The organism is Aeromonas sp. 604282 (genome assembly GCF_049170575.1).
Lineage (GTDB): Bacteria > Pseudomonadota > Gammaproteobacteria > Enterobacterales > Aeromonadaceae > Aeromonas > Aeromonas veronii_A.
Map to the genome: position 1 here is coordinate 113,248 of NZ_JAAKMV010000006.1, position 57,671 is coordinate 170,918.

General features: G+C 59.8%; 52 protein-coding genes (2 of these 52 only partly in view). 40 read left to right on the forward strand and 12 right to left on the reverse strand.

The features are described from left to right. The 5 genes from hutC to hutH all read left to right on the forward strand — a co-directional run. Positions 1-652 carry the 3' portion of a histidine utilization repressor gene (gene hutC / locus G5367_RS09475; RefSeq protein WP_421244861.1) on the forward strand. The gene continues 53 nt to the left of window position 1, outside the view, so only the last 652 of its 705 coding nucleotides appear in the window; the start codon falls outside the window, past its left edge; the stop codon is at positions 650-652. A 155-nt stretch (positions 653-807) separates the two neighbouring features. Then, the gene (gene hutI, locus G5367_RS09480; protein ID WP_421244860.1) at positions 808-2,043 is read left to right on the forward strand and encodes an imidazolonepropionase; all 1,236 of its coding nucleotides are present in this window, start codon (positions 808-810) and stop codon (positions 2,041-2,043) included. After that, positions 2,036-2,980 (forward strand): formimidoylglutamase, encoded by a 945-nt coding sequence (hutG, locus tag G5367_RS09485; protein ID WP_421244859.1) that lies wholly within the window; start codon positions 2,036-2,038, stop codon positions 2,978-2,980. Before hutI ends, hutG begins: the two co-directional genes overlap by 8 nt. 53 nt (positions 2,981-3,033) lie before the next feature. Further along, complete coding sequence (gene hutU / locus G5367_RS09490) at positions 3,034-4,743, forward strand: urocanate hydratase (protein WP_421244858.1); 1,710 nt, start codon at positions 3,034-3,036, stop codon at positions 4,741-4,743. A 4-nt stretch (positions 4,744-4,747) separates the two neighbouring features. Then, positions 4,748-6,280 carry a histidine ammonia-lyase gene (gene hutH, locus G5367_RS09495; RefSeq protein WP_421244857.1) on the forward strand — a complete coding sequence of 511 codons (1,533 nt, stop codon included), beginning with the start codon at positions 4,748-4,750 and terminating at the stop codon, positions 6,278-6,280. Between the two features lie 73 nt (positions 6,281-6,353). Here hutH and G5367_RS09500 read toward each other — a convergent pair whose 3' ends face one another. Together G5367_RS09500 and G5367_RS09505 are read right to left on the reverse strand one after the other, a co-directional pair. Further along, complete coding sequence (locus G5367_RS09500; protein WP_421244856.1) at positions 6,354-7,451, reverse strand: calcium:proton antiporter; 1,098 nt, start codon at positions 7,449-7,451, stop codon at positions 6,354-6,356. A 269-nt stretch (positions 7,452-7,720) separates the two neighbouring features. Continuing rightward, the gene (locus tag G5367_RS09505; protein WP_421244855.1) at positions 7,721-9,250 is read right to left on the reverse strand and encodes an EAL domain-containing protein; all 1,530 of its coding nucleotides are present in this window, start codon (positions 9,248-9,250) and stop codon (positions 7,721-7,723) included. A 496-nt stretch (positions 9,251-9,746) separates the two neighbouring features. Here G5367_RS09505 and G5367_RS09510 point away from each other — a divergent pair, with 496 nt between their 5' ends. Next, complete coding sequence (locus G5367_RS09510; protein WP_005342880.1) at positions 9,747-11,675, forward strand: EAL domain-containing protein; 1,929 nt, start codon at positions 9,747-9,749, stop codon at positions 11,673-11,675. Between the two features lie 64 nt (positions 11,676-11,739). On the opposite strand, the gene G5367_RS09515 is transcribed toward G5367_RS09510, so the two are convergent. After that, positions 11,740-12,663 (reverse strand): 1-aminocyclopropane-1-carboxylate deaminase/D-cysteine desulfhydrase, encoded by a 924-nt coding sequence (locus G5367_RS09515; protein WP_201947771.1) that lies wholly within the window; start codon positions 12,661-12,663, stop codon positions 11,740-11,742. An 87-nt stretch (positions 12,664-12,750) separates the two neighbouring features. On the opposite strand from G5367_RS09515, the gene G5367_RS09520 reads away from it, so the two are divergent. The 27 genes from G5367_RS09520 to G5367_RS09650 all read left to right on the forward strand — a co-directional run bounded on the left by G5367_RS09520 (position 12,751) and on the right by G5367_RS09650 (position 42,356). Beyond that, positions 12,751-13,614: an MSHA biogenesis protein MshI gene (locus G5367_RS09520; protein WP_139740303.1), complete on the forward strand. Its 864-nt coding sequence runs from the start codon at positions 12,751-12,753 to the stop codon at positions 13,612-13,614. Then, the gene (locus tag G5367_RS09525) at positions 13,614-14,207 is read left to right on the forward strand and encodes a PilN domain-containing protein (RefSeq protein WP_201947769.1); all 594 of its coding nucleotides are present in this window, start codon (positions 13,614-13,616) and stop codon (positions 14,205-14,207) included. The genes G5367_RS09520 and G5367_RS09525 overlap by 1 nt, the downstream gene beginning before the upstream one ends. Beyond that, entirely contained in the window at positions 14,207-14,854 is a 648-nt protein-coding gene (locus G5367_RS09530) for an MSHA biogenesis protein MshJ (RefSeq protein WP_421244854.1), read from the forward strand. Before G5367_RS09525 ends, G5367_RS09530 begins: the two co-directional genes overlap by 1 nt. Further along, positions 14,847-15,176 (forward strand): SctD/MshK family protein, encoded by a 330-nt coding sequence (locus G5367_RS09535; protein ID WP_265061714.1) that lies wholly within the window; start codon positions 14,847-14,849, stop codon positions 15,174-15,176. The genes G5367_RS09530 and G5367_RS09535 overlap by 8 nt, the downstream gene beginning before the upstream one ends. 70 nt (positions 15,177-15,246) lie before the next feature. After that, a complete protein-coding gene (gene mshL, locus G5367_RS09540) occupies positions 15,247-16,920 on the forward strand; it encodes a pilus (MSHA type) biogenesis protein MshL (protein ID WP_337073115.1) in 1,674 nt (557 codons plus the stop codon). A 92-nt stretch (positions 16,921-17,012) separates the two neighbouring features. Next, positions 17,013-17,903 carry an ExeA family protein gene (locus G5367_RS09545; protein WP_421244853.1) on the forward strand — a complete coding sequence of 297 codons (891 nt, stop codon included), beginning with the start codon at positions 17,013-17,015 and terminating at the stop codon, positions 17,901-17,903. Then, positions 17,900-18,994 (forward strand): tetratricopeptide repeat protein, encoded by a 1,095-nt coding sequence (locus G5367_RS09550; RefSeq protein ID WP_421244852.1) that lies wholly within the window; start codon positions 17,900-17,902, stop codon positions 18,992-18,994. The genes G5367_RS09545 and G5367_RS09550 overlap by 4 nt, the downstream gene beginning before the upstream one ends. Positions 18,995-19,068: 74 nt before the next feature. Beyond that, a complete protein-coding gene (mshE, locus tag G5367_RS09555; RefSeq protein WP_421244851.1) occupies positions 19,069-20,778 on the forward strand; it encodes an MSHA fimbrial ATPase MshE in 1,710 nt (569 codons plus the stop codon). A 3-nt stretch (positions 20,779-20,781) separates the two neighbouring features. After that, positions 20,782-22,002, forward strand: a complete 1,221-nt coding sequence (mshG, locus tag G5367_RS09560; protein ID WP_278169751.1) for an MSHA fimbrial biogenesis protein MshG — start codon at positions 20,782-20,784, stop codon at positions 22,000-22,002. Between the two features lie 77 nt (positions 22,003-22,079). Continuing rightward, a complete protein-coding gene (locus tag G5367_RS09565; protein ID WP_005342899.1) occupies positions 22,080-22,541 on the forward strand; it encodes a hypothetical protein in 462 nt (153 codons plus the stop codon). 77 nt (positions 22,542-22,618) lie between these two features. Continuing rightward, a complete protein-coding gene (locus tag G5367_RS09570) occupies positions 22,619-23,290 on the forward strand; it encodes a type II secretion system protein (protein WP_421244849.1) in 672 nt (223 codons plus the stop codon). Between the two features lie 14 nt (positions 23,291-23,304). After that, positions 23,305-23,736 (forward strand): prepilin-type N-terminal cleavage/methylation domain-containing protein, encoded by a 432-nt coding sequence (locus tag G5367_RS09575; RefSeq protein WP_005342901.1) that lies wholly within the window; start codon positions 23,305-23,307, stop codon positions 23,734-23,736. Positions 23,737-23,793: 57 nt separating this feature from the next. After that, positions 23,794-24,282: a prepilin-type N-terminal cleavage/methylation domain-containing protein gene (locus G5367_RS09580; protein ID WP_005342902.1), complete on the forward strand. Its 489-nt coding sequence runs from the start codon at positions 23,794-23,796 to the stop codon at positions 24,280-24,282. After that, positions 24,269-24,892 carry a type IV pilus modification PilV family protein gene (locus G5367_RS09585; protein ID WP_421244848.1) on the forward strand — a complete coding sequence of 208 codons (624 nt, stop codon included), beginning with the start codon at positions 24,269-24,271 and terminating at the stop codon, positions 24,890-24,892. Before G5367_RS09580 ends, G5367_RS09585 begins: the two co-directional genes overlap by 14 nt. Beyond that, the gene (locus tag G5367_RS09590; protein ID WP_421244847.1) at positions 24,892-25,821 is read left to right on the forward strand and encodes a PilW family protein; all 930 of its coding nucleotides are present in this window, start codon (positions 24,892-24,894) and stop codon (positions 25,819-25,821) included. The genes G5367_RS09585 and G5367_RS09590 overlap by 1 nt, the downstream gene beginning before the upstream one ends. 37 nt (positions 25,822-25,858) lie before the next feature. Next, positions 25,859-26,284: an MSHA biogenesis protein MshP gene (locus G5367_RS09595; protein WP_421244846.1), complete on the forward strand. Its 426-nt coding sequence runs from the start codon at positions 25,859-25,861 to the stop codon at positions 26,282-26,284. Further along, positions 26,284-29,976 (forward strand): DUF6701 domain-containing protein, encoded by a 3,693-nt coding sequence (locus G5367_RS09600; protein WP_421244845.1) that lies wholly within the window; start codon positions 26,284-26,286, stop codon positions 29,974-29,976. The genes G5367_RS09595 and G5367_RS09600 overlap by 1 nt, the downstream gene beginning before the upstream one ends. A 204-nt stretch (positions 29,977-30,180) precedes the next feature. Next, positions 30,181-31,221: a rod shape-determining protein gene (locus tag G5367_RS09605; RefSeq protein ID WP_005340051.1), complete on the forward strand. Its 1,041-nt coding sequence runs from the start codon at positions 30,181-30,183 to the stop codon at positions 31,219-31,221. A gap of 42 nt (positions 31,222-31,263) precedes the next feature. Further along, a complete protein-coding gene (mreC, locus tag G5367_RS09610) occupies positions 31,264-32,157 on the forward strand; it encodes a rod shape-determining protein MreC (RefSeq protein WP_005342907.1) in 894 nt (297 codons plus the stop codon). Next, positions 32,157-32,642, forward strand: coding sequence for a rod shape-determining protein MreD (mreD, locus tag G5367_RS09615; RefSeq protein WP_005342908.1), 486 nt, complete (start codon positions 32,157-32,159; stop codon positions 32,640-32,642). Before mreC ends, mreD begins: the two co-directional genes overlap by 1 nt. Before the next feature lie 2 nt (positions 32,643-32,644). After that, on the forward strand, positions 32,645-33,232 hold the full coding sequence (locus G5367_RS09620; RefSeq protein WP_005342909.1) for a Maf family protein: 588 nt from the start codon (positions 32,645-32,647) through the stop codon (positions 33,230-33,232). A 95-nt stretch (positions 33,233-33,327) separates the two neighbouring features. Beyond that, on the forward strand, positions 33,328-34,797 hold the full coding sequence (rng, locus tag G5367_RS09625; RefSeq protein ID WP_005340056.1) for a ribonuclease G: 1,470 nt from the start codon (positions 33,328-33,330) through the stop codon (positions 34,795-34,797). Next, complete coding sequence (locus G5367_RS09630) at positions 34,798-38,691, forward strand: YhdP family protein (protein WP_421294221.1); 3,894 nt, start codon at positions 34,798-34,800, stop codon at positions 38,689-38,691. A gap of 34 nt (positions 38,692-38,725) precedes the next feature. Then, the gene (locus tag G5367_RS09635; RefSeq protein WP_337073122.1) at positions 38,726-39,046 is read left to right on the forward strand and encodes a Dabb family protein; all 321 of its coding nucleotides are present in this window, start codon (positions 38,726-38,728) and stop codon (positions 39,044-39,046) included. Between the two features lie 25 nt (positions 39,047-39,071). Beyond that, a complete protein-coding gene (locus G5367_RS09640; RefSeq protein WP_421244843.1) occupies positions 39,072-39,878 on the forward strand; it encodes a carbon-nitrogen hydrolase family protein in 807 nt (268 codons plus the stop codon). 133 nt (positions 39,879-40,011) lie between these two features. Continuing rightward, positions 40,012-41,460, forward strand: coding sequence for a metalloprotease TldD (gene tldD / locus G5367_RS09645; protein ID WP_421294224.1), 1,449 nt, complete (start codon positions 40,012-40,014; stop codon positions 41,458-41,460). Between the two features lie 32 nt (positions 41,461-41,492). Further along, the gene (locus G5367_RS09650) at positions 41,493-42,356 is read left to right on the forward strand and encodes an SIS domain-containing protein (RefSeq protein ID WP_005342915.1); all 864 of its coding nucleotides are present in this window, start codon (positions 41,493-41,495) and stop codon (positions 42,354-42,356) included. 68 nt (positions 42,357-42,424) lie between these two features. Here G5367_RS09650 and G5367_RS09655 read toward each other — a convergent pair whose 3' ends face one another. The 8 genes from G5367_RS09655 to G5367_RS09690 all read right to left on the reverse strand — a co-directional run bounded on the left by G5367_RS09655 (position 42,425) and on the right by G5367_RS09690 (position 49,924). After that, positions 42,425-43,060: a DUF2057 domain-containing protein gene (locus G5367_RS09655; protein WP_421244941.1), complete on the reverse strand. Its 636-nt coding sequence runs from the start codon at positions 43,058-43,060 to the stop codon at positions 42,425-42,427. A 41-nt stretch (positions 43,061-43,101) separates the two neighbouring features. Beyond that, positions 43,102-44,175, reverse strand: coding sequence for a porin (locus tag G5367_RS09660; protein WP_421244940.1), 1,074 nt, complete (start codon positions 44,173-44,175; stop codon positions 43,102-43,104). 102 nt (positions 44,176-44,277) lie between these two features. Further along, positions 44,278-45,732 carry a PTS N-acetylmuramic acid transporter subunit IIBC gene (gene murP / locus G5367_RS09665; protein WP_421212233.1) on the reverse strand — a complete coding sequence of 485 codons (1,455 nt, stop codon included), beginning with the start codon at positions 45,730-45,732 and terminating at the stop codon, positions 44,278-44,280. Between the two features lie 96 nt (positions 45,733-45,828). Next, positions 45,829-46,725, reverse strand: a complete 897-nt coding sequence (gene murQ / locus G5367_RS09670) for an N-acetylmuramic acid 6-phosphate etherase (protein ID WP_216979610.1) — start codon at positions 46,723-46,725, stop codon at positions 45,829-45,831. A 263-nt stretch (positions 46,726-46,988) separates the two neighbouring features. After that, positions 46,989-47,192, reverse strand: coding sequence for a hypothetical protein (locus tag G5367_RS09675; protein WP_041209699.1), 204 nt, complete (start codon positions 47,190-47,192; stop codon positions 46,989-46,991). A gap of 182 nt (positions 47,193-47,374) precedes the next feature. Beyond that, complete coding sequence (locus G5367_RS09680) at positions 47,375-47,578, reverse strand: hypothetical protein (protein WP_005342922.1); 204 nt, start codon at positions 47,576-47,578, stop codon at positions 47,375-47,377. Positions 47,579-47,737: 159 nt separating this feature from the next. Beyond that, positions 47,738-48,460, reverse strand: a complete 723-nt coding sequence (locus G5367_RS09685; protein ID WP_288728861.1) for a MarC family NAAT transporter — start codon at positions 48,458-48,460, stop codon at positions 47,738-47,740. 144 nt (positions 48,461-48,604) lie between these two features. Next, positions 48,605-49,924 (reverse strand): MFS transporter, encoded by a 1,320-nt coding sequence (locus G5367_RS09690; protein ID WP_421244939.1) that lies wholly within the window; start codon positions 49,922-49,924, stop codon positions 48,605-48,607. A 166-nt stretch (positions 49,925-50,090) separates the two neighbouring features. Between G5367_RS09690 and G5367_RS09695 the strand changes: the two genes are divergently transcribed. Continuing rightward, positions 50,091-50,759, forward strand: a complete 669-nt coding sequence (locus tag G5367_RS09695) for an ATP-binding protein (RefSeq protein WP_421244944.1) — start codon at positions 50,091-50,093, stop codon at positions 50,757-50,759. A gap of 112 nt (positions 50,760-50,871) precedes the next feature. Next, positions 50,872-51,591 (forward strand): acid phosphatase AphA, encoded by a 720-nt coding sequence (aphA, locus tag G5367_RS09700; protein WP_005342927.1) that lies wholly within the window; start codon positions 50,872-50,874, stop codon positions 51,589-51,591. A gap of 73 nt (positions 51,592-51,664) precedes the next feature. Here aphA and G5367_RS09705 read toward each other — a convergent pair whose 3' ends face one another. After that, the gene (locus G5367_RS09705; protein ID WP_421244938.1) at positions 51,665-51,931 is read right to left on the reverse strand and encodes a hypothetical protein; all 267 of its coding nucleotides are present in this window, start codon (positions 51,929-51,931) and stop codon (positions 51,665-51,667) included. Between the two features lie 169 nt (positions 51,932-52,100). Between G5367_RS09705 and G5367_RS09710 the strand changes: the two genes are divergently transcribed. The 5 genes from G5367_RS09710 to G5367_RS09730 form a co-directional block, all read left to right on the forward strand. Next, positions 52,101-52,922 (forward strand): HDOD domain-containing protein, encoded by an 822-nt coding sequence (locus G5367_RS09710; RefSeq protein WP_216979606.1) that lies wholly within the window; start codon positions 52,101-52,103, stop codon positions 52,920-52,922. A 141-nt stretch (positions 52,923-53,063) separates the two neighbouring features. Further along, positions 53,064-53,573: a GNAT family N-acetyltransferase gene (locus G5367_RS09715; RefSeq protein WP_421244937.1), complete on the forward strand. Its 510-nt coding sequence runs from the start codon at positions 53,064-53,066 to the stop codon at positions 53,571-53,573. Positions 53,574-53,775: 202 nt separating this feature from the next. Continuing rightward, entirely contained in the window at positions 53,776-55,128 is a 1,353-nt protein-coding gene (locus tag G5367_RS09720) for an alpha-glucosidase/alpha-galactosidase (protein ID WP_421244936.1), read from the forward strand. 44 nt (positions 55,129-55,172) lie between these two features. Continuing rightward, entirely contained in the window at positions 55,173-56,573 is a 1,401-nt protein-coding gene (gene melB / locus G5367_RS09725) for a melibiose:sodium transporter MelB (protein ID WP_421244935.1), read from the forward strand. Positions 56,574-56,631: 58 nt separating this feature from the next. Further along, positions 56,632-57,671, forward strand: the 5' portion of a protein-coding gene (locus tag G5367_RS09730) for a hypothetical protein (protein ID WP_421244934.1). 547 nt of this gene lie beyond the right edge of the window; 1,040 of the gene's 1,587 nt are visible here — the first part of the coding sequence; it begins with the start codon at positions 56,632-56,634; the stop codon falls past the right edge of the window.

Genomic DNA, 57,671 nt, shown 5'->3' on the forward strand with positions numbered 1-57,671 from the left:
CGAACGCCACTATCAGGCGGGCGACCGGATCCCGACCGAGGCCGCCCTGTGCGAGCAGTTCGCCGTGAGCCGGATGACGGTCAACAAGGCGCTGCGCGAACTGGTGGCCGAGGGGTGGCTGGTGCGCACCGCCGGTTCCGGCAGCTTCGTGGCGGACAGGCGCACCGAGTCGTCGCTGCTGGCCATTCGCAACATCGCCGACGAGATCGCCGAACGGGGCAGCGAGTACAGCGGCCGGGTGATCCGGCTGCAACGCCAGGCTGCCGACGAGAAGGTGGCGGTGCAGCTGGGCTTGCGGGTCGGCGCTCCCATCTTCCACAGTCTCATCGTCCATCAGGCCGATGGCGAGCCGCTGCAGCTGGAAGAGCGCTTCGTCGATGCCGAGCGGTTGCCACAGTACGGTGAGCAGGACTTTGCCAGCCAGACCCCCAACCGCTATCTGATGGAGGTCTGCCCCCTCTCCGAGATGGAGCACGTGGTAGAGGCGGTGCTGCCGAGCGCCGGCGAGGCCGGCTTGTTGCAGGTGCGGGTCGACACCCCCTGCCTGCTGTTGCATCGGCGTACCTGGTCCGACGGTTATCTGGTCTCCTATGCCCGTTTGCTGTCGCCTGGCTCCCGTTACAAGTTGAGCTCCAAGACCAGCCTTAGTTAATTGTATATACATATCATTTTTGAAAAAGCCCGCCTCTGGCGGGCTTTTTTGTGTTTAAGCTCTAATGAACACGATGTTATCAAGATGTGAACTTGATCCTTTCTTTCCCGTCAGAGATCGGATATAAGTTAATGTATATACATTTAGAGGTCGGTATGAACAAGGAACTGTTGAACTACGAGAGGGTCTGGCTCAACGTGACACCCGCCACCCTGCGCTCCGATCTGGTCGACTACGGTCTGCTGGAGCCCCATGCCCTCGGCGTTCACGAGGGGCGGATCCACGCCCTGGTGCCGATGCAGGATCTCAAGGGCCCCTATCCCGCCCATTGGCAGGATATGAAGGGCAAGCTGGTCACTCCCGGCCTCATCGATTGCCACACTCACCTCATCTTCGCCGGCAGCCGCGCCGAAGAGTTCGAACTGCGCCAGAAGGGGGTGCCCTATGCGGAGATCGCCCGCAAGGGCGGCGGCATCATCAGCACGGTACGCGCCACCCGTGCCGCCAGCGAGGATCAGCTGTTCGAGCTGGCGCTGCCGAGGGTGAAATCCCTGATCCGGGAAGGGGTCACCACGGTGGAGATCAAGTCCGGTTACGGCCTCACCCTGGAAGACGAGCTCAAGATGCTGCGGGTCGCCCGCCGACTGGGGGAGGTGCTGCCGATCCGGGTCAAGACCACCCTGCTGGCAGCTCATGCGGTGCCGCCGGAGTATCGCGACGATCCCGACTCCTGGGTCGAGACCATCTGTCAGGAGATCATCCCGGCCGCCGCCGATGCGGGCCTGGCCGATGCGGTGGACGTTTTCTGTGAACACATCGGTTTTTCGTTGGCCCAGACCGAGCAGGTCTATCTGGCGGCGGATCAATACGGTCTGGCGGTGAAAGGGCACATGGATCAGCTCTCCAACCTGGGCGGCAGCACGCTGGCCGCCAACTTCGGCGCCCTCTCGGTAGATCACCTGGAGTACCTGGATCCGGAAGGGATCCAGGCGCTGGCCCATCGCGGCGTGGTCGCTACCCTGCTGCCCACCGCCTTCTACTTCCTCAAGGAGACCAAGCTGCCGCCGGTCGCCGCGCTGCGCAAGGCGGGGGTGCCGATGGCGGTCTCCTCCGACATCAACCCCGGCACGGCCCCCATCGTCTCGCTGCGGATGGCCATGAACATGGCTTGCACCCTGTTCGGCCTCACCCCGGTGGAGGCCATGGCCGGGGTGACCCGCCACGCCGCCCGGGCACTTGGCGAGCAGGAGCTGCTGGGACAGCTCAGGGTCGGCATGCTGGCGGACTTTCTGGTCTGGAACTGCGGCCATCCGGCCGAGCTCAGCTACCTCATCGGCGTCGATCAGCTGGTGAGCCGGGTGGTCAACGGCGAGGAGACGCTCCATGGATAAGTTCAACCCGGTCGACATGTCGGTCTGGCAGGGGCGCCAGGATCCGGAAGATGGCGAGCTGGCCCTGCGCTGGCACGACAAGGTACAACCCTGGCCACAAGCCGGCAGCGCCGCCCCGGGCGTAGCCTTGGTGGGCTTTGCCTGTGACGAGGGGGTGCGCCGCAACAAGGGGCGGGTAGGGGCCGCCGGTGCGCCGCTGGCGGTGCGCAAGCTGCTGGCCAACAGCGCCTGGCATCTGAGCCGACCCGTCTATGACAGCGGTGACGTGAACTGCGAGGATGGGGATCTCGATGCCGCCCACGGCCGTCTGGCCGAACGGGTGGCCCGCTTGCTGGACGAGGGGCACTTCCCGCTGGTATTGGGCGGTGGCCACGAGGTGGCCTTTGGCAGCTGGAGCGGCCTCAATCGTCATCTGGCTGGCCGTGGCCGGGTCGGCATTATCAACTTCGATGCCCACTTCGACCTGCGCATGAAGCTGGAGCAGGCGAGCTCCGGCACTCCCTTCTTCCAGATTGCCGAGCAGTGCGCCGCCCAGGGCACGCCCTTTACCTACGCCTGCCTCGGGGTGGCCGAGACCGCCAATACCCGGGCGCTGTTCGCGCGCGCCGAGGCGCTGGGAGTTTGGCACGTGCTGGACGAGGCGATGACGCCGGCCGAGCTACCGGTCTTGCTCAGCGGGCTGGATGCCTTCATCGCCCGCTGCGATCACCTCTATCTGACCATCGATCTCGACGTGCTGCCGGCAGTCGTGATGCCGGGAGTGAGCGCCCCCGCCGCCCGCGGCGTGGAGCTGGCGGTCATCGAACCCCTGATTGCCCATATCCGGGCCAGCGGCAAGCTGCTGCTCGCCGATCTGGCCGAATACAACCCGAGTCTGGATCAGGACAACCGCAGTGCCCGTGTGGCCGCGCGGCTGGTTCATCTGTTGACCCGTTAACCCTTTGGCCGCAGGTCGCCAAAGGCACCCTATTGATACAACAAGGAGTGTGTATGTCTGTGCAACAGCAGGATCCCCGTCATGATCCGAACCGCGTGATCCGTGCCCCGCGCGGCACCACGCTGACCGCCAAGAGCTGGCTCACCGAAGCGCCGCTGCGGATGCTGATGAACAACCTGGATCCCGAGGTGGCCGAGCATCCCCAGTCGCTGGTGGTGTATGGCGGCATCGGCCGCGCCGCCCGCAACTGGGCCTGCTTCGACAAGATCGTCGAGGTGTTGACCCGGCTGGAGGAGGATCAGACTCTGCTGGTGCAGTCCGGCAAGCCGGTCGGGGTGTTCCAGACCCACAAGGACGCACCGCGGGTGCTGATCGCCAACTCCAACCTGGTGCCGCACTGGGCCAACTGGGAGCACTTCAACGAGCTCGATAAAAAGGGCCTGATGATGTACGGCCAGATGACCGCCGGCTCCTGGATCTACATAGGTACTCAGGGGATCGTGCAGGGCACCTACGAAACCTTCTTCGCGGTGGCCAACCAGCACTTCAACGGCGAGCCCAAGGGGCGCTGGATCCTGACCGGCGGTCTGGGTGGCATGGGTGGCGCCCAGCCGCTGGCCGCTACCATGGCCGGCTTCTCGATGATCGCGGTGGAGTGCGACGAGACCCGCATCGATTTTCGTCTGCGTACCCGCTACGTGGACAAGAAGGCCCACAGCCTGGATGAGGCGCTGGCCATGATCGAAGAGGCCAAGCAGAGCGGCAGCGCCGTCTCCGTCGGCCTGCTCGGCAACGCCGCCGATGTGTTCGCCGAGCTGGTGGCCCGTGGCATCACCCCGGACGTGGTGACCGACCAGACCTCGGCTCATGACCCGGTGCACGGCTACCTGCCGCAGGGCTGGAGCGTGGCCCAGTGGCGCGCGCTGCAAAAATCCGCGCCCCAGGAAGTGAACCAGGCCGCTCGCCACTCCATGGCCCGTCAGGTCGAAGCCATGCTGACCCTGCAAGCCCGCGGTGCGGCCACGCTGGATTATGGCAACAACATTCGCCAGATGGCGCTGGAGGAGGGGGTGAAAAACGCCTTCGACTTCCCCGGCTTCGTCCCGGCCTACATTCGCCCGCTGTTCTGCGAGGGCATTGGCCCGTTCCGCTGGGTGGCGCTCTCCGGCGATCCGGAAGACATCTACAAGACCGACCAGAAGGTGAAGGAGTTGATCCCCGATGATCCTCACCTGCACAACTGGCTCGACATGGCTCGCGAGCGCATCGCCTTCCAGGGCCTGCCGGCGCGGATCTGCTGGGTCGGGGTCAAGGATCGGGTACGCCTCGGCCTGGCCTTCAACGAGATGGTCAAGAATGGCGAGCTGAAAGCCCCCATCGTCATCGGCCGCGATCACCTGGATTCCGGCTCGGTGGCGAGCCCGAACCGCGAGACCGAGTCGATGATGGATGGCTCCGATGCCGTCTCCGACTGGCCGCTGCTCAACGCCCTGCTCAACACTGCCAGCGGCGCGACCTGGGTCTCCCTGCACCACGGCGGCGGGGTCGGCATGGGCTTCTCCCAGCACTCCGGCGTGGTGATCGTCTGTGATGGCTCCAATGATGCCGCCAAGCGGGTCGGTCGGGTGCTGCGCAACGACCCGGCCACCGGGGTGATGCGTCACGCCGATGCCGGCTACGAGATTGCCATCAACTGCGCCCACGAGGCGAAACTGGATCTGCCGATGATTGACGGCGCCAACGGTGTCAAAGGAAAGGTGTAACACCATGTTTGAATTGACTATTACCCCGGGCGAGCTGGATCTTGCCACCCTGCGTCGCGTCAGCCGCGAGCCGGTACACATTTCACTGGATCCCGTCGCTCTGGCGGGGATCCACGCCTCCGCCGCCGTAGTCACCAAGGTGATCGAGCAAAACCGGGTGGTGTACGGCATCAACACCGGCTTTGGCTTGCTGGCCAACACCCGCATTCCGGTGGAGCAGCTGGACGAGTTGCAGCGCTCCATCGTGCTCTCTCATGCGGCAGGGATTGGCGAGTACATGAATGACGCCACCGTGCGGCTGATGATGGTGCTCAAGCTCAACTCGCTGGCGCGCGGCTTCTCCGGCATCCGGCTGGCGGTGCTTGAGGCCCTGATGACCCTCATCAACGCCGAAGTCTATCCGGTGGTACCGAAGAAGGGCTCCGTCGGTGCCTCCGGCGATCTGGCGCCGCTGGCTCATATGAGCTGTCTGCTGATCGGTGAAGGCAAGGCTCGCCACAAGGGCGAGCTGATCGACGCCGCCACTGCCCTGAAGATTGCCGGGCTGGAGCCCATCGCGCTAGCACCGAAAGAGGGGCTGGCGCTGCTCAACGGCACTCAGGCGAGCACCGCCTTCGCGCTGGAAGGGCTGTTCCACGCCGAGGATCTGTTTGCTGGTGCCATCACCATCGGCGCCATGAGCGTGGAGGCCGCCCTTGGCAGCCGCCGGCCGTTCGATGCCCGCATCCACGCGGTGCGCGGTCAGCGCGGCCAGATCGACACGGCCGCCTGCTACCGTCACCTGCTGGTGGATGGCAGCGAGATCGGCATGTCTCATCACAACTGCGAGAAAGTGCAGGATCCCTACTCCCTGCGCTGCCAGCCACAGGTGATGGGCGCCTGTCTGACCCAGATCCGCCAGGCAGCCGAGGTGCTGGTGTGCGAGGCCAACGCGGTCTCCGACAACCCGCTGGTGTTTGCCGAGGATGAAGACATCCTCTCCGGCGGCAACTTCCACGCAGAACCCGTGGCCTTCGCCGCCGACAACCTGGCGCTGGCCATCGCCGAGATCGGGTCACTGTCCGAGCGGCGCATGGCGCTGCTGATCGACTCGCGGATGTCCGGTCTGCCGGCGTTTCTGGTCAACAACGGCGGCGTCAACTCCGGCTTTATGATCGCTCAGGTCACCTCGGCGGCGCTCGCCTCCGAGAACAAGACGCTGGCCCATCCGGCCTCGGTGGACAGCCTGCCCACCTCCGCCAATCAGGAGGATCACGTCTCCATGGCCACCTTCGCCGGCCGTCGACTGGCGGACATGGCCGAGAACACCCGTGGCATTCTGGCGGTGGAACTGCTGGCGGCAGCGCAAGGGCTGGATTTTCGTGCTCCCCTGCGCAGCACCGAGCTCATCGAGCTGGCCAAGGGCCGGCTGCGGGAAGAGGTCAGCTTCTACGACAAGGACAGGTACTTCGCGCCGGACATCGAGGCGGCCGCCGCGCTGCTGGGCCGTGCCAGCTACAACGACCTGCTCCCGACCGGGGTGCTGCCGAGCCTCTAGGTGGCCATCCAGCCCATAACAAAAGACCGCCCAATCGGGCGGTCTTTGCGTTTCTGGTGTTGGTTGAACGCGGTTATTCGTGTTCGAACATCAGGAACAGATAGACCACGAACAGCACCAGGTGAGTGGCTCCGTGGAGCACATTGGTGCGGCCGCTGCTGAAGGTCACCTTGCACACCATCAAGGTCGTGACCAGCAGTACCATATCGGCGGGGGAGAGACCGAGGCGCACCTCCTGACCGAGCATGGAGCCGATAAAGAGCACGGCAGGCACGGTGAGGGCGATGGTGGCCAGCACAGAGCCGAAGTAAAGGTTCATGGCCCGCTGCAGCTGATTATTGAAGGCCGCCTTGATGGCGCCGACTGCTTCGGGTGCCAGCACGATACAGGCGACGATAAAGCCGCCCAGTGCTGGCGGAGCTGCCAGCACCTTGACCCCGTGGTTGATGGGGATGGCCAGGGTCTTGGCCAGCAGGATCACCACCAGCAGATAGGCGAGCAGCAACAGGGTGTGATAGAGGTTGCTCTGTAGCGGGCCGTGGTGCTCTTCGTAATCCTCATGATCGCTGTCGATGAAGAAGTGGCTGTGGCTGCGGGTCTGGATCAGCAGAAAGACCCCGTAGAGCAAGATCGAGATGATGATCAGCATCCATGACATCGGGTTAGACATGCTGCCGACCGTGCCGCCCCGGGTGAAGTTCGGCAGCACCAGACAGAGCAGGGCCAGCGGAATGATGGCCACCAGATAGGATTTGACCCCGTCCAGATTGAAGCTCTGGGTGTGGTAGCGCCAGCCGCCGAACAGCAGGGTGAAGCCCACCAGGCCGGTACTTACCAGCATCACCACCGCAAACATGGTGTCACGGGCCATGGTGGGGTTGGGCTCGCCGGTCAGCATCACCGAGGAGATCATCACCACTTCCAGCGAGATGACCGACAGGGTCAGGATCAGGGTGCCGAAGGGCTCGCCAAGCTTGATGGCGAGGGCATCCGAGTGGCGCACCACCGAAAAGATGGCCCAGGTGACGATAGCAAGCAGCATCGCCGAGACAGGAAGATAAATCCCGAGCGGAGTGGTCTCTGTCAGCAGGTCGCTGCCGAGCGTCTTGAAAAAGAGCAGGGTGAGCAGGCCAACGGGCAGGGCAATCTCTTGCCGGATAAATGTCGTCATAGGCAATGGTTCTCATCTCGGGGCGGCACTGGCCGACGGGGATTGATGGGAGGCACGCGTAAAGGTGCTCACGGTAGCCGAATGCTTATGATAAGCGCTCCATCCGGCCAGGGGCAGATCATTTTGTTTCTGAATGTAAACAGGTGGTTGAAGGCGATCAGCCTAGTGGCTCCAGAGGCTGCGTCAGTGCCAGCCAGCCTCTGTGGAAAAGGGAGCAAGCGGGTCAGTTGGGACGAGCTCTGCCGGACCTGTCTTGTGTAATATCAGTGTCAGCTCTCCTGCGAATATTGTGGGGGCCACGTTTGTTGCCAGATGGCAAGATCTGCCAGCGCCATTGGTCTGCCAAAGACGTAACCCTGGATCAGACAGACGCCGCGTTGTCGTAAATACTCAACCTGTTCCCGCGTATCAACCCCTTCTGCAATCATCTCCATGCCTGATTCCAGACCAAATGTGATGATGGCATCCAGCACACTGCGTTTGAGGTCGTTGGTGCCTATGGTGTCGACAAACATCTTGTCAATCTTGATTTGGCGAATGCCCAGCCGTTGCAAATAGGCAAACCCCCCGTAACCGGTGCCAAAGTCGTCCAGTTTGAAGTGATATCCCATTTGTTGCAGCAGGGTGATCTCGTCGGTGGCACTCTGAATATCGATGATCGGCTTGCGTTCAGTCAGCTCGAAGGTAAGGCGCTCGGGCGACGGATTGTGGTGTTCGCTCAACATGTTGCGCAGCAAGGGTTGTTCGATATGTGCGGCGACCAGGTTGACGCTGATCCACTGCTCTGGCGCCAACTGCGGCAGATCCGTGATCACTTGTTCCAACAACTGTCTGGTAATCGGCAGGATCAGTCCCTGATCTTCCGCATATTCGATAAAGGCGCTCGGGGGGATCAGCTCGTGTCCCCGTTGCCAGCGCAACAGAGCCTCAAAACCGGCCACCTGCCAGGTACGAATATCTACGATGGGTTGATAGAAGGGAATGAACTCCTGGCGCACCACTCCGGCCTGCAATAGCCCCTTGAGCGAGCGGCGATAGTTTCGCAGCGACCAATAGGCGGTCACCAGCAGTCCGCTCAGGATAGCACCGCACCAGAGTGCGATGCGTCTGACTTGCTCGCGAGCAAATTGATCGAGTGCGGAACCTGCCCAGATGGTTTGTCGGGTGAGTTTGTCCTGATCGAAGAAGCTCAGACTGCGGCTGCCTTCTTCGAGCTTGATTGCCTGGTTACCGCGCGGGAAGCGGGGGGTCATTGCCACGGGATCCCGCTGACTGAACTCCAGATAGAAACAGCCACTGCAGGGGAGTTGCAGCAGATCGTGGCTCCAGCTGTTATCGAGCACCCAGTAGGCAATGTTGCCGCCGCTTTGGTAGTAGGCAACCATCTCCTGCTCAGTATTGAAGCTGGCTGTTGTGGCGGTCAGTCCCAGTTTATCGGGAAGCTTTCCCTCCTGGTTGACATTTTTGATGAGCGAAATGCCTATACCCAGGCTTGAGCAGCTTTTCCCTGATGCCAGTTCCAACCCCTGCAGACGAATATGGGTGCTGTAAAAACGGGGATCCCGCAGCAACGCCATGTCGTTGGCACCACAATCGAAATCAAACTGTGCCAATTGCTCGTTCATGGCCTTGTCCAGGGTGTGATGGCGTATCGCCATGGCACGCTTTATCTCGGCCACCTTCTGCTCCATCAGGTGGTTGGCCATTGGTCTGGTAAGCCAGATGCCGACGGACTGGCTTGCCAGAATGGGCAAGACACATAGAAGAACAGTGATCCAGAGGGGGGAGATGCGTAACAAGGTAGTCCTGCCTGTTTCACGAGACACAGATGGGTCACGCCATCATAGTGCATTAGCACAATCAATTTGAGTCCGATATGTCACACTTATTGATTGATTTTTTAACTAATTGGTTTTAATCGATTTTTTAATTTCTTTTTAAAAGAGGCAATCGTTGACCTGTCATAAATGACAATTGCCCAACTTATCCGAACTGCTTTAGAGTACCCCTGCGGTTTGACTCACCGTGTGTTCAATACTCCTGTATCTGTTTTTTGTCAGTAGCACAGAGTGTTAGTTTTGATATGAGTGTTCCTTTTGGTCCCTTTTGAGGGACCATTTTTCTGTCTGCTATCTTCCCCTGCTCCACCTGTGTACCTTCCTTGGTATTCCCTCTCTGCTTTGGGTATGCTGCCTCGCTTAAATTACAGAAGCGGGATCCCCGTCCATAGTGATGGCTACAGTGCCACTGCTACCATGAACTCCAATGGATGATGCCGGGCATACGGAAAGGCACATGAAACTTACAACACATCTTGTCTCGTTTATTACCTTGTGCGTGATCGCTGCCATGGCGACCGTGCTGATTGGCGGGGTGTTCAGCTTTCGTGAGCTGGGCATGGAGTTGCAGCAAAAGAAGGTTGATGCGCTGGTCGAAGTGATCGACAAGCAGCTCGATGTTGCTCACGGCATGGAGGATATGAGCCGCTGGCTGCCCACCTTGCTGCGGGCGGCTCATGTGGTGGAGCTGGAGGTGCGCCAGAACGACCAGCGGGTCTACTGGTTCCGTGATGTACAACGTCCGGTTAATGAACCGCTGCTGGTGCCATACAGCCATCTACTGCCCCATCAGGCGGGCATGCAGGCCAACTTCAAGCTGGAGCGTCCTTTCAAGGAGGCAGAGTACTCCATCAAGGCGATGTCGGGCATCTCGTTCGGTATCTTTATCGTGGTGTTCGGTCTCTGGTACTCCATCCGCTGGTTGCGCCAGCAGTTGCGCGGGGCCGAGCTGCTGGGCATACGCGCCCAGCTGATCCTCGATGACAAACTGGTCAAACTGAGCCATGACCCCGCCGAAGAGTGGCCGGTTGCCGCCAGCCAGGCACTTGACCATCTGCTGGCTGAGCTGGCGGATGCTCGCAAGGAGCGCAGCCGCTTCGATAACTTCATTCGCAGCAACGCCTTCGTCGACAAGATGACTGGTATTGGCAATCGCCTCTTCTTCGATAACCGGCTCGAGAGCGCCATCATGGAGGCGAGCGTCATGAGTGGCGGTGTCTTGCTGATTGAACTCGCCTGCCTGGAAGAGCTGGAAGCTGACCAGTTCGAGCTGCAGGGACACGATCTGCTGCTGGAGGCGAGTGCCGTGATCAGTGCTTTTGTGCGCAAGCATAATGGCGCCTTGCAGGCTCGTTATGCTGGGCATGTCTTTGCGGTGTTGTTGCCCAATATGTCGGAGAGCGAGATGGTGGACAGTGCCAGCCAGTTGCTCAAGAGCCTGCAACGGCTGCACTGGCCGCAGCAGGTCAATCCGGAGACGGCCATCTACATCGGTGCTGTTTGCTACCAGGCGCAAGACACCCTGCTCAAGGTGCAGGAGGAGGCAGAGCTGGCCCTCAAGAGTGCCCGTCTACAGGGGCACAATGGCTGGTTTCTCTATGAGAAGCAGCTGGACGAGGAGCAGAGCAGCAAGGGGACGGTGCGCTGGCGTACCCTCATCAGTCGCCGTCTTGAAGAACAGGGCATCGATTTTTATACCCAACCGGTCCAGCAGGATCGGGATCAGGTGGTGCTGCAACAGGATCTGCTTACCTATATCCACGATGAGCAGGGGCGGGAACTGCAAGCTGGGATCTTCATGCCAATGGCGGAGAAGGTGGGGCTATTGCTGCAACTGGATCGGCTGGTGGCGGAGCAAACGTTGGTGTTGCTGCGCCAGCGTTCCGAGCAGAGCTGTCCCATCAGTCTGACCCTGAGCGCCCAGAGCCTGCTCAACCGCGAGTTCCAGCGCTGGCTCTTCTTCGCCTTGTTCCAGTTGCCGCGCAGCACCAACGAGCGGTTGATCCTGCAACTCTCCGAATCCCAGGTGACCCGCCACTTCGAAGCACTCAAGCGGCCGCTGCGCTCCCTGCGCATGCTGGGCTGCCAGCTGGCCATCGATCATGCTGGCCAGGATGTGGTGAGCACCCAGTACATCAAGGAGTTCGAGATCAACTTCCTCAAGTTGCACCCCAGCCTGGTGCGGGAGATACACGCCCGACAGGTCAACCAGATGGCGGTCCGCAGTCTGGTAGGAGGCTGCGCCAATACCCGTACCCGGGTGCTGGCGGTGGGGGTAGAGAGTGGCGATGAGTGGAAGATGCTGCGCCACCTCGGGGTGCATGCCGGGCAGGGGCCCTGGTTTGCCGAGCCACGCCGGTTGGTGCTGGAGCCGGCTGGTGATTGAGATAAATGAGAGAGGGTCGTCGTGGGGCGACCCTCTCTCGTTTGCGGTTGCCGTCAGGCGGGGCTCACAGTCGCCCTTGTTCCCGCAGTCCGGCCAATCCCTGCATGCCGCCGGTATGGATAAAGACGATTTTGCTGCCAGGAGCGATGCGGCCCGCAGCAAGCTCGCGAAACAGTCCCCACATCGCCTTGCCGCTGTATATCGGCTCCAGAGGCAGACCTGTTTCGGCGCTGAAATCTTGAACCCACTGCCAGAGGGCCGGGCTGAATTTGGCGTAGCCACCATCGTGGTGATCGAGCGCGATCCGCCAACCGGGAATGCTGGCTGCCGCAGGATGGAGGCGACACACCTCGTCAGCGATAAAGCCGCCCCCCTTCAGTACCGCAATGGCGAGGATCTGCTCCCGATCCCGTTTGCCGGCGATCAGGCCCGCCAGAGTGCCGCCGCTGGCGCAGGGCAGTACCCAGAGATCCGGCGAGAAGGGCACTTCGCCGACCAGTTCCGCCACCCCGGGGATGGCCAGCGGGCTGCTACCCCCTTCCGGCACGATCAGGGTATCGGGTGCATCGAATTGGGCCAGCCAGTCGGGATCCTGCCGTCGCCGGTAACTCTGGCGGTCGACAAAAACGAGATCCATGCCCCAGCGCCGGGCATCCCTCAGGGTAGAGTTACTGACGGCGTCATATTCGCCCCGTATGATACCGGTAGTACGAAGACCAGATTGGCACCCCGCTGCCGCCAGCGCGTGGATATGGTTGGAGTAGGCGCCGCCAAACGAGAGCAGATGCTGTTTGCCGTGCTCTTTGGCATGCAGCAGGTGGTACTTGAGCTTGCGCCACTTGTTGCCGGAGATGGCCGGATGGATCAGATCATCCCGCTTGCACCACAGCTCCACACCATAGCGGGTCAGCAACGGATGGTGGAGGCGTTGCAGGGGGGAAGGGAGGATGGCTTGACCCTCTGACTCGGCGGAAAGGCTGGCTTGCAATGGTGAGTCCGTCTTTTAATATGGAGGCTAATCTGCTGTTTATGTTAATATTTCATACATTTAATCACTATTGATGGGCGGGCTTACATGAAACAACTGTTCAGACGGTCGACGCCAAGCCGCCAGGTCGGGCTCTTGCTGGCCAATGACAGGATCATGCTGGCTGCGGTGGGCAATCCCCCCATCTTCGCGACGCGCACCATCAACGGCCCACAGGAGTGGGCAGTGGCCATGAACGAGCTGTTCAGCCGTCATGGACTGGCCAAGTCTAAAGTGCGGGTGGCCCTCGCCGCCAGCCTTTATCAACAGATCCAGATCGACAAGCCTGCCGTGCCTGACGCCGAGATGGCGGGGGCGCTCCCTTGGGCCATCAAGGATTATGTCAGCGAACCCGTGCTGCAACTGGCGATGGATTATGTGGACTTGCCCACCCCGCCGGCCGGTCGTCCTCGCATCAATGTGATTTGCCTGCCCAAGAGCCGGGTGCAACAGCTGGCCGATGCCATCAACGGCATCGCCACCCTGCAATCCATCATCAGCGACGAATTGGCGCTCACCTCTCTCTATGACGCTGACGAGACGGTGCGCATGCTGCTGTGGCAGCCCAAGGGGCAGGATCTGCAACTGCTGGTCTTCCATCAGGGCGGGCTCTGCTTCTCCCGCCAGCTGCGCGGTTTCATCAGCCTGACTGGCGAACATGAGCCGGACAGCATGCTGCTCGATTCACTGGCGCTGGAGATCCAGCGCTCCCTCGACTATCTGGCGGGCCAGCTGAAATTGCCCGAGCTGGGGCAGATGCAGTTTGCCGTCGCCTCGCCCTTTATCGGTACCCTGGTGCGTCACATGGAGCAGACCTTCGGCTTTGCCGTCTCCGCCATGGCCAACAAGGCGGTGCTGGCTGGCGTCGAATACCTTTCTGCCTATGCCGCCGCCATCGGGGAGGATGCGTGATGAAACGTCAGATAAACCTCTATGGCGCCGAGTTTCGCCCCAAGCGGCAGTGGGCCAGCCTCAATCAGATGGCGCTGGTATGGGGCTTTGCACTGCTGCTGATCCTGTTGACGGGGGGGGGTTACAGCTGGCAGCAGCAGCAGGTCAGCCGGGCGCTGGCGCAGCGCTCTGCCGAGCTGGAACTCAAGCGCAGCGAGGCGCAGCGGCTCGATGCCGAGCTGGCGCGCCATCAGGCAGATCCCCGGCTGCAACAGCAACTGGTCAACAAGCAGGATGAGCTGACGGCCAAGCAGGGGCTGATGCGCCAGCTGGGCAGCCTGACCCTGCAAAAATCCCAGGGCTATGCCAGCGTGATGGCGGATCTCTCCCGCATTCGCAACAGCAACCTCTCGTTGCAGCGCATCGAGATCAACGAAGGGCGGATCAACCTCTCCGGCTTTGCCGGACGCAGTCAGGATGTACCGGCCTGGGTCAACCGCTTCAAGCAGACCCCGAGTCTGGTGGGCAAGGAGTTTGGTGAACTGACCCTCAGCCGTGACAAGGAAGGTCGTTTGACCTTCCAGTTGAGCGGCATCGCGCGGGAGAAACCCTGATGAACCTGAAAGCACAATGGCAGGCATGGGGCCAGCGTATCGCCGTGTTGAGCCAGCGGGAGCGGGTGTTGATCCTGCTGACTGGTCTGGTGCTGCTGGGCGCGGCCGGACTCTACGGCTGGCTCGATGGCGCCGATACCCGCCTGCAGCAGGATCGCATGGCCCTGAGCGCCGCCGAGGGCGACCTCGAGATCATGGAGCTGGAAAACCTCGGCAAACAGGCCCGGCTCAAGCGGGATCCCAATCAGGGCGTTCGCGACCAGCTGGCGCAGGTCGAAACGGATCTGGCCCGTATCGACGATGAGCTGAAGGCACAGACCGTCGATCTGATCCCGGCGCACGAGATGCCGCTGGTGCTGGAGGCGCTGCTCTCCCGCTCCGCCAACCTTCACATGCTGGCGCTCAGTTCGCTGGAGCCGACCCCGCTGATGGCGGGAGAGCAGAAGGTCAATCTCTACAAGCATGGTATCCGGCTTCAGCTTGAAGGCGGCTATTTCGATGTGTATCAATATCTTAAAGCGCTGGAAGCCTTGCCGCGCCACTTCTACTGGAAGCAGTTCGACTATCAGGTCAAAGCCTATCCCGGCGCGGTGGTGGAGATGGAGATCTACACCCTGAGTACCAGCAAGGAGTTTATCCGTGGCTAGAGTGTTTGCGTTGTGCTGTTGCCTGTTCAGCTTGCTGGTTCAGGCGGGGCAGGTCGAGGTATTGCAGGATCCCACTGCGCCGCTGGCGGATGTGGCGGTTGGCGCCCGTGCGACCGGCGAGAGCAGCGCCGGTTTGCCGAAGCTGCAGAGTGTGGTGCTGGGCAATGGCCCTGCACTGGCGGTACTCAATGGCAAGAGTTATCGGGTCGGACAACAGGTGGACGGCTATACGCTGGTGGCCATCAATGCCGATGCCGTGGTGCTGGAAAAGGCGGGAAAACGCCATGCGGTAACACTGTTCGCCAGCAAGATCCGGGTTTGAGTCGTGCTTGCCTCTCGAGAGGTTAATCGGCTTTATCGAGTTTAATTGCAAGTCAGGGTGCCCTAATTACATGAAAAAACACCGTCTCTGTCTGATCACCGTGGCCATGATGGCTGCAGGCTGTACCACGTATCAGCACCCCGAGCCGACCCAGGCGAAGGATGCCCTCAAGCAGGCCATGAACGAACAGCAGAAGCAGGCTGCCCCGCTGACCACCTTGCCCAAGTCGGTGCAGAGTGAATTGCTGCAGCTGAACCGGCCGCAGATGCCGGTCGGCATGCCGGAGAAACGGCTGCGTATCGCGGCTCACGACGTGGAGGCGGTGGAGTTTTTCGGTTCCCTGTTCAAGGGCTCCCGTTACAGCGTGGCGGTGCACCCCGGGGTGGCTGGCCAGATCTCGGTCGAGCTCAAGGATGTGACCCTGCCGGAAGTGCTGGCGGTGGTGGGCGACATGTACGGTTTTGACGTACAGCGCAAGGGCAACGTCTTCCATATCTATCCGGCGGGTTTGCGCACCGAAACCATCCCGGTCAACTATCTGATGATGTCCCGTCGTGGCCTCTCCCGCACCTCGGTCAGCACCGGCGGGGTGACAGCCAATGACAGCAATAACGGCAACAGCGACAGTAGTTTTGACAGTGCGTCGAACAACAACAGCAGCACCAACAACTCCTCCGGCAACAACTCGAGCGGCGACAGCAGCAATGGCACCCGTATCGAGACTGACACCAACAGCGACTACTGGACCGATCTGCGTGACTCCCTGCAGACCCTGATTGGCACGGGTGACGGTCGCGCAGTGATCACCAGCCCGCAGGCGGGTCTGGTCACCATCCGCGCCTATCCGAAAGAGCTCAAGGCGGTGCGTGAATTCCTCAATCAGTCCGAGAGTCACCTCAAGCGTCAGGTGGTGCTGGAGGCGCGGATTATCGAAGTCGCCCTCAACGAAGGGTACGAGCAGGGGGTGGACTGGAGCGGTCTCTCCGCCAGTTGGGATGGCGGCAAGGGGATCACAGGCGGTGGTTCGGCGGCTAATTCCCAGTTGCCCACCACCCCTAACCAGATATTTACGGCGCTGGGAGGTGGGGCTGGCTTTACCATTTCCGACGGTAACTTCAACGTGGCGGTCAACTTGCTCAAGACCCAGGGCGATGTGAATACCCTCTCCAGCCCCCGCGTCACCGCGACCAACAACCAGAAGGCGGTGATCAAGGTGGGGACGGACGAATATTTTGTCACCAATGCATCGACGACAACCGTGAGCACGACGAGTGGTGACCGAACCACTCCCAATGTAGAGCTGACCCCTTTCTTCTCGGGTATCTCTCTGGATGTGACACCACAGATAGATGAAGAGGGTAAGGTGTTGCTGCATATCCACCCCTCCGTTATCGATACTGAAGAGCAAACCAAGACCATCAAGGTTACAAACAGCGATACGCTGGTGCTGCCGTTGGCGAAAAGCTCCATTCGAGAGTCAGATACCGTGGTGCAGGCCAATAACGGCGACATCATCGTTATCGGGGGTCTGATGAAGACCGATAAACAGGAGATCGTCAGCAAGGTACCATTGCTGGGCGATATTCCCTGGGTGGGTGAAGCCTTTACCAACCGCCGCGAGAGCACCAAGAAGGTGGAGCTGGTGATCATGCTCAAACCGACCGTGGTAGAGAAAGACACCTGGCAAAACGAGCTGCAACGCTCCTCCGAGCTGCTCGACAAGTGGTATCCGGCCAAGGGCTGAACCATGACACCAGAGACGGTCACTCTTATCCCAAACGGCCTGTGCTGCTTTGCCAGCACAGGCTGCTTGTTGGCCTTGGCAGGTGATGTCACATGTACCTGAGCCACTTCGGTCTGCAGGAGGCGCCGTTCGGCCTTACCCCCAATACCGGCTTCTACTACGGCCTTCCCCCTCACGAGGAGGCGCTACAGGTGCTCAATTGGGCGCTGGCGCAAGGGGAGGGATTTATCAAGGTGACCGGCGAGGTAGGTACCGGCAAGACCCTGCTCTGCCGCAAACTGCTGAGCGCGCTGGGCTCGGAAGAGTGCCCGGTGCGGCTCGCCTGGTTGCCCAATCCCCACCTCAGCCCGGCCGAGCTGCGCACAGCGCTGGCGCTGGAGCTGGGGCTGTCGGTGCGGGAGCAGAGTGAGCTGGATCTCACCGATCGCATCCATCGTCACCTGATCAGCCTGCACCAGCAGGGCAGTCGGGTGGTGGTGCTGATCGACGAGGCGCAAGCGCTGCCGGACGAGACCCTGGAGGCGATCCGCCTGTTCGGCAATCTCGAGACCGAATCGAGCAAGCTGCTGCAGATCGTGCTGTTCGGCCAGCCGGAGCTGGATACCAGACTGGGCAAGCCGCATCTGCGCCAACTGCGCCAGCGGATTGGCTTCTCCTACTGCCTGCGGCCGCTGCGTTTTGACGAGACCCGTGCCTATCTGGAGCACAGATTGCAGGTCTCCGGTTACCGCGGGGCACCGTTGTTTGCAGGTCGAGCCATGCGCCTGTTGTGGCGCGCATCACGAGGGATCCCGAGACTTATCAATATCCTGGCGCAGAAGTGCCTTATGCTGGCCTATGGTCAGGGTGTGCGTCAGATCGACAGTCGTCTGGTCCGGCTTGCCATTCGCGATACCGACGATGCGAGCCGCTTTGCGCTACGGCGCTGGTGGCCCCTGTTACTGTTGCTGGGGTGCGCCCTGGCTTATGGAGTCTGGCCATGAGCGTTATCAACCAGATGCTGAAAGATCTGGACCGGCGCCAGCAAGGATCCGAAGGCGCTGCCGTCTATATTGCCCCTGCGCGCCAGCAGGGATGGTGGATGTTGCTGCTGACCCTGATCTGTGGTCTGGCACTGGGGATCCTTGGTTGGCGAACCTGGATCTACTGGCAGCAGACCCATATCGTCTCGGCGGCCAGCGAAGTGCTAGCTCCCGATGCGGTGACTCCCGATGTGGTGGCAAGGGCCGCCTCGCCAGTCAGCCAGCCCGAGCCGGTCGAGGTGGCGGCCGCGCTGCCGCTGCCAAGTCAGGACGAGGTGAATGATGAGGTTGGGGAATATGACTCTGGCGACACGACCGACGGTGCGCCCTTTGATGCCTCCAGCGATGTTGACGAGACGGAGCCGACCGATGAAGAGCTGCAGCCCGAGCTTTACGCCGAACTGGCGGCAGAGCAACAGGCCGTCGCCAGCGCACCGCGCAAACCGAGTGTATTAAAGATCGAGACGGTCGAGCTGTCGGCCAAGGAGCTGGCGGCGCTGGCGGAGCGCAAGGCGACCACCGCCATGGCCAAGGGAAGCCTGCGGGATGCGCAGGACAACTACTATCAGGTGCTGGCCCACGATCCCTACAATCAGGGGGCGCGCGAGCAGCTGGCGGGGCTGCTCTACGGCGAGGGCCGCCTGACCGAGGCGCGTCAGCTGCTGGAGGAGGGGATCCGGCTCGATCCCCAACAGGCCGATTTTCGTCTGCTGCTGGCCCGCCTTGCCATCAGCGAGGGGCAACAGCAGCAGGCGCTTGGCTGGTTGTCCGGTTATCAGCCGGATCTCGCCAGCAACATGGACTATTACGCGACCTGGGCCGGGTTGACTCAGGAGCTGGGCCAGAATGCCGATGCGGCGGCGCTCTATGTGAAGCTGCTGCGTCAGCAGCCGGATCAGGGCCGCTGGTGGCTTGGCCTCGGCGTGGCCGAGGATGGTCAGGGTCACAGCCAGCGGGCGCTCGATGCCTATCGCAACGCCCTGTTGCACGGCAACCTCGGCGAGGCATCGACCAACTGGCTGGAACAACGAATTGGCCAACTAACCCCTTGATAAACAGCAGGTTCGATTAGCTAAGCCTAATCGGATGCGGCAACGGGTGTGAAGTAACAGAGATCGGAGCAAACATGGCACAACCCAGACTGAAAATGCGCCTCGGCGACCTGCTGGTACAAGAGCAGATCATCTCTGATGATCAGCTGCAGCTTGCCCTGCAGCAGCAGCGTCAGACCGGCCGCAAGCTGGGCACCACCCTCATCGACCTCGGCTTTATCAGCGAGGTGCAGCTGTTGCAGTTTCTCGCCCGCCAGCTGGATGTGCCCTTCTTCGATCTCAACAACCTGACCATCGACGCCGCTGCGGTGCCACTGCTGCCCGAAGTGCAGGCGCGCCGTTATCGGGCACTGGCGGTCAACCTTACCGACGACAAGGTGACGGTGGCCATGTCGGATCCGGCGGATCTGAGCGCACTGGATGCCGTCGCCGCCCTGCTCAGCCCGCGCATCATGGTGCTGGCGGTGGCGCGGGAAGGGCAGCTGCTGGAGTATTTCGACCGCCTCTATCGCCGGACCCGCGAGATCGAGAGTTTCGCCGAACAGTTGCAGGAGGAGTATCAGGACTCCGGCTTTGAGCTGGGCTCCAGTAACCTAGGGGCCAACGACGAGGGGGAGGCGACGGTGGCCAAGCTGCTGCGCTCCCTGTTCGAGGATGCGGTTCAGGTGGGGGCGTCGGATATCCACATCGAGCCGGACGAGAAGGTGCTGCGCATTCGCCAGCGGATCGACGGTATCCTCCACGAGAACATCCTCAACGAGGTGCGCATCGCCCAGGCGCTGGTGCTGCGCCTCAAGCTGGTGGCCGGGCTCGATATCTCCGAGAAGCGGCTGCCGCAGGATGGCCGTTTCAACATGAAGGTGCGCGGCCGCGATGTCGATGTGCGGATGTCCACCATGCCGGTGCAGTATGGCGAGTCGGTGGTGATGCGTCTGCTGGATCAATCCTCCGGCATTCTGTCACTGACCGAGACCGGCATGCCGCCGGAGATCCTGACCCGTTTCCGCCGTCAGCTCAAACGCCCGCACGGCATGATCCTGGTGACCGGCCCGACCGGGAGCGGCAAGACTACCACCCTCTATGGCGCCCTCTCCGAGCTCAATCAGTCCAGCAACAAGATCATCACGGTCGAAGATCCGGTGGAGTATCGTCTGCCCCGTATCAGCCAGGTGCAGGTCAATCCCAAGATCGGTCTCACCTTTTCCCATGTGCTGCGTTCCACCCTGCGTCAGGATCCGGACATCCTGCTGGTGGGTGAGATGCGGGACGACGAGACGGTGGAGATCGGCTTGCGTGGCGCCATCACCGGTCACCTGGTGCTGACCACCTTGCACACCAACGATGCGGTGACCAGTGCCTTGCGCCTCATCGACATGGGGGCGCCCGGCTATCTGGTGGCGAGCGCCCTGCGGGCAGTGGTCGCCCAGCGGCTGGTGCGGCGGGTATGTGAGCACTGCGTTGAGGAGAAGGCGCCCGACGAAGGGCAGGCCACCTGGCTCACCGTACTCTCCGGCGAGGCGCCCGGCCAACACACCTATCACAAGGGCCGGGGTTGCCAGAGCTGCAACTTTACCGGTTATTCTGGCCGGATCGGGGTCTACGAGCTGCTGGAGCTGGATCAGCCGATGATGGATGCCCTGCGCCGCAACGATGCGGAAGGGTTCGCCAAGGCGGCCCGTCAACATGAACACTATCGGCCGCTGGCCCTCACCGCCCTCGATTATGCCCGTCAGGGGATCACCTCGGTGGACGAGGTGCTGCGACTGGCCGAGGATTTGGGGTAAGCGATGGCTAACTTTGCTTACAAGGGGCGTGACAGCCAGGGCAACGCCACCAGTGGCGTGGTCGAAGCGGCCAACGAGATGGCGGCCGCCGAGCAGCTGATGCGCCGCGGGGTGATGCCCACCGAACTGAAACCGGGCAAGGCCAAATCCGCTGCCATCGACTGGTCACTGTTGCTGGAAGGGGGCGTCAAGCTGGATGAGCTGGTGATCTTCAGCCGCCAGATGTATGCCCTGACCCGGGCCGGGATCCCGATCCTGCGCGCCATCGCCGGGCTGGAGGAGAGCACTCACAGCAAGCCGCTCAAGCGGGCGCTTCATTCGCTGGGGGAAGATCTCGGCAATGGTCGGCCGCTGTCGAGCTCGATGCAGGCGCACCCCAAGGTATTCAGCAGCCTGTTTGTCGCCATTATCCACGTGGGTGAGAACACCGGTCAGCTGGAAGAGGCCTTTTTGCAGCTTGCTAACTATTTCGAGCTGGAGCTGGAGACCCGCAAGCGGATCAAGACCGCCATGCGCTACCCCAGCTTCGTGATGATCGCCATCGGTATCGCCATGGTTATCCTCAATATCATGGTGATCCCGGTGTTTGCCGGCATGTTCGCCAAATTCGGGGTGGAGTTGCCGCTGGCGACCCGCATTCTGCTCGCGACTTCCCACTTTTTCGTCCACTACTGGTGGCTGCTGCTCGCCATTCTGGCGGGGATGGTGTTTGGTTGGCGCCGCTGGGTTGCTACCACCAAGGGCAAGCTGACCTGGCACCGCTGGCAGCTCAAATTGCCGATCGTCGGCACCATCATAGAACGCTCCCTGCTGGCTCGTTTTGCCCGCAGTTTTTCCATGATGCTCAAGGCAGGGGTGCCGCTGAACACTGCGCTGACCCTGGTGGCCGATGCGGTGGATAACGCCTGGATGGCGGGGCGGGTACGAGATATGCGCGCCGGTATCGAGCGGGGCGAGAGCCTGCTGCGCACAGCCAGCAGTAGCGGCCTGTTTACCCCGCTGGTGATGCAGATGATTGCCGTGGGGGAGGAGACCGGTCAGGTCGATGACCTGCTCCATGAAGCGGCCGAGTATTACGAGCGGGAGGTGGATTATGACCTCAAGAGTCTCACTGCACGGATCGAGCCGATCCTGATCGGGATCGTGGCGGTGATGGTGCTGATCCTGGCGCTCGGGATCTTTACACCGATGTGGGACATGATGCGCGCTGTTCGGGGTAAGTAACCATGCATCTTTAACTCTGATTGGCGGGACATGATGAGCGTCGTAAGAGGCAATAGGGCGAGGGAGTCGAGGAGTGGATGAGCAGACAGACACAACAGGATGATCGCTGGCTGGCCGGATATCGGCGGATCGCCGTGATAGTCCTGCTGATGGTGATCGTCACGACCCTGGTGCGCAGCTATCAGATCAACCGGGAGGAGGCGCAACAGCTTTCGCTAACCCTGCTGGGGGAGCAATTTGCTGAGCGGGCACAGCGTTTGCACGGGATCTGGCTGAATGAGCGGCGCCCCGGCACCCTGCATAGCGCCGGTCATGGTTGGCAATTTGATGAGCGTGGCTGGCCACTCGGACTATTGCCCCCGCAATCCCCATCAGAGAATTGTCGTCAGTTGTGGCTTGCGCTGGTGGGCGAGACGGAGGGGAGCATGCCACCCTTACAGTTTCTGGCTCGCCCCGATGGCAGTGGCTGCGAGATAGGATGGGATGGTTATTGGCTGGTTTATCTGTTTTCCGACGGGCGAGTGATGAAAAAGCCTTGAATGAGGCTAATCATATGACCCAACTACATGATTTTTTTAGGTCTGCATGAAATAATATCGGCCATTACCAAGGGAGCATGAAAATGAAACCAATGGCACCATCAATGCCAAATAACGGGGTGACAAGACAGGCTGCTGGCTTCTCCCTCATTGAGCTGGTGATCGTTATCGTGATCCTGGGGATCCTGGCGGTAACGGCGCTGCCCCGTTTTCTGGATGTGACCGACGAGGCGAAGAAGGCCAGCGTCGAGGGTGTATCTGGTGGCTTTGCTACCGGTGTATCTCTGGTTCGGGCCCAGTGGGAAGCGGAAGGGAGAGCCAAACAGGATAGCCTCAATACCGTGCTCTATGATGGCAGTCGCTTTTATCTGACCACACCGACGGATGCCCAGATCAGCAATGGTGAGTTGTCCCCTGGCTACCCCATGGATACTGCGGCCAGCGGTAATCCGGATGTGGACCCAGCCAATTTGACAGCCGAGCGTTGTCTCAATATTTGGGAGGGACTACTGCAAAACCCGCCCAAGGCTACGGCCAGCTTCAATGAAGTGCGCGGTAGCGGCAATGACCTGAAATACTATGCCACTGTGAGCAGTAATGGACTGGATTCGGTCTGCCGTTACTATCTGGTCAATAGTTTGAGTAAGGGCAGTGATGGCAAGTATCAGGATCCGCAAGGCAAGACTGATGCATTTATGAGTTTCAGTTACCGCCCGGCATCCGGTCAGGTGACCACAAATATTAATTAACAGAGGAAAGTGAAATGAAAAAACAGGCGGGTTTTACCCTGATCGAACTGGTTATCGTGATCATCATTCTGGGTATTCTGGCGGTCACTGCTGCACCCAAGTTCCTGAATCTGCAGGATGATGCACGCCAAGCTGCTGCTGATGGGGTTAAGGCATCCTTGCAAAGTGCGGCCAACCTGGTTTACAGCAAAGCTGCAATTCAGGGGATCGAAAAGTCTTCTGCTGCTGTATCTGTTGCGGGAACTACTGTTAAGGCTAAGTTTGGCTATCCGACAGCAGATACCATCGCAAGCGCGGTTACCTTAGATGGATGGGATGAAGTATCTGCATCCAAAGGGACCTTCAAGCCTGTTGCTGCCGGCAATAACTCTAATTGCCAAGTCAAATATAATGAGGCATCAGAAAATGATCCCTTTAGTGTTGATGTCAGTGGTTGTGGTAACTGATTGTTCGACCAAGCGAGGCTTCGGCCTCGCTTTCTTCTTTCCCCAATGAGAAAAACCATGCCTGCAACCAAGGGCTTTACCCTGATTGAACTGGTACTGGTGATCCTGTTACTCGGGATTCTTGCCGCCTTTGCTGTGCCCAAATGGCTGGGCAAAGGCGGCGTTGAAACTCAAACCGTGCGTGACGAGCTGCTGACCCGGCTGCGATTGGTGCAGACCGTCAATATGCATGAGCCTGCCAACCGCTGTACCCAGCTGGTGGTCGCCTCTCCCCGTTTTGCCCACCGAACTTATACTGCGTGTCCTGCCAGCGATGATCTGGGCAGTGGCTGGACCGACAATTTGCGCACCCGTGGTCGGCTGGTAACCGTCTCTGAAGGCATCACTCTTTCCCTGAACAGCAACAACAGCTTCGTGCTGCGCTTCGATCAGATGGGGAGGCCGCTAGGCAGTTGCGCCGCCGGTTGTACCTTGCAGGTGAGTGATGGTCGCGAAACCAGCCGCATCCAGATTGAGTCTGAGGGGTTTATCCATGAGATCCCTTAAGCGTGGTTTTACCCTGATTGAGCTGATCGTCGGCATCGTGCTGCTGGCCGTGGCCTTGACCGGTATGTTGGGGTTACTTATCAATCAAGCACCTCAGGCAGTGGATCCGGTGCAGCAGGTGCGCGCCGCCCAGCTTGCCCAGCGCCTCTCCGGCGAGATCCTGCAAAAGTCGTTTGATGAACATTCGGATCATAACGGTGGTCGTTATCGTTGTGGCGAGACCTTTAATGGCCAATTTTATGGGGATTGCAGTTGCCCTGTTGGCGTGGCATGTACCCAGCAACCTCCTGCTCCGACGATTGCTGGTTGGCAGCCTAGTCAATATGGTCCTGATGGTGAGCCCGCATCCTATGCCTATAACGATGTGGATGATTTCGATACCGCAGGTAATTGGGTGGATGCCAACACCCTGACTCAGACTGCAGCGGGAGTCGGCAGTGAGGAGTATCGCAACTATCAGGTGAAAATTGTGGTGAGCGGAGCCGATTTCAGCGACGGCACCTTCAAGAGTTGTGCCGCACCCTGCTCTGTGGGTAAGCGTATTGATCTGCAGATCAAGCTACCGGATCAGAGCGTGCTCGACTTCTCCTTCTACCGGGGGAACTACTGATGGATCGCTCTGCTGTCGGGGGTTGCCTCTCTACCAGAATATCAGCGCCCCTAGCCAACTCCGGCGCCAGATTACGCCTGGTGGCCAATCGAACCTACCACAAACCTCGGGGTAACCGTGGCTTTACCCTGGTTGAGCTGGTGATGGTCATCCTGCTGCTCGGGATAATGGCGACCTTTACCAGCCAGTTTATCGGTATCGGTACCCAGATTTATGGCGATGCCAGCAGCCGTGAGCAGCTGATGAGCGATGCCCGCTTCGCCATGGAGCGGCTTAACCGCGAACTGCGCGATGCGGTGCCGGGATCGGAGCGGATCGAGACGACTGGCGGGGCATGGGTCGACTCCGGTGCCTGTCTGCGGTTTTGGCCCATCAGCACCTCCAGCCGCTATCTGGCGCTTAACCGTGCTATGTCGGGGAGCACGGCCACCCTTGAGCTGGTGATGGCGACCCCGGCTTCTGCTGCCAACCCACTGGATGTGGATGCCACCGTCGTCAAAAAAAATGATCAGCTGATCGTCTTCCCTGTGCCGGACAAAAATGCCGGTTCGCTCACGGCTGGCTGCGATTATGGCCGCTGCGTGGCCAAGGTCACGGATGTGCTGACGCCCGTATCCGGAGCGCAAACCATCCGCTATACCAGTGCCGAGAGCCTGGCTGGTCTCTCTCCGGGCAGCCGGGTCTACTTTGCCAACCAGCAGGTACGTTACTGTGTGGAAGGAAACACGCTGATCCGTGCCACTGCCCCCATTGGAGCATCCTTACCTGCACAAGGCGTATTGATGGCCGATTCCCTTCGTATTGGAACCTTCTATCGGGAAACCTCGGCGTTTAACGCCGAAGGGGAGTTTGGCATGCGCTTTGTGTTCGAACGCAAGGGGGAGTCGGTCACCTTCAACCACAAGATAGAGGTGTTCAATGTGCCCTGATCCACAGGCTTTCGGACGGATGCGAGGCAGTGCCTTGATGATCGCCCTGTTTGTGATTGTGGTGATGGCACTGCTGGCGGCTGCCATGGGCCGTTTTCTGGTCGATAGCGGCGAGAAAAATACCGTGGAGGTGCGCAGCGTGCGGGCCCTGCTGGCCGCCCAGAGCGGGCTGGAAGTGGCGCTCTATCGGTTGTTCCCCAAGCGCACGCTTGCCCAACCGACCCCCCCAGCGGTCTGCCTGGCAAGCAGCCCACTGAGCTTTGCCAGCAATCCAGGGCTGACCAACTGTCAGGCTGTGGTTCGTTGCGCCACGGTGCCGGTGAACTACAACGGATCTGTGACCAATGGCTATCGTCTCGAGAGTGTCGGAACCTGTGGCAGCTCGGACCTTAACAGTGCCAACCCTGATTTTGCCGTGAGCCGAACCCTGATGGTCGAAGCTTATGATGGAGGAACACCCTGATGCGCAATTTATGGATCGTCGCAGCCGTGTGGCTATTTAGTGGCGCAGCAGGGGCCTTTCAAACTATCAATAATGGGACAACGTTTCCTGCTGTTGTACAAGGCCATGGTGGCACGAGTAATGGCTGGTGTGGGTGGTGGGGAAATAACTACTCCACTCTCACCATGAATGGCAGCGCCAAGATAACCGGCACAGAGGGGCGAACCCTAAATTTCTGTTATTCCAACCAAAATGCGGGAATGCCTGTTGATAGCTGTGATAACAGCAATGGCAGTAGAAGACTATGTACGATTACACCCGATACGATTCAGGGTCTATCCACCAGTGGGGGTAACGCATTTTTAGCTGGGAATGGTAGTAGTGGCGGAGTCCCTTTCTGTAGTGCAGGGCAGGCTATCAGTTTAGGCAGTGCAAGTCAGTATCAGTTCTCCAGCCTCTCCCTGTATAGCAGTTGCACCGTGACCTTCTCTTCAGCGCGCACCGAGTATCGGATCCAGAAGATAGAGGCTGGCAGTGGTGCCAAGCTTATTTTGCCTAGCGGAGACTACTGGATCGAGCAGTTGACTCTAAACCAGGGGGCCGAGATTGAAGTACAGGGAGATGTGCGGATCTTTGTCAATCAGGCAGTCCAGCTCAACGGTGCTGTATTGAATCGTGCCAGTACGGGTTCTCTGCTGCTATTTGGGTATCAGGATATCACCCTGAATAACGATACCTTGCTGAATGGGTATGTTTATTCCGATCAGACACTGGTGTTGAACAATACCTCCGTCATCAATGGCCGTACGACCAGCCGTTCCCTGACGATGGCAAGTAGCAGCGCCATCAATAACCAGGCATTTACTCCGCCATTGACCTGTTTTAACGATAACTTCTCGTCCGGCTCTCTGAGCAGTGACTGGGTGGTGAAGACCAGTAGTGGTTCTTTCACCCCTTCAATTGTCAACGGCCGCTTGCGCTTGACCCAAGCGGTGGGTAATCAGGCCACCTCAACTACCTATCAGCGGTTATTTCCGGCAGCGAACAATCTGGTGACCATCTCCTTTAACCATTATGCCTACGGTGGCAACGGGGCTGATGGTATGGCGGTAGTGCTATCCGATGCGACAGTGACACCACAGCCCGGAGCATTTGGTGGTCCGCTTGGCTATGGTTTCAAGCCGGGTATCCCCGGTTTTGCAGGAGGTTGGCTGGGGATTGGCTTCGACGAGTTCGGTAACTACTCGGGCGAGGGGGGGACGGCCAACGTGGGGCAGCGTCGGCAGGCGGTGGTTATCCGTGGTTCCGGTTCAGGAACAAGTGGTTACAACTATCTGCGGGGTACCTGTAACAACGGCACGACCAACACGAGCACAAATTGCCTGAGCCCGGCAGTTGATGGCAATGGCAATGCTAACCACAAGTATCAACTTACCATTGACTCACGTGTTGCCGGCCAGTCGATGGTGAAAATAGAGCGAGATACCGGTAATGGCTACATTACGCTGATCGACTCGTTCAATGCTCAGAGTCAGAGCGGCCAGACTCAGGTGCCGAGTGATTTTTTGCTCTCTCTTACCGGTTCGACCGGGGGCTCCACCAACGTCCATGAACTCGACAATGTGCAGATCTGTGCTCTGCGATCCAACCCGGTTGGTGTTCAGATTGACCACTTCCAGCTTGACCACTCCGGTCAGGCGCTGACGTGCAATCCCGAGACGGTGACTGTCAAGGCATGCGCCAATGCCGCTTGTACCACACTAATCACAGACCCGGTGACCGCGACCCTGAGTTTAACCCCAATTTCTGCCAGCAATGGTTGGATTGGTGGCAATACAGTGACCTTCAGCGGCGGTTCGACCACTGTGCAGCTGCGCAACAATACGCCGACCGCAGTAACCATCGGCGTTTCCGGTTCGACTCCGACGACCAAGCCATTCAGTACCACCTTGTGCAAGGCTGGGGCTGGTACGCCCAGTGCTGCCGCCTGTACCCTGAACTTTGCCGATAGCGGCTTCTTCTTTGATGTGCCTGATACCTATTCCAATCAGCCGCAGACGGTGACTATCAAGGCAGTCAAAAAGAGCGATGTGACCAAGCAGTGTGTGCCGGGGTTTGCCAGTCAGACCAAGAGCGTCAAGTTCTGGAGCAGTTATATCTCTCCGGCCAGCAACCCTTACAACAGCAAGATGAGCATTAACAATAGTGTGCTCAGTACCAGTCAGGGAGCTGCGACGCAGCTTTCCCTCGCATTTGATGCTCAGGGGCAGTCGACCATCACGGTTAATTATCCGGATGCGGGCAAGGTGCAACTGGATGCCCGTTATGATGGTACTGGCAGTGAAGCCGGTTTGGTGATGCTCGGAGCGGATCAGTTTGTGGCGCGTCCGGTGGGCTTGTGCATTACCCCTCCGCAAGGGGTATGCGCGGCAGGTGATAGCAGCTGTCCAGTCTTCAAGAAAGCGGGGGATACGTTCCAGGTAGATATCAAGGCGATGGCCTGGGAGTCAGCCAATGATGGGGATATCTGCGCCGGGAATCTGACTACGCCCAACTTTTCCCTGCCCAATATTGCTCTGGGCAGTACGCTGGTGGCACCCAATCCGGGCACCAATGCAACGCTGGGGACTACCACCTATAGCCATGTGGCTGCACCCAACAGTGTTAATAGCGTTAGTCAGACAGTGAGTGAGGTGGGAGTGTTCAGGATGACAGCGAACCCACCTGCTGGTAGTTACTTCACCTACACAATACCAGCTGTAACCAGCGCCCCCATCGGTCGTTTTGTGCCTTGGGATTACAGTTTGAGCGGCGGTTTTATCACTCCAGCCTGCAATGCCTTTACATACATGAGTCAGCCCTTTGCCAGCGGTTTTGTCCTCACTGCACGCAATCTGCAGAAAGGGACGACACAGAACTATAAGGGGGCGTTCGCTAAAGGGGTTGCTGAGATGGTGGCGGCTAATGCTTTGGATGGCATTGCGCGTGACCAGCGTATTACGTTGTCGCCATCGCTCAGTTGGGCAAATGGTGTCGCCAGTATCAATCAGCAGTCGCCTTTGGGGCTGAATACCCGTTTTGATCGCGCCGCGAGTCCAGAAGCACCTTTTGCCACGTTGAGCTTTGGTATCAAAGTCGATGATAAGGATGGCGGTAATACACTGTTGGCTAATCCAAATATGAATACTGCTGTGGCTGGGGCATGTTCCGGTGTTGGGTGTAATGCGGTGTTACTCGGTACGCAAAAGTTGTTGTACGGTCGCCTGCAAGCTGGTACGGCTGCGGGGCTGACTGCGGCGCCGCTGGCCATTCCGCAGCAAATGCAATATTACGACGCTGGCAACTGGCTGCTGAACAAGGAAGATCAGTGTACCCAGCTCTCTTTGGCCAATCAGGGGTTCACTTTCCTCAATTCGAGTCACACCTTTGATGCTGCGACCCGCGAGTTGAATCTGGGGGCGGGTCGCAAAATCAAGCTGGGGTTGGGCGGCTCGGCGCCCGGTGGGGACGCTGCACTGGCGAAAGACGGGGAGATCCTGTTCCACTTTGCCAAGCCGGATATCTCGGTGCGCATTCCCTACAAGGTCGATTTGGCAAAACAGCCGTCGCAGCCGATCTGGTTGTCTGACCCGGCCAGCCTGCAGGGGGAGGCCATTTTCGGCTCCAGCCGTGGTAATGACAGAATTATTTATCGGCGCGAAGTATTGCATTGAATAATGTGAAAGGGGGGATGGCTCAGCAGCATCCCCCTAAATCCTTGTTTATTAGTGTTTGCAAGCGTGTGCGAGTGAGTGATGACTCGCATTTTTGTCGCGCCTGATTGATTGGCGACAGTTTGAGCGCTTGCCGATTGGGGTGGGCATTGGTAAAGTTAGCCGGTTTTCTGCACCTCCAAATTCTTAGGATTTCCCGTAGCCATGTTCAAAAAGCTCAGAGGCGTCTTTTCCAACGATCTGTCGATCGATTTGGGAACTGCCAACACCCTGATCTATGTAAAAGATCAAGGGATCGTCCTTAACGAACCCTCAGTTGTCGCCATTCGCCAAGAGCGCGGGAACGCCAAATCGGTCGCTGCTGTCGGTCATGCCGCCAAGCAGATGCTGGGCCGTACCCCGGGCAACATCTCCGCAATCCGCCCGATGAAAGACGGCGTGATTGCCGATTTTTACGTGACCGAGAAGATGCTGCAGCACTTCATCAAGCAGGTTCACGACAACAACTATTTCCGCCCCAGCCCGCGTGTGCTGGTGTGTGTACCGTGTGGTTCCACTCAGGTTGAGCGTCGCGCCATCAAGGAGTCCGCTCTGGGTGCAGGTGCCCGCGAGGTTTACCTGATCGATGAGCCTATGGCTGCTGCCATCGGTGCCGGCCTGCCGGTGTCCGAAGCAACCGGTTCCATGGTGGTTGATATCGGTGGTGGTACTACCGAAGTGGCCATCATCTCCCTGAACGGTGTGGTCTACTCCCAGTCCGTCCGTATCGGTGGCGACAAGTTTGACGAAGCCATCATCAGCTACGTCCGTCGCAACTACGGCAGCCTGATCGGTGAAGCCACTGCCGAGCGCATCAAGCACGAGATCGGCTCCGCCTATCCGGGCGAAGAGGTGCGCGAGATTGAAGTCCGTGGTCGCAACCTGGCTGAAGGTGTACCGCGCAGCTTCACCCTCAACTCCAACGAAATCCTGGAAGCGCTGCAAGAGCCGCTGTCCGGTATCGTGGCCGCCGTTATGGTGGCTCTGGAGCAGTCCCCGCCGGAACTGGCTTCCGACATCTCCGAGCGCGGCATGGTGCTGACCGGTGGTGGCGCTCTGCTGAAAGATATCGACCGTCTGCTGATGGAAGAGACTGGCATTCCTGTCGTCGTGGCCGAAGATCCCCTCACCTGTGTGGCCCGTGGCGGCGGCAAGGCGCTGGAGCTGATCGATATGCACGGTGGCGATCTGTTCCACTACGAATAAGACCCAAAGCCGGCCAGCGTGCCGGCTCTTTTTTGACGACCCATGAAACCCATTTTTGGTAGAGGCCCTTCGCTTCAGTTACGGTTGTTTCTCGCCGTCATCATCTCCATTGCTGCCATCGTCGCGGACTCCCGCTTCGGTGTGTTTACCCATGTCCGCGTCTACCTCAGTTCGTTAGTCAGTCCCCTGCAATACATGGCCAATGCGCCCGGTACCCTGCTCGACACCATGTCGACCCAGGTGCAGACCCGTGCCGATCTCATCGAGCAGACCAAGCAGCAGGAGCAACAGCTGTTTACCCTGCGCTCTCGCCTGCTCAAGATGGATCATCTGGAGCACGAGAACCAGCGGCTGCGCGAGCTGCTGGGTTCGCCGGTGCACAAAGAGTCCCGCAAGATGGTGGCCGAGCTGCTGTCGGTGGATTCTGACCCCTTCAGCCATCAGGTGCTGATCAACAAGGGGGCGCTGGATGGCGTCTATAACGGTCAGGCGGTGATCAACGATCAGGGTGTGATTGGTCAGGTGCTCCACGTGGGCTCCACCACCAGTCGCGTGCTGCTGATAACCGACTCCAGCCACGGCATTCCGGTGCGGGTGCTGCGCAACGACTTGCGCGCCATTGCTTCCGGCAGTGGCGAGCTCGACAAGCTTGAGCTGCGCAACCTGCCGCGCAACACCGATATTCAGGTGGGTGACCTGCTGGTCACCTCGGGTCTGGGTGGCCGCTTCCCGGAAGGCTATCCGGTGGCGACCGTGACCCGCTCTGAATATGTGGAGGGCAAGCCCTTCGCCCAGGTCGAGGCCAAGCCGCTGGTGGAGCTGGACAGACTGCGTTATCTGCTGCTGCTGTGGACCGACAAGAAACCCGAAGTACACGATGATGAGAATGGCGAACGGGTGGCAACGGCTGCCTCCGCCGCAGGAGCCACTCGCTGATGCTGCAACCCGCCAGCGGCAGGATCTGGATCTGGATTTCGATCCTGCTGGCTTTGAGCCTGTCGATCCTGCCGCTTCCTTTCGAATTTGATCCATTTCGTCCGGACTGGCTGGCCATGGTGCTCATTTACTGGGCACTGGCGTTGCCGCACCGGACCAACGTCGGCACCGCCTGGGTGGCCGGCCTGCTGCTGGATGTGCTGCTTGGCAGCACCCTCGGCGTGCGGGCCATGGCGATGGCCATCACCACCTATCTGGCAGCATTCCAGTTCCAGAAGATCCGCAACTTCTCCCTCTGGCAGCAGGCCCTGATCATCGGTGGGCTGTCGCTGGTAGGCAAGCTGACGGTGTTCTGGGCCGAACACCTGTTTAGCCGGGCCAGCCTCAACTTCGCCTACTTTTGGTCGACGTTGACGACGATGCTAATATGGCCCTGGGTGTTTCTGGTGTTGCGCAAAGTGCGGCGCCGCTTCAATATCAGGTAAATATGAGCAAAAACAACGAACTGCAACTCTATCTTGCATCGGGTTCCCCCCGTCGTCGCGAACTGTTGGCCCAGCTTGGCTATCGTTTTGATGTGCTGAAACTGGATGTGCCGGAGCAACGGGAAGAGGGGGAGAAACCGCAGGATTATGTCTGCCGTCTCGCCCGCGACAAGGCGATGGCTGGTGTGGCGTGTGCGCCGACGGCGTTGCCGGTGTTGGGTGCCGACACCATAGTGGTGCTGGGGGATCGGGTGCTGGAGAAACCGTCCGATCTGCTCGATGCCAAGGATATGCTGGAGGCGCTCTCCGGCAAGGTACATCAGGTGATGACCGCGGTGGCGCTGGCCACCCCCGAGCGCTGCGATGTGCGACTGGTCACCACCAACGTGGCGTTTCGCAAGCTGGACGAGGCCGAGATTGAGGCCTACTGGCAAACCGGAGAGCCCTGTGACAAGGCCGGGGCCTACGGCATTCAGGGGATTGCCGGTAAGTTTGTCAGCCGCATCGAAGGCAGCTATAGCGCCGTGGTCGGCCTGCCGCTGCTGGAGACGGATCTATTGATCAAGCAGCATCTGGAACAACACAAGTAATTTTCCGTCAGCTGTGCTCTGCTGCGTTCTTCCTTGCGCGCGTTGTACCGGATTGGCTGTATAAGAATTCAAAACTGGAACAGGCAAGGTTAGTTATGTCGGTAGAACTGCTGGTTAACGTTACCCCCTCCGAAACCCGGGTCGCTCTGGTCGAAAACGGTCTGCTGCAGGAAGTGCATGTAGAGCGTCAGGCCAAACGCGGCATTGTCGGCAACATCTACAAAGGCAAGATCAGCCGGGTGCTCCCGGGCATGCAGGCGGCTTTCGTCGATATCGGTATGGACAAGGCGGCCTTTTTACACGCCTCCGATATTGTGCCCCATACCGAGTGTGTGGCTGTGAAGGAGAAGGAGCAGTTCCAGGTCGGCAATATCGCCGAGCTGGTGCGTCAGGGGCAGGACATCATGGTGCAGGTGGTGAAAGACCCGCTGGGTACCAAGGGTGCCCGTCTCACCACCGATATCACCTTGCCTTCCCGCTATCTGGTCTTTATGCCGGGCAGCGCTCACGTCGGCGTCTCCCAGCGAATCGAGTCCGAAGCGGAGCGGGAGCGCCTCAAGCGCACCGTAGCTGGCTATGTGGATGAGCTGGGTGGCTACATCATCCGTACCGCCGCTGAAGGGGTGGGGGAGCAGGAGCTGGAGCAGGATGCCGCCTTCCTCAAGCGGCTGTGGCGCAAGATCCTCGAGCGCAAGCAGAAGTATCCCCCCTGCAAGATCCTCTACGAGGATCCCAGTCTGGCATTCCGGGTGGTGCGCGATTTCGTCGGCGCAGAACTCGACAAGATCCGCGTCGACTCCCGCCAGAGCTTCGATCAGCTCAAGCGCTTCACCGAAGAGTATGTGCCGGAGCTGGCCAGCAAACTGGAGTACTACCCCGGCGAGTCACCGATCTTCGATCTCTACGATGTGGAGAACGAGATCCAGCGGGCGCTGGAGCGCAAGGTGGAGCTGAAATCCGGTGGCTACCTCATCATCGACCAGACCGAAGCCATGACCACGGTGGATATCAACACCGGCGCCTTTGTCGGCCATCGTAATCTGGAAGAGACCATCTTCAATACCAACGTCGAGGCGACGGCAGCCATCGCTCGTCATCTGCGCCTGCGCAACCTCGGTGGCATCATCATCATCGACTTCATCGACATGCAGTCGGAAGATCACCGCCGCCGGGTGCTGCACAGTCTGGAGCAGGCGCTGTCCAAGGATCGCGCCAAGACCAACGTCAACGGTTTCTCCCAGCTGGGCCTGGTGGAGATGACCCGCAAGCGCACCCGAGAGAGTCTGGAGCATGTGCTCTGCTCCGAGTGCCCCGAGTGCAAGGGACGCGGCCGGGTCAAGACGGTGGAGTCGGTCTGCTTCGAGATCCTGCGGGAGATCATCCGGGTCAACCGTGCCTACGATGCAGATCAGTTCACCGTCTACGCAGCCCCTGCCGTAGCCGACTATCTCCATGGCGAGGAGTCCCACAGTCTGGCGGAGCTGGAAGTGTTTATCGGCAAGCAGGTGCGGGTGGTGAGCGAGCCTCTCTGCGGCCAGGAGCAGTTCGACGTGGTGATGATGTAATTGGTCTATCGCTGGCTGAGTCGGGGCTGGTTAGCCCTGGGGGTCCTGTTCGTACTGCTGGCCATGCTGGTCACCCTGGTGCGGGTCGGGGGCCCTTTGCTGAATCAGTATCGAGAGAGCCTTATCCACACTCTGCTCGGCGATTCGCAAATCAAGGTCAGCGTCGATCAAATTGGACTGAGCTGGACACAATCAGGCCCGGCCCTCGAACTGCAACAGCTCGCCGTTGCCCCCGACTCCAAACGCTATACCGTCAAGCTCGGCAAGGCCTGGGGGCATCTCGACTTCTGGCGCACTATTAACGAGCTAAAGCCGGTGTTTGGCGAGCTGATCCTCAGCGATGGCGATATCACCCTCGACTTGCGCCAACCGGCTGACGACAGCCCTTCCGGCGATCCCCAGCAGGGCGCCCTGCTGCGCTTTCTGCTGACCCAGCTCTCCACCTTTGACATCCATAACACCCGGCTCAATGTCACCACCGCACTGGGCGACATGCGAGCACTCGATATTGCCCAACTGCGCTGGCAGAATCGTGGCAAGCGCCATCAGGGGGTCGGTAAGGCCTATCTCATCAACGGGGTAGGCGAGAGCACCCTGGACCTGATACTCGATGTAGATACGCCACAAGATCGGCTCGATCGCCTCAAGGGGCAGCTCTATCTGGGTGCCCGCCAGCTCGATATTACCCCGACCCTCGCCAGGATCCATGCTGGTGAACCCAAGGTGGCCGGGCAGCTCGATTTCCAGCTCTGGAGCGAGTTTGACAGCGGCAAGCTGGGCAATACCCTACTGGCCTTTGGCAACAACTACCTGATCTGGAAGGATCCCAAGAAAGGGGAGATGCACCGTTTCGGCCTCGATGGCGGCAAGGTTCAGCTACGCCGCGATGGTGAAAACTGGCAACTGGCCAGCCATGGCGTCACCTTCAAGCTGGATGGTAAACCCTGGCTGCACAGCCGGTTGCAGCTGGAGCGGATCGGTGAGCGGGTGCAGGGCTATGTGCCGCAGATCGATCTCGACCAGCTTGCCCAGCTGAGCCAGCTGGTCTCCGCGATTTATCCTGCCCAGAGCGAGCTGCTCAAGCAGACCAAACCCAAGGGCAAGCTGACAGATTTGACCCTGCAGGCGGATGCCGGGTGGCAGGATATATCCCTCAGCGGCGAGATCGTCAATGTGAGCCTCAATGCCTGGCACGACGTGCCCGGGATGCAGGATCTCGACGGTGAATTCTGGCTCACCCCCAAGGGGGGCAGCGCCAGAGTGGCGCTGGCGAACGACAAGGTGGATCCCGCCCGTCACTTCAAGATGCCGATCCCGGTCGACAACTTCTCGGCCCGCCTCGACTGGTGGCGCGAGGAACAGGGCTGGGTGCTGTACGGGCAGGATATCGCGCTGGATAACCCGGATCTGACCCTGTCCAGCCGTTTCCGCCTCGATCTGTTCGAGCACCCTTTCCTCGCCCTGACCGGTCGCATCGATGTGAAGAATGCGGGCCATGCGGATCGCTACTTCCCGCTGCAGGCGATGGACAAGGGGCTGGTGGATTACCTGAGCGGCGCCATCAAGGGGGGCAAGGCCAAGGGGGCCGACCTGCTCTGGTATGGGGAGTTTCGGGATTTCCCTTATGAGAAAGGTGATGGCATCTTCCAGGTGGCGGTGCCGCTGGAGCGGGCCACCTACGAGTTCTTCCCTGGTTGGCAACCGCTCACCGACCTGCAGATCGATCTTTTGTTCCAGAATGCCGGCCTCGATATGCGCAGCCGCTCCACCCGACTTGGCAAGGCGAGCTCCGACTCGGTGCATGCCTGGATCCCGGATCTCTCCCCAGGCGCCCACCTCTATGTGGATGCCAAGGTGCAGGGGGAGGGTAAGGCCATCAGCGACTACCTGCAGGACTCCCCGCTGGGCAGTTCGGTGGGACAGGCGCTGCGGGAGATCGAGATCCGTGGCCCGATGGCAGGATCGGTCAAGCTCGATATTCCTCTCGATGGCGAGAGTGAGGTGAAGGCGAGTGGCGATGCCACCTTCAGCAACAACAAGGTGCGGGTCGCCAGTCTGGATCTGCCGCTGGAGAAGGTGCAGGGGTGCCTCGAGTATGACAACCAGCAGACCCGTTTCAGCAACCTCAAGGCGAGCCTGTGGAACCAGCCGCTGACCCTCGACTATCAGGGGCGCCAGCATCCGGATCACTATCAGGTCGACCTCGATTTCAAGGGGCAATGGGATAGCCGCCGCCAACCCGTCGCCATCTCTTCGTACGGTATCCTCAACGGCCGCAGCAACTGGGGCGGCAAGCTCGAGTTGATCTTGCCCGAGAGCAAGCCGTTCAGCTTCCAGCTGGCGCTCGACTCCAACCTGCAGGGGATGGGGCTGGATCTGCCGCTGCCGCTGGCCAAGAGCAGCGCCAGCCGGCTGCCGCTCAAGGTGATCGCCCGTGGCCGGGATGGCAGCGCCGACATTCGCGCCGTGCTGGGGGCTGATGTGGATATGCAGACCCGGCTGGTCTACGGCGAGGGGGTGCCTTATCTCAGTCGGGTGCGGGTTGATATAGGCCAACCGGGTGCCCGGGTAATGCGCGATGCCCCCATGTTGCTTGCCATCAACCAGCAGGAGGCCGATGTGGGCGGCTGGCTGGCGCGACTCAAGCAATGGCTGCCAGCGCAGAACCAGACCGGTAATGCGGTAGTCGGCCCTGCCTTCCTGCCACAGGAGTGGTGGGTGGATGGGCAGCTGGCCCGTGCCTATATCGGCAGTGCCACCCTCAAGGCGGCGCGTTTCACCGTGGGACCGACCAATCAGGCGACCGAAGTGATGATCGATAGCCCCGATGTGATGGGGGTGATCCGCCTGCCCGCAGTGGCCAACCGTCCGGTGGATGCCAAGTTTGCCCGCATCTACTGGTCCGGCAAGAGTTCGGATCTCAGCCCGGATCCCGATGCGAAGCAGGATAACGCCATCATGGCTTCGATCCCCTGGCTGACATTCAGCTGTGTCGATTGCCGCTTTGGCGAGTTGCCGCTTGGCGAAGTGAAAGGCGAGCTGCTGCCGGGCGCCAACAAGGTGACTCTCAAGGGGCTGGATATGCGGTTGGCAGGCAGTCAGCTTGCCGGCAGCGTCGACTGGCTGGCCGATGGCAACCGGATGGAGACGCGGGCCCGTGGCAAGCTGACCAGCAACAACAGCGAGCTGCTGCTCAAGCGGCTCGGCTACACCTCGCCCATCGGTGATGCCCCCGGCTCCCTCGCCTTTGATCTCAACTGGCAGGATGTGCCCTATCGCCCGAGTCTGCCGACTCTGGGGGGGAGTGCCAACTATCAGCTGGAGGGGGGCACCCTGCGGGAGGTCAACGACAAGGGCGCACGGCTGCTCTCCCTGCTCAGTCTCGACTCCCTGCTGCGCAAGCTGCGCCTCGATTTTCGCGATGTGTTCGACAAGGGTTTCTACTTCGAATCCATGTCAGCTTCTGCCACCATCAAGCAGGGGCAGGTCAGCAACAATGATTTCTATATGAAGGGGGCTGCAGGCAATCTGCGCGGCGAGGGGATCGCCGATTTGGTGCGCTGGCGGCTCGACTACGAGCTGAGCTTTTCCCCGAACCTGGGTGGCACCCTGCCGGTGGTGGCGGCCTTTTCCATCACGCCGATCACGGGTCTCTATGTGCTGGCCCTCTCCAAACTGCTGGAGCCGGTGGTGGATGTGGTGACCCGCATCGACTTTCGTATCTCGGGCCCGCTCGACGCACCCAAGCTGATTGAGGCGGGGCGCGATCGCGCACGCATCAAGCTCAACCAGCAGCAGAAAGAGGCGGTCGACGCCGTTGCTCCCAGCCTGCCAACGCAAGAGGTGACCCCTTTCCTGCTGAGCCCCAAACACGCGGGGCCTGCTCAGCGCTGAACGAGCGGCCCGGCACCATCACAAGGAGTGAGCCATGATCCGACATATCCTGCTGATCGCCTTCAAGCCGGACACCAAGCCTGCCCAGATAGATGCGGTGCGTACCGCCTTTCTCGCCATTCCGCATCAGGTCAGCGGTGTGACTGCTGTGGAGTGGGGTGAGAATGACAGCCCGGAGGGGAGGGATGACGGTTTTACCCACACCGTGCTGATGACCTTTGCCGACGAGGCTGCCCGCCAGCGCTATATGCCCCATCCTGATCACGCTGCCCTCAAGGCCATCTTTCGCCCGGTGCTGGCGCGCATCATAGTGCTGGATTACACCCTGCAGGCGGGTGATGCTGTCACCATCTGATGGCCCAAGCGACAAGGAGAGAGTCATGTGGTTAGCCGCAATACAGCTGGTATCTGGCCGTCACTGGCAGGATAACCGGGAGCAGATCGCCGCCGAGCTGGCCGCCTTGCCCAAAGAGCGGCCGCTGCTGGTGCTGTTGCCGGAGAACTTTGCCCTGTTTGGCGAGCGGCAGGGTTATCTGGATGGGGCCGAGACCATAGGTGAGGGCCCGATCCAGCAGCAGCTGGCCGAATGGGCACGAGATTACGGCATCTGGCTGGTGGCCGGGGCTGTGCCGACCACCATCGAAGGTTCCGACCATATCCACACAAGCTCGCTGGTGTTTGACCCAAGCGGTGAGCTCAGGGGCCACTACCACAAGATCCACCTGTTCGACGTGGATGTGGCGGACAATCACGGCCGCTATCGGGAGTCGGAGACCTTCAGCCCGGGGGATGCACCTGTGCTGGTGGACTCCCCGTTTGGTCCCCTCGGCCTCTCGATCTGTTATGATTTGCGCTTTCCCGAGCTCTACCGCCAGTTGGCCCGAGTTGGAGCTCGTGTGCTGCTGGTGCCTGCCGCCTTTACCGCCGTGACAGGCGAGGCGCACTGGGAGCCGCTGCTGCGGGCTCGCGCCATCGAAAACCAGTGCTACGTAGTCGCGGCCAATCAGGGCGGCACTCACGAAACGGGGCGCCAGACCTGGGGCCACAGCATGGTGATCGACCCCTGGGGCCGGGTGCTGGCCAGCAAAGAGTCCGGGCGCGGCACCGTATTGGCGAAGATGGAGCCCGGGCTTATCGACGAATTGAAACGCACCATGCCAGTGCTGCAACACGCCCGTTTGCTCTGATGGTGTGGTGAAAAATTGAAACGCAGCCGTTTGCCCGTGCTGGAGCATGCCCGTTTGTTGTGATGGTGTGGCTTGTTGCCAACCCGTCGGCAAGACGATTTAAAACAGCTCGTTACGAGAGTGGAGAAGAAGATTGAGTCTATTGAGCCAGGTTAGTGCCTCCCTGTTGGCCCCGAACGACCTCGACGAAGGGCGCCTGCAGCAGCTGCTCTGCAGCCTGATGAGCCATCAGGTGGAGTTCGGCGATCTCTATTTCCAGCGCAGCTGGCACGAGTCCTGGATGCTGGAAGATGGCATCGTCAAGGATGGCAGCTACAACATCGATCAGGGGGTCGGGGTGCGCGCCGTCAGCGGCGAGAAGACCGGTTTCGCCTACTCGGACGAGCTGAGCCTGCTGGCGCTGCAACAGTCGGTGACTGCCGCTCGCGGCATCGCCGCAGCAGGTGCTCACGGCAAGGTGAAGGCGTGGACTCGCACCGAAGCGAACCTGCTCTATCCGGCCATGGATCCGCTGCAGACCCTCGACAAGCACCAGAAGATCGCCCTACTGGAGCAGATGGACAAGTTCGCCAGAAGTCTGGATCCCGCCATCAATCAGGTGATGGCCTCCATCAGCGGCGTCTACGAAGAGGTGCTGGTGGCCGCCACCGACGGCACCCTGGCTGCCGATATTCGCCCGCTGGTGCGGCTGTCGGTGACCGTGATCGCCGAGAAGGGGGATCGCCGCGAGCGTGGCAGTGCCGGTGGCGGTGGCCGCTTTGGTTACGACTGGTTCCTCGAACTGGACGGGCTGGAGAGCCGCGCTTTTGGCTATGTGCGTGAAGCGGTGCGTCAGGCGCTGGTCAATCTGGAAGCCATCGACGCGCCAGCCGGCACCATGCCGGTGGTGCTGGGTGCCGGCTGGCCTGGTGTGCTGCTGCATGAGGCGGTGGGTCACGGTCTGGAGGGCGATTTCAACCGCAAGGGCTCTTCCGCATTTGCCGGTCGCATCGGCGAGCAGGTGGCCTCCAAGCACTGCACCATCGTCGATGACGGCACCCTGCCGGGTCGGCGTGGCTCCGTCAGCATAGATGACGAGGGGACGCCGGGTGGCTACAACGTGCTGATCGAGAACGGTATCCTCAAGGGCTATCTGCAAGACAAGCAGAACGCCCGCCTGATGGGTGTGCCACTCACCGGCAACGGGCGCCGCGAATCCTACGCTGCCATGCCGATGCCGCGCATGACCAACACCTACATGTTGGCGGGTCAGTACGATCCGGCCGAGATCATCGCCTCGGTGAAGAAGGGCATCTATGCCCCCAACTTCGGTGGCGGTCAGGTGGACATCACCTCCGGCAAGTTTGTCTTCTCCGCCTCCGAGGCTTACCTCATCGAGGATGGCAAGATCACTGCCCCCATCAAGGGGGCGACCCTGATCGGCAACGGCCCCGAGGCGATGAGCCAGGTCTCCATGGTGGGGAGCGACCTGGCGCTGGATCGCGGGGTCGGCATCTGCGGCAAGGAGGGGCAGAGCGTGCCGGTCGGTGTCGGCCAGCCCACCCTTAAACTGGATCAACTCACCGTGGGTGGCACCCAGTAAGCCTCGACGCAGCACAAGAACAGAGAGAAATCATGCTTACCCTGTCGAAAATATCCAATATCCGGAGCCAGCTCTCTCCTAGCGAGCTCAAGATTGCCGATTACATCCTCTCCTGCCCGGAGCAGGTGACTCGCTTCTCCTCCCAGGAGCTGGCCCAGCAGGCGGAGGTGAGCCAGTCGAGCATAGTGAAGTTCACCCAGAAGATCGGGTTCAAGGGCTTCACCGCCTTCAAGCTGGCGGTTAGCGAGGATCTGGGGCGCAAGCATGCCATCAAGACCGACAATGTCGGTGATCTCTACAATGGCATCGGGCGGGACGATGATCTGGAGACCATGGCCAAGAAGCTGGCGCAGGAGAAGATCAACTCCATCGTCGAGACCACTCAGGCCCTCGACAGTGCTCTGCTGAAGCAGGTACTCGATACCATAGATGGCGCCGGGCGGGTGCAGCTGGTGGGGATTGGCGGTTCGGCACTGACTGCCAAGGATCTCTGGTACAAGTTGCTCAAGATCGGCGTAACTACCCTGTTTGCCCAGGATAGCCATGTGCAGATCTCCATCGCCCAGACCCTGGGGCCGGGTGATGTGCAACTGGTCATCTCCTATTCTGGCGCCAGCCGTGATGTGCTGGCGGCGGCCGAGCTGGCCAAGCGCAATGGTGCCACCCTGATTGCCGTGACTTCGTTCCGGCAAACCCAGTTGCGCCAGATGGCCGACATGGTGCTGGATACGGTGGCGGAGGAGAACGAGTTGCGTATCTCTTCCATCTCCTCACGTACCGCCCAGAACACCATTACCGACATCCTGTTCCTCGGCCTGGTGCAGCGCAGAGACGAGCGAGCCTGGGCACTGATTGACGGTACCCGGGATGCCATCGACCGACTCAACAAGGAGTGAGGTCGGCTCTGCCTCTGTATCATCCGTACAACAAAAAACCACCTGAACAGGTGGTTTTTTGTTGTCTGCTAGAGGTCAAGGGCCCAGCGGATAAAGGCTTTACGCCGCTTGGCATCGGCCGCCAGATAGAGTTCCCGCAGGGTGGCATCCGCCTGCTCCGGCGTAAGTGCCGAAGCGGTATGAATGGTAGTTGCGGCTTGTGTTGCGAAAATGGGGGGCGGACTTGCTGTTGGTGTATGGCTCGCCAGCAGGGCCTGGTAATCGGTGCCCAGACCATCCTGGCTGCGTGGCAGGGCTTGTAGTGTCAGCGGCTGTGATATGCCCTTGTCGTCACTCAGCAGCAGGGTCGGGCTGGCGGCAAACTGGCGGATAGCCGAGGGGCTGGTCAGCACCGGGGTGGTCAGTTGCAGCGTCCCTTGTGCTGGTGCTGTAAGGGTGACCAGCAGAGGAGCTGAGGTCACGCGTCCCGGGCTCTCGTTGGTGGATCGAGGGTCACTTGGGCTGTCAAAGCGCACCAGCAGTCGGGACTCTCCCGCCGGGAGCTCAATGGTCCGGGTGAAGGCCGAGGGTTTGCCCTGTGGCGAGGCGAGCAGGGTGAGGGTATCGGCCAGCTCCAGCCGGGCCGCCTGTGCCGGCACGCTGAGCAGCAGGGCAAACAGGGGGGATAATAGTAGGGGAGAGAGCAGGGAGGAGCGTGCCATCATAAGACTCCATAAAGGAGCCGGCCCGCAGGCCGGCAACCAGATCAGAATTCGTAGCGCAGGCCGAGGTGGTAGAAGCTCTCGCTGTTGCTGCTGCCACCAAAGCTGGTGATGGTGCTACCAGCCAGACCATCTTCACCATTGCGGATCACATAGGCGCTGTAGAGGGAAGATCGCGGGGTGAGCTTGTATTGCAGCTCCAGCGTAGTATCGCGCAGTGCCATCTGGTCGCCACCCTCGTTGACGAGGTGACGATAGCCTGCGCGGGCCGCCCACTTCTGGTTGATGTCATACACCGCGGTCAGTTCCCACACCTTGTCTTCACTGTCGGCACGGCCGTCGCGATAGGTCACCTGATCCTTGCTATAGAGGGCACCCAACATCAGAGGGCCGAGATAGTAGCGGGTACCAATCCCGGCGAAGCGATACTCATCGGCATTGGGATCGACCTTGCTGCCACTGCTCTGGGCGGCTTTGGTCTGCTGATACGCCACGACCGGAGCCAGTTTACCGGCATTGCCCAGATCGAAGATGTAGCGCAGGGCGCCGTTGTAGCCGTAATCAAGATCCGAGGTGCCGTTACCAAGGATGTAGGCGAGCGAGAGATCCAGATTGCCGAGGGTGTTCTGGTACTGCAGGGTGCCATCCTGACGGAACACCTGCACGGCGGTGGAGTCCACCTTGCTGGCCTGACGAGCCATGGAGACATCAGAGGCCGCAAACACATCGCCAATATCGGTGAACATGATGAGGCCGGAAGAGACGCGCCCGCCGGTCACCTTGCCCCACTGGCCACCGTCGATCCCGGCCCAGACGTAACGGGCAGTGAGGTCGCTGCTGTTCTTCTGCACGTTGTTGGCGTATTCGGCTGCATTGACCTGATATTGCGCCATGCCGATCACTGCGACATCGTCATTGACGGTCTGACGGGCGGTAAAGCCGATACGGCCATCGAAGTCACCCTGATCATTGCCGCTCTTCTTGTCGGAAATATTGAAGCCAAGACGACCGTAGAGGTCGACGTTGGAGCCATCGTCAGCCTGATAGATGACGGCCGCATGAGCGGAACCTGTGCCGAGCAGCGCGGGAAGAATCAGAGCAAGCATGGATTTTTTCATTTTTTATCGTTCCTGTACGGGCTCTGTGCCAGAGCCGGGATGAGTTCGGCCATGACCCCGATTGCTCGGGGCCAGACCTTGGCTAGAAATCCGGAGGAGGGATTAACTCAGATCGACGTTCTTGCAGCCGAACATCAGGGTGAAGAGATAGCCGCCGAGGTAGGCGACGGCGAGGCCGACCGCATAGACCATCATGCCGGGGAAGATCCCCTGGGCGGAGGTCATCAGCGGCAGGGCGACGATACCGGAGGGGCCAAAGACGGTGTTGAGGCCGACCGGCAGACCCAGCCAGGAGATCAGGCCAACCACGAAGCCCCCCAGCGAACCACCGCAGCAGGCAGTGATAAAGGGTTTGACCCGCGGCAGGGTGACGCCGTAGATGAGCGGCTCACCGACCCCCAGAATGCCCGGAATGATGGTGCCCTTCACCTGAGTGCGCAGTAGGGAATCCTTGCCTGCCCGGCTGTAGAGCGCCAGCGCAGCCCCTACCTGTCCGGCACCGGCCAGCGCCAGGATAGGAAACAGGGAGTTGAAGCCCTGGGCATCCATCAGCGCAAAGTAGACGGGAACGAACCCCTGGTGGATGCCAAACATCACCGAGATGAGGAACAGGCCAGCCAGAATAGCGGTACCGAACGGGTTGCCATTGAGGTTGATGAAGAGCCAGGACATGCCGTTATAGAGCTGCACGCCGAGGGGCATGATCAGGATAAAGGTGACAGCTCCCATGATCAGCAGGGTGATGCAGGAAGTGAGGATCATATCCAGACTGTCCGGCATGTAGCGGCGAACCTGGCGCTCAACCGAGGCGCCTATGATGCAGGCGATCAGCACGCCGATGATGTTGCCGCGGGGATCGATCTGATGCCCGAAGAAGTCGGTGATACCGGAGTAGATGCCGCTGCTGGCCTGAGGGTCATAACCCATGACAAACAGAGAGGCGATGATGGCACCGTTGACGCCGGAGCCACCAAACGCCTTCTGGGCGTTGTAGCCGATCAGGATGCTGAGGAAGCTGAACAGTCCCTTGCTGAAGAGCTTCATGTAGCCGACGAATTCGGCCAGCATGCCACCTGTCTGCTGTTCTTCCAGCAACAGGGTCTGTTCGATCAGGGTGGCACAGCCGAGCAGCAGACCCGCAGCGATAAAACCGGGGATCAGCGGAGTGAAAATGGTGGCAAACTTGGCCAGGAAGCGGTGCGCCGCACTGCTCTGCTTTTGCTTCAGCGCCTGCTTGTTGGCGGCGGCGATGTCGCCAAGATCCGCAGGTTGCGGGCGGGGGGCGGTGAGGATGCCAGCGTCCGTACTCAGCATACCGTTCATCATTTCGCAGGCGGTCTGGGCTTTGCCCGGACCAAGCACGATCTGGAACTGGTTGTCGCTTTCAATCACCCCCATCACCCCGGCGATCCGTTTGATAGTATCGCGATCGGCATGCAGGCTGTCCGCCAGGCTCAGCCGCAAGCGGGTCATGCAGTGGCCACAGTTGGTGATGTTATCCCGGCCGCCGATGGCCTGGATGATCTGGCCAATCATGGAATCAGTTATTTTTGCCATAAAGAACCCGGTCAGTCTGATGTGAGGGGGCGGATGCCCCCGCTTATGTTGTTATCCTGTCGCCATTGCTGGCGCGGCCAATGTGCGGTCGGCCGATTAATCTGTGCATTTGCTGATAAAGCCGCCGCTGCTTTTCAGCCGCTCTCGTGCTTCGCTGGCGGAGATATTGGCCAGGATCATTACGATGGCGGTCTTGCAGTGGCTATCTGCGGCGGCAAGAGCCTGCTCGGCCGTGCCACGGTCACATTCGGTTGCTTCCATGACGATGCGCTTCTGGCGTTCCACCAGTTTGGCGTTGGTCGCCTCCACATCTACCATCAGATTGCCGTAGACCTTGCCGGTGCGGATCATGGCACCGGTCGAGAGCATATTGAGGATCAGCTTCTGGGCTGTGCCCGCTTTCATGCGGGAGGAGCCGGTCACTATCTCGGGTCCGACCACGGCGACCATGCTTATGTCGGCCGCTTTGGCGAGCGGGCTGCCCGGGTTGCAGCTGATGCTGCACACTGTGGCACCCAGGCTCCTGGCATACTGCATGGCGCCCAGCACATAGGGGGTTCGCCCGCTGGCTGCGATACCCACCAGCACGTCGTGGGCACTGAAGTGGATGTTTTTAAGATCGTTGGCACCGAGTTCTGCATCGTCTTCGGCATTCTCCACCGCCTGCAGTATGGCCTTGTGGCCCCCGGCAATCAGGCCGATGACCCGTTCGGCAGAGACACCGTAGGTGGGTGGGCATTCGCTGGCGTCCAGAATGCCGAGGCGCCCGGAGGTGCCTGCCCCGATGTAGATCAAGCGGCCGCCTTTGCCAAATGCCGCAGCAATAGCATCGACCGCCTTGGCGATCTCGGGCAGCAGTTGGCCTACAGCCACTGCTACGTGTTGATCTTCTTGATTGATGATCCGCAGCATATCCAGCGTCGGGAGCTGATCGATCTCGATGCTGGCTGGATTGCGGGTTTCAGTAATCATGCTTGATAGGTCAATGGTCATCGCTTCCTCTACTTCAGGTCGTCGCCATCCCCGGCGTACATCATCTTTCTTGATGCTGGCTATCATGCTCGATTTTTGATTTTTATTATGAGATCTCTATCGCATAATTAATTATTCCATTAATTTTCGTTTTTTGTAATTAAAATTCCTGAAGAGGCGTACAGGTACAAGAGCGAAGATGACAGGGGGATTGGCTAGCCTGCTTGATGGGCATGCAACAAAAAGCCCCGGTCAGTAGGCCGGGGCTTGCAGAATCATCGGTGTTAATTGACCGAGATGGCGCGGGCGTCGATGAAGTAACGGGCCTTGCCCTGTTTGTCGATCTGGATTTTGGCGAGCAGCCTCTCTTGCTGCCGGTGTTCCCACAGTTGTTCTATGTTGGCAAGGGCTGGATTGGCTATGCCGAGCACATTCAGGTATTCGTGAAACAGGCTATGACTGCCGATTTCGGTCAGCATCTTGGTCATATGGGCACTCTTCTGGAACAAGGGGGGCAGATACAAGATAGCCATGTCGAGCTGAATGAGTACTGTACAAAAAACAGACAGGCTTTTCGTGCAACAACAGCGATGCAGCGGGTCGGGGAGTATGGGAGCTCAGATCACAAAAAGCCCCGGTCAGTGGACCGGGGCTGGCTGGTTATTCGGTATCAGTTGATGGATATGGCGCGAGCATCGATGAAGTAACGGGCATTGCCCTGCTTATCGATCTGGATTTTGGCGACCAGCTGCTCCCGCTTTTTATATTCCCAGTGTTGCTCAATCTTGGCGAGGGATGGGCTCGCAATCCCAACCACGTTCAGGTACTCGTGAAACAGGCTATGGCTCCCTATTTCGGTCAGCATCTTGTCCATCTGCATACTCTCCTGAAGTTGAGTGGGTATTCATCAACAAACCTATCAGCGTCCGTCTGAATAAAGTCTGTATAAAAAACAAACTAACCCATTTTTGTGTCAGTAACATGATCAGGAACAAGATCAGTGCAGATCGTCAGGGACTTTTTGATACCGTTTTCAATCAGAGCTGGCGGGCTTTTGCGGCAACTGATCAAACGTGCCGGAAGCCTGCGGTAGCGCCGGTGCGGTTTGCATGGTCTGGCCGCCGTGGAAGACCGGATCCTGTGCCACTTCCTTGATGCCGTTGATGCAAAACTGCATACCCATGCAGACCAGCAGGAAGCCCATGATGCGGGTCATGGCATCGATGCCGGTGGCGCCAAGGATCTTGCAGACCGGATCCGCCAGCTTCAATACTCCCCAGCTGATCAGGCTCATCAGAGCAAATGCAGTGACCATGGCGCCATAGATAGTGAGGCGGTTGTACTCGTCAGGCAGCTCGGCAATCTGGGCTGCCCCGCTTATTACCAGCGCCATGGTGCCCGGCCCGCACATGCTGGGCATGGTGAGTGGTACGAAGGCGATGCTCTGGTTGATATCGACCCCGCTCTGCTGGCTGGGGGCGGGGAACAGCATGCGAAAGCCGATAAAGCCGATGATGAGCCCCCCGGCCAGGCGCAAACCCGGGATGGAGATCCCGAACAGATCCAGAATCGAAGATCCGATAAAGAAGGTGATGCAGAGGGTGCAGAACAGATAGATGGCCGCCATATTGACCTGACGGCGCACGTGTTCGCGCGACATCCCCTTGCTCAGCCCCAGCAACAGGGTGGCTGTGGTGGGGGGATTGACCATGGGCAGCAGCGCCAGCAAGGCGAGAAATACGACCTGAAAGAACATGTTAAGCCTCGGGTAGCAGGGATGAATGGGAATACCTTGATCCAGGTGGTCACCTGACTCAAGAGGGAGGCTATCTTATGCTGGCGAAACTGAACATAAGCAGTACAAAAAAGCCCCGGCAGTTACCGGGGCTTGTTGTTCGGGTCAGGCCGCTTGCGGCGCTTGCTGTTGTCGGATGGCCCGTTGCTGGAACCAGAGCCAGAGGCCGATGGCAAAACCCAGCACCGACAGACTCACCACATAGTGGGAGGGGGCAAGCATGTCGCTCTTCATCCAGAGGGTCACCGCCATCGGGGTGAGGCCACCGAAGATGGCGTAGGCCACGTTGTAGGAGAACGACAGACCGGAGAAGCGCACCACCGGCGGGAAGGCGTTGACCATCACGTAAGGCACGGCACCGACAATCCCGACCGCAAAGCCCGCCAGCATGTAGAGCGGCACCAGCTGGCTCGTACCGGCCGTCAGACCGTGATAGAAGGCGTAGCTGGAGCCAGCCAGCAGCAGGGAGCCGAACATGAAGGTAAGACCGCTGCCCAGCAGGTCGATCAGTCGACCATAGACGATACAGCCGAGGGTCAGGGCGACGATCGCCAGCGAGTTGGCGGTCAGGGCGTCCGCCGGGCTGATGCCATAAACCTTCTGCAGATAGGTCGGGGTCATCAGGATCACCACCACGATCCCGGCGGAGAGCAGCCAGGTGAGCAGCATGGAGACTACGACGCTGCTCTTGTGGTTGCGCAGCACCGCCTTGAGGGGCAGCTCGTCAGCCAGGGTCTTGTTGGCTTTCATCTCGGCGAAGACCGGGGTCTCGTGCAACCAGCGACGCAGGTACATGGCAACGATGCCGAAGATGCCGCCCAGCAGGAAGGGCACCCGCCAGCCCCACTCGCTCACTTCGGCCGGCGTCAGGCTCTTGTTGACCGCAGTGGCAATGAGGGAGCCAAGCAGGATGCCGGCCGTCAATCCTGCGGTGAGCGTGCCGCAGGCGACCCCGACCCGACGGGCAGGGACGTGCTCGGCGACAAATACCCAGGCGCCCGGCACTTCACCGCCGATGGCAGCGCCTTGCAGGATCCGCAGTCCCAGCAGGGCGATGGGGGCGCCGATGCCGAGCACCGCATAGGTGGGCAGCAGACCGATCAACAGGGTCGGCAGCGCCATCATGATGATGCTGAGGGTGAACATCCGCTTGCGACCGATGAGATCGCCAAAGTGGGCCATGATGATGCCGCCAAGCGGGCGGGCCAGATAACCGGCGGCGAAGATGCCGAAGGTCTGGAACTGGCGCAGCCACTCGGGAATGTCGGCCGGGAAGAACAGCTCGCCGATGACCACGGCGAAGAAGACGAAGATGATGAAGTCGTAAAACTCCAGCGCACCGCCGAGGGCAGCCAGACTCAGGGTTTTGTAATCCTGTCGATTGAGGGGGCGGGCGTGATCGTGCTGTTGTGTGGTCGTGGTCATATCCGTATGTTTCCCATCGGTTTTTTTAGTTATTGTCACCCCGGGCAAGGGGCATATACAGGTGATCGAGAGTATGCTGCCTGCCTCTTGTGTGTAAATCGCGCAATTCGCAACACTGTCTTGCATCTTTTTGGGGCAATCCGAATGCCCCGCTGGCGGAGGAATGATGGAAAAGAAACGGGTACTGCTCTCCTGGAGCAGTGGCAAGGATTGCGCATGGGCTCTGCATCAGTTGCGGCAAGATCCCGCCATTGAAGTGGTGGGGCTGTTTACCACCCTCAATCAGGCATTCGAGCGGGTGGCGATGCACGGGGTGCGCAAGCAGCTGTTGACCGAGCAGGCCGCCTGCGTCGGGCTGCCTCTCATCACCATCGATCTGCCCTGGCCCTGCAGCAACGAGGATTACGCCCGCATCATGACTGGCTTTATCGCCGATGTGGTGGCACAAGGGATCCGCTATATGGCCTTTGGCGACTTGTTCCTCGAGGATGTGCGCGCCTACCGTGAAAAGCAGCTGGCAGGCACTGGCATCGAACCACTGTTCCCGCTGTGGGGCAGCAATACCCGTGAACTGGCGCCGCAGATGGTAGCCGCTGGGTTGAAGGCGCGGATCAGTGCTCTCGACCCGAACAAGCTGGATGCCAGCCTGGGGGGCCACGACTTTGACGAGGCACTGCTGGCGGCGCTGCCGGAGGGGGTCGATCCGTGCGGCGAGAACGGCGAGTTTCACACCCTGGCCTATGATGGCCCCATGTTCTCCCGTCCGCTCGGCATTCGGGTCGGCGAGACAGTGGTGCGCGACGGCTTTGTCTTTACCGATCTGCTGCCAATCTAGGATTAATTATCGGGCGTCAAATGCTCCCTTTTGCAGGAGCTTTCACAGATTTGAAGGGCGGGATGGGGGCACTATTGGCCCCCTCTTTTGATTGAAGATGACAACCTGCCTTATGAAACACATCTCTCGTCCGGCGCTGCTTGCCTCCTTGCTGGCTGCCGCCCTCTCTCTGCCTGCCGTGGCGGGTCAAGCCGCTACCGTTCAGCCTATCCCTGCCGGTGTCACCACCGTCACTCTGGCCCAGCAGGCGCCGATCCACTGGGTGTCAGTGGAGCAGATTGCCAAGAGTCTGGATGGCCTGCCCCCGATGGCAGTCGGGTTTGATATCGACGATACCCTGCTCTTCTCCAGCCCGGGTTTTTATCGCGGCAAGCAGGAGTTCTCACCCAACGACGAGAGCTATCTGAAGAACCCCGCCTTCTGGGAGAAGATGAATAACGGCTGGGATGCGTTCAGCATGCCGAAAGAGGTGGGCAAGGCGCTCATCGCCATGCATCTCAAGCGTGGTGACCACATCTATTTCGTCACCGGTCGCTCGGCCACCAAGACCGAAACCGTGAGCCAGACTCTGCAGCAGACCATGAATATTCCGGCTGACCAGCTCAATCCGGTGATCTTCGCCGGCGACCAGCCGGGCCAGAACACCAAGGTGCAATGGCTCAAGGATAAGCAGATGAAGCTCTTCTACGGCGACGCCGACGGGGATATCAAGGCGGCGCAGGAGGTCGGCATTCGCGGCATTCGTCTGCTGCGGGCCGCCAACTCCAGCTATCGGCCACTGCCGTTGGCAGGGGCGCTGGGAGAAGAGGTGATCATCAACTCCCAGTTCTGATCCGGAGCGGATCCATGCAACAAGGGCGGGGCCATTGGCACCCGCCCTTGTTGCATCCGTTATTCAGCTCGGGTCACTCGTCTGCCCACGGCATCTCGGGCAGGCTGTCGAGGAACTCGCCGTAACGGGTCAGATTGAAGGGGCCCTGATCGGCCTCCATTGCCATCAGCTCGGCACCGAGGGCGCAGGCGATATATTGCAGCGCCTCTTCCCGCGGGGTGCCCTTCATCACCAGCCGCATCAGGGTCGCCTTCACATGGGGCGGGTGGCCATCGTTGAGCTGGTTTTCCACCATCTCCAGCAGCGTCTCTTCGTCAAAAAATTCCTGAGTGTCGTTCATGGGATATCCGTAACAGTGAATGTGGCGGCCAGTATAGCCTGAATGGGGCTAACACCTTGAACAGCCAGCGAATAAACAATCCGATGGGGAGACCATTTGTTACCCATAATTAGGAAGAGTTTGCCAAGGCAAACAGGTTGGAACACAGATAACATGGATGGACACGCCTATGCCCACGATAGATTCCCTGCTGGCTGAGCCCAAGCTACTACCCCAGATCCCGGAAGTGATGCGCGATTTGATCCAGACCTTCAATGAAAAGGATCCGGATCTGCTCAAGATCAGCAAGCTGATCAACAAGGACCCTGTCATCTCCGCCAAGCTGTTGCGTTTGGCCAACTCGGCCAAGTTCGGCAGCAGTCGCCAGATCGGCACCGTCAATGAAGCCTCGGTGCGGCTGGGGTTGGCGATGGTACGCAACATGGTGCTGGCCTGCGGGCTCACCGAATCGGTCACTGCGGTGCCCGGCATTGACCTCAAACACTTCTGGGGCAGCGTGTTCAACGTGGCGGAGCTGGCCCGTCGTCTGGCGGTGAAGAAGGGGATGAAGGGGGATGAGGTCTTTACCTGCGCCCTGCTCTACGATCTTGGCCGACTGGTGATGCATGTGGGCCTGCCGGAAAACACCGTCCATCACATCCACGATCTGGAGCTGCACAAGGGGCGGGCCAAGGCGGAAGAGCTGGTGGTTGGCTTCAACTATGCCCAGGTCGGGGCGGCCATGGCACGTTACTGGAAGTTCCCCGAGACCATCAGCAATGCGGTGGAGTATCACTACAACCCCATGCTGGCCAAGGAGTTCTCTCCCGAGGCCGGGTTGATCCATCTGGCGATCGTGCTGGCTGCGCAATCCGATGTGGGGGAAGAGGCGCCACCCGAGTGGCCCCACAAGGTGGCAGATGCGCTGGGGTTGAGCTGGGCCGATTGTGCCGCCCAGTTCACTGCGCTGCGCGAGCAGGGTAATGGCTATGCCGGGTTGCTGGCTGCCTGACCACTCTGCTACCGCTGTGTGACATCGTAAAAAGGGGCCGAGGTTGGCCCCCTTTTCATGGCCGTGAGCCCGCTATTGCTTGTCAGTCGGTTGTCGAGGGGGCACTCTGCTGACTTCGCCTGTTTTGAGAGAGCCCTTGCCATGATTACCTCCCCCCGTCTCGTTCTGCGTGAACTGACCATCGCCGATGCCCCCTTTATTCTTGAGCTGCTCAATGACGGTGACTTCTATCGCTACATCGGTGATCGGGGCATTCGTACCCTGGAACAGGCGCAGGAGTATATCCAGCAGGGACCGGCGGTGAGCTATGCCCGTCATGGTCACGGCCTCTATCTGGTCGAGCGCAGGGAAGATGGCGCCAGCCTCGGTATCTGCGGCCTTATCAAGCGCGACAGCTTGCCCCGTGAAGATATCGGCTACGCCTTCCTGCCGCAGTATCGCGGTCAGGGTTATGCCATCGAAGCGGCGCAGGCTGCTCTGGCCGATGGCAAAAGCCGGTTGGGGATCGGGCAGGTAGTTGCCATCGTCACTCCGGGCAACGAGCGATCCATCGGCCTGCTGGCCAAGCTGGGGCTGGTGCACAGTCGACTGGTCAAATTGAGCGAAGATGCCGATGAGTGCCTGCTGCTCGAATCCGGGGTAACGGAGTAACGTTCCGGCTGTCTGTGAGCCGGTCGATGCCAGGAGAGGGGAGCCCCACTTTCGGGAACAAGTGTCCCGTTTCCTAAGATCTTGTCAGCCAGCCCATCAAAAATGAGTTTTTGGGAGTCTCTGTTCCGTAAGCGAGACGCACCTGACGGGACCAGCCCTGCATAGTAGGCACACTGGTTTCACCGTCATTGGAGCAATGGACATGAGAACTCCCAATATCACCTTTATCGGCGCAGGCTCTACCATCTTTGTGAAGAACATCCTGGGGGATGTGTTTCACAAACCGGCCCTGAAAAATGCCAACATCTCCCTGATGGACATAGATCCACAGCGGCTGGAAGAGTCCCAGATTGTGGTGCGCAAGCTGATGGATTCCAGCGGTGCCAAGGGGCTGTTCAGTTGCCATACCGAGCTGAAACCTGCGCTGGCAGGGGCCAACTTTGTCATCGTTGCTTTCCAGATCGGCGGTTACGAGCCCTGTACCGTGACCGATTTCGAGGTGTGCAAACGCCACGGTCTCGAACAGACCATTGCCGATACGCTTGGGCCCGGCGGCATCATGCGGGCACTGCGCACCATCCCTCATCTTTGGCGGGTGTGCGAGGTAATGAGCGAGGTGTGCCCCGACGCCACCATGCTCAACTACGTCAACCCGATGGCGATGAACACCTGGGCCATGTATCAACAGTTCCCTCATATCAAGCAGGTGGGACTGTGCCACTCGGTGCAGGGAACGGCGCACGAGTTGGCCCGTGATCTCGGCATCGATCCGGCGACCTTGCGTTATCGCTGTGCCGGTATCAACCACATGGCCTTCTATTTGACCCTTGAGCATCAGCTGGAGAGCGGCGAATTCGTCAATCTCTATCCCGAGCTGCTGGCTGCCTATGAAGCGGGGACTGCCCCCAAACCCGGCCTGCACCACAACCAGCGTTGCCAGAATCTGGTGCGCTACGAGCTGTTCAAGAAGTTTGGCTACTTTGTTACCGAATCTTCCGAGCACTTTGCCGAGTACACCCCCTACTTCATCAAGCCGGGACGCCCCGATCTCATCGAGCGCTACAAGGTGCCGCTCGACGAGTATCCCAAGCGCTGCGTCGAGCAGATTGCCCGCTGGCAGGATGACCTCACTGCCTATCGTCAGGCCGAACGGGTCGAGGTGCCCGAATCGAACGAGTATGCGAGCGTCATCATCAACTCCCTCTGGAGCGGTGAGCCCAGCGTCATTTATGGCAACGTCAGAAACGACGGCCTCATTACCAACCTGCCGGATGGCTGCTGCGTGGAGGTGCCCTGTCTGGTGGATGCCAACGGCATTCAGCCCACCGCCATCGGTCGGCTGCCAACCCATCTGGCCGCCCTGATGAGCACCAACATCAACGTGCAGGCGCTGGTCACCGAGGCGATCACCGAGCGCAAGCGGGAAAGCATCTACCATGCAGCCCTGCTCGACCCCCACACCGCAGCAGTGCTTGGCATGGACGAGATCTACGCCCTGATCGACGAACTGATTGAAGCCCACCGCGGCTGGTTGCCGGAGTGGATTCACGGCTGAGCAAGAGCCCCCTGCGGGGGGCTTAACCCCCAAGGAGATAAACCATGAGCGTCTCGCTGAAAACCAAGTTGAGCTATGGCTTCGGGGCCTTCGGCAAGGATTTTGCCATCGGCATCGTCTACATGTACCTGATGTTCTATTACACGGATGTGGTGGGGGTGTCGGCTGCCTTCGTCGGCACAATCTTTCTGATTGCCAGGATTTGGGATGCGGTCAATGACCCCATCATGGGGTGGATTGTCGACAATACCCGCAGCCGTTGGGGCAAGTTCAAACCCTGGATACTGATAGGTACAGTGGTCAACTCCATCGCCCTGGTGATGGTGTTCAGTGCCCACTATTTCGAAGGGACGGCCCTGCTCGTCTATGTGGCCATCACCTACATCCTGTGGGGCATGACCTATACCCTGATGGATATACCCTTCTGGTCGCTGGTGCCAACGTTGACCATCGACAAGCACGAGCGCGAGGCACTGGTTCCCTATCCCCGCTTCTTTGCCAGTCTATCCTGGCTCATTACCGGTGCCATCGGCCTCAAGGTAGTGGACTATTTTGGCCAGGGGGACAAGGCCCACGGTTTTCTGATGTTCACCTTCATCCTGGTCGCCTTCTTTCTTGTCTCGACTCTGGTCACCCTGCGCAATGTTAAGGAGCGCTACAGCTCGGCCGCGACCCCCACTGTCAGTCAGCAGCGCACCACCATCATGGATTCGGTCAAGCTTATTTTCCGCAACGATCAGCTCACCAGCGTGCTGTTTATGGCGCTCAGCTACAACGTGGCGAACAACACCATCACCGCCTTCGCCATCTACTACTTTACCTATGTGATTGGTCAGGAGTCCCTCTTTCCCAGCTTCATGATGTACGGGGGCATCGCCAACCTGATCACCCTGATGATCTTCCCGCGGCTGGCCCGCTTCATCTCGCGGCGGGTGCTCTGGGCGTTGGCCTCACTCTGCCCCATAACGAGCTGCCTGATGCTGATGTATATCGGTTTCATTGCTCCCCAGAATGTCGCGCTGATCATCCTCTCCGGCATCCTGCTCCACATAGGTACCGCCCTGTTCTGGGTGCTGCAGGTGATCATGGTCGCCGACACGGTCGACTATGGCGAGTACAAGCTTGGCACCCGCAACGAGAGCATCGCTTACTCGGTGCAGACCATGGTGGTCAAGGCTGGCTCGGCCTTCGCCGGCTTCTTCATCGGTGTCATGCTGACTCTGGTCGGTTATGTCCCCAATGCGGTGCAGAGTGCCGAAACCCTCTTCGGCATGCAGGCCATCATGGTGGTGCTGCCGGCCATCTTCTTTGCCCTGACCCTGTTTGTTTACTTCCGCTTCTACAAGCTCAACGGCCACTACCAGAGCAAGGTGGTAGATCATCTGATGTGCAAATATGAATCCGAAAGTATCGAGGCTAAGCAGGCGCAGGCGGCGGCCAGCTGATCTCTTCCACCTATAACGCCGACCTTGGGGTCGGCGTTCATCATCAAAGGAGTTGAACATGGGATATCCAATGAGTCGCCGGGCCCGTCTCTCATGCGCCATGATGGCGGCAGGCATCGCTACCCTCTGTGCGCAGCCGGCGGTCGCCGCCGGAGTGGAGGCAGCATCGCAACCGGCCGTGCATCTCAGCTCTTCCAGCACAGAACTGGCGGAAGGGTTCAATTGGGCGGCCGCCAAAACGGCGCAGTTCATCATGACCGGCCAGCGTGGCGTCACCAACAAGGACGAGTACCACCCGGAGGGGGATGGCACCGGTCTGCATGACTACATCCCCTCCTACTGGGCCGGCTATTACGATCGCACTGCCTTTTACGGACGCGACTTTGCCCATCAGGTTGCCGGTGCCGAGATTGCTGGCTGGCGCGCCGAGAACTTTTCGATGTTCAAGGTGTTTGCTCGCAATGCCACCGACGCGCGCAAGTGGTATACCCTCTGGGCCTTCAACTTTGATGGCTTTCCCCACACCATCGACTACAAGGACGACAGCTGGTTCGTGCGCGAGGTGCCCGCCCAGTTCGAGTTGGTGGAGAAGGCTTACCACGCCTACCTCTGGAGCGGCGATCGCCGCTATATCGAGGATCCCGAGCTGTGGTCCTTTTACGGCAAGGTGCTGACCGACTTCATCGCACTGCATGATGAGCAGCACCCCAACGGGATCGCCGAGGGCAAGGGAGGTATTTTCCAGGGATCCTGCACCTACAACGAGCGGGGTGAGCACCCGATAGAGGCAGCCGATGCCATCGGCTCCCAGTATCAGGCGACGCTGGCTTATGCCGCTATGCTGCAGGCTCGCGGTGAAAAGCGGGCGGCGCAAGTCTGGCAGCGCAAGGCGGTGCTGCTGAAGCTCTACTTCAACGAGGAGTGGAGCCGGGTTGCCGGGGATGAGCAGGGCCACTATGCCCGCATCCTCGACAGCAATCTCAGCAAGCGCAACGATTTTGGCAAGGAGAACAGCTGGTTTATTCCGATGAAGCGGCTATCAGAGCCGGGGCCGCGCAATGACCGCTATCTCGACTTTATCAGCGAGATGGTGGGCGA

Coding starts and splice junctions, on each gene's coding strand:
- mshE (WP_421244851.1), top strand. CDS start 19,069: ATGGCACAACCCAGACTGAAAATGCGCCTCGGCGACCTGCTGGTACAA.
- aphA (WP_005342927.1), top strand. CDS start 50,872: ATGAAACACATCTCTCGTCCGGCGCTGCTTGCCTCCTTGCTGGCTGCC.
- G5367_RS09695 (WP_421244944.1), top strand. CDS start 50,091: ATGGAAAAGAAACGGGTACTGCTCTCCTGGAGCAGTGGCAAGGATTGC.
- G5367_RS09545 (WP_421244853.1), top strand. CDS start 17,013: ATGTACCTGAGCCACTTCGGTCTGCAGGAGGCGCCGTTCGGCCTTACC.
- G5367_RS09605 (WP_005340051.1), top strand. CDS start 30,181: ATGTTCAAAAAGCTCAGAGGCGTCTTTTCCAACGATCTGTCGATCGAT.
- G5367_RS09650 (WP_005342915.1), top strand. CDS start 41,493: ATGCTTACCCTGTCGAAAATATCCAATATCCGGAGCCAGCTCTCTCCT.
- G5367_RS09640 (WP_421244843.1), top strand. CDS start 39,072: ATGTGGTTAGCCGCAATACAGCTGGTATCTGGCCGTCACTGGCAGGAT.
- murP (WP_421212233.1), bottom strand. CDS start 45,732: ATGGCAAAAATAACTGATTCCATGATTGGCCAGATCATCCAGGCCATC.
- G5367_RS09685 (WP_288728861.1), bottom strand. CDS start 48,460: ATGTTCTTTCAGGTCGTATTTCTCGCCTTGCTGGCGCTGCTGCCCATG.
- G5367_RS09705 (WP_421244938.1), bottom strand. CDS start 51,931: ATGAACGACACTCAGGAATTTTTTGACGAAGAGACGCTGCTGGAGATG.
- G5367_RS09580 (WP_005342902.1), top strand. CDS start 23,794: ATGCCTGCAACCAAGGGCTTTACCCTGATTGAACTGGTACTGGTGATC.
- hutH (WP_421244857.1), top strand. CDS start 4,748: ATGTTTGAATTGACTATTACCCCGGGCGAGCTGGATCTTGCCACCCTG.
- hutG (WP_421244859.1), top strand. CDS start 2,036: ATGGATAAGTTCAACCCGGTCGACATGTCGGTCTGGCAGGGGCGCCAG.
- G5367_RS09500 (WP_421244856.1), bottom strand. CDS start 7,451: ATGACGACATTTATCCGGCAAGAGATTGCCCTGCCCGTTGGCCTGCTC.
- G5367_RS09565 (WP_005342899.1), top strand. CDS start 22,080: ATGAGCAGACAGACACAACAGGATGATCGCTGGCTGGCCGGATATCGG.
- hutU (WP_421244858.1), top strand. CDS start 3,034: ATGTCTGTGCAACAGCAGGATCCCCGTCATGATCCGAACCGCGTGATC.
- G5367_RS09570 (WP_421244849.1), top strand. CDS start 22,619: ATGAAAATGAAACCAATGGCACCATCAATGCCAAATAACGGGGTGACA.
- G5367_RS09660 (WP_421244940.1), bottom strand. CDS start 44,175: ATGAAAAAATCCATGCTTGCTCTGATTCTTCCCGCGCTGCTCGGCACA.
- hutI (WP_421244860.1), top strand. CDS start 808: ATGAACAAGGAACTGTTGAACTACGAGAGGGTCTGGCTCAACGTGACA.
- G5367_RS09510 (WP_005342880.1), top strand. CDS start 9,747: ATGAAACTTACAACACATCTTGTCTCGTTTATTACCTTGTGCGTGATC.
- G5367_RS09720 (WP_421244936.1), top strand. CDS start 53,776: ATGAGAACTCCCAATATCACCTTTATCGGCGCAGGCTCTACCATCTTT.
- murQ (WP_216979610.1), bottom strand. CDS start 46,725: ATGACCATTGACCTATCAAGCATGATTACTGAAACCCGCAATCCAGCC.
- G5367_RS09585 (WP_421244848.1), top strand. CDS start 24,269: ATGAGATCCCTTAAGCGTGGTTTTACCCTGATTGAGCTGATCGTCGGC.
- mshL (WP_337073115.1), top strand. CDS start 15,247: ATGAAAAAACACCGTCTCTGTCTGATCACCGTGGCCATGATGGCTGCA.
- rng (WP_005340056.1), top strand. CDS start 33,328: ATGTCGGTAGAACTGCTGGTTAACGTTACCCCCTCCGAAACCCGGGTC.
- G5367_RS09600 (WP_421244845.1), top strand. CDS start 26,284: ATGCGCAATTTATGGATCGTCGCAGCCGTGTGGCTATTTAGTGGCGCA.
- mreD (WP_005342908.1), top strand. CDS start 32,157: ATGCTGCAACCCGCCAGCGGCAGGATCTGGATCTGGATTTCGATCCTG.
- G5367_RS09690 (WP_421244939.1), bottom strand. CDS start 49,924: ATGACCACGACCACACAACAGCACGATCACGCCCGCCCCCTCAATCGA.
- G5367_RS09530 (WP_421244854.1), top strand. CDS start 14,207: ATGAACCTGAAAGCACAATGGCAGGCATGGGGCCAGCGTATCGCCGTG.
- G5367_RS09550 (WP_421244852.1), top strand. CDS start 17,900: ATGAGCGTTATCAACCAGATGCTGAAAGATCTGGACCGGCGCCAGCAA.
- G5367_RS09575 (WP_005342901.1), top strand. CDS start 23,305: ATGAAAAAACAGGCGGGTTTTACCCTGATCGAACTGGTTATCGTGATC.
- mreC (WP_005342907.1), top strand. CDS start 31,264: ATGAAACCCATTTTTGGTAGAGGCCCTTCGCTTCAGTTACGGTTGTTT.
- G5367_RS09715 (WP_421244937.1), top strand. CDS start 53,064: ATGATTACCTCCCCCCGTCTCGTTCTGCGTGAACTGACCATCGCCGAT.
- G5367_RS09635 (WP_337073122.1), top strand. CDS start 38,726: ATGATCCGACATATCCTGCTGATCGCCTTCAAGCCGGACACCAAGCCT.
- melB (WP_421244935.1), top strand. CDS start 55,173: ATGAGCGTCTCGCTGAAAACCAAGTTGAGCTATGGCTTCGGGGCCTTC.
- G5367_RS09525 (WP_201947769.1), top strand. CDS start 13,614: ATGAAACGTCAGATAAACCTCTATGGCGCCGAGTTTCGCCCCAAGCGG.
- G5367_RS09595 (WP_421244846.1), top strand. CDS start 25,859: ATGATCGCCCTGTTTGTGATTGTGGTGATGGCACTGCTGGCGGCTGCC.
- G5367_RS09590 (WP_421244847.1), top strand. CDS start 24,892: ATGGATCGCTCTGCTGTCGGGGGTTGCCTCTCTACCAGAATATCAGCG.
- mshG (WP_278169751.1), top strand. CDS start 20,782: ATGGCTAACTTTGCTTACAAGGGGCGTGACAGCCAGGGCAACGCCACC.
- G5367_RS09620 (WP_005342909.1), top strand. CDS start 32,645: ATGAGCAAAAACAACGAACTGCAACTCTATCTTGCATCGGGTTCCCCC.
- G5367_RS09680 (WP_005342922.1), bottom strand. CDS start 47,578: ATGGACAAGATGCTGACCGAAATAGGGAGCCATAGCCTGTTTCACGAG.
- G5367_RS09675 (WP_041209699.1), bottom strand. CDS start 47,192: ATGACCAAGATGCTGACCGAAATCGGCAGTCATAGCCTGTTTCACGAA.
- G5367_RS09710 (WP_216979606.1), top strand. CDS start 52,101: ATGCCCACGATAGATTCCCTGCTGGCTGAGCCCAAGCTACTACCCCAG.
- G5367_RS09655 (WP_421244941.1), bottom strand. CDS start 43,060: ATGATGGCACGCTCCTCCCTGCTCTCTCCCCTACTATTATCCCCCCTG.
- G5367_RS09520 (WP_139740303.1), top strand. CDS start 12,751: ATGAAACAACTGTTCAGACGGTCGACGCCAAGCCGCCAGGTCGGGCTC.